Genomic DNA, 57,671 nt, shown 5'->3' with positions numbered 1-57,671 from the left:
GGCGCGCACGCCAAGGATATGCGTCACACGCTTCGCATCCCACCCTTCACTCAGCATTGAAACGGAGACGACACACTTTATCTGCTCACCGAGTTCACCTTTCTTGCCGACAGTGTTCATCACTTCGCGCAATAGATCCCCATCTGTAACTTTCTCTACGTTCATCTTGCGCCTGAATTGTTCAATCTGCGTTCGAGCGGCTCTCTTGAAGGTGTTGCTAAGTGCCTCACCGGACTCCAATTGCTTGCTATCAATCAGAATTGTGTTCAATTGATCGCTCCATACACCGTTGTCCTCGTTATTGAATATCGAAAGATTGCCTTTAACAACTATATTTTCCCCATCGGGAGTCTTTTTCTCCCACCCAGCGATCCAGTCGTAAACGAGTTTGGAAACTTTTGTGTTATTACAAACAACAATCAGGACAGGTGGGGTTAACCCATGCGGGTCTTTTTGCCACAAATCATAAGATTTTTCATAATTGCTATAGAGGCTTTGAAGTGCTGTTTCTAATTCTTGTGGCAGCTGCGGTTCACCCTCAGAAACGATTTTGCTGAGTTTCGGACGGACAGTATCCCAGAGACGGCGATAAATCGGATCCTCTTTCATTGCATCGTCAGCCACCGGCACGCGAGGCACTTTCGCGATACCACATTCGATCGCATCGATTAACGCAAAATCGGAGACCACCCACGGAAACAACACCCCCTCATTGAGTTTCTTTCCAGTTGGTGTCGTTGTGGCATATCCTGACCCTTTTAGGAAGAAAGGCGTAGCCGATAAATCATAGACCTGCTTTACACCGATTTTTGCTTTCACGGCTTCAAGTCCGTTTATCCACAAACGTGCCTCATCTTCCTTTGATTCGGATTTTTGCTCTTTTTTCGGACGGTAGCAATGGTGTGCTTCATCGTTTAGGACAATGATATTCTTTTTCTTACCGAGCCCCCGACAGACCCGTATTACCATCTCTTCCGGCGTTTCTGTGAAGTTTTTAGCACCCTCACCGAGGACCTTTTCGCCTATTCTGCTTAATTCGTCCTTCTTCCGGCGTTGGAAGGCATGATAGTTCGTAACAACGATTTTCGCCTGACAGAGTGCGTCATAGTCCCCACGTGGAACCAAATTCATTTTCTGATAGTCGTTGTCAGATTTTTCTGGATAGAGAACCTGAAGCCGATCTCGAATTGTAACACCGGGAGCAACGATGAGAAACGCGTCAGCGAAAATGGTTCTTTTGGGACTCGCGATTTTGTTCAGTGTATGATACACAATGAGCATCGCCATCACAACTGTTTTACCACTACCTGTCGCCATCTTGAAAGCGATTCGGAAAAGATCGGGGTTTGCCTCCGCATTCGCTCTTACAAGTTGTCCGTGAAGTGAATCATTTCGCTGTTTGTTGTCACATTCATTGAGATAGATAGCAGTCTCCACGGCTTCATGTTGACAGAAAAAGAGGCGAGGTTCATTTTCTGGATTATTCCAATGCTCAAGGAGTCGTCTCGTCGTCGGCGTTACGCCAGGGTAGCCGCTGTTGCGCCACGCCGTTACTTGTGTCCGCACGCTATTGATAAAGGCGTTTGCCTGCCGGAGATCTTGGTCGGGAAGTTCAAATTGCATCTGGTCCTGCCCTGACCGTTTTTTCGGTTTCGGAAAGGGCATGAAGTATTCACTTCTACGTCTGCCATCGGCAATCTCTTCCGTGATACCGCGCGCATTGAATTTGAAATGCCGTTCTGGTTCTTCAAATGGGCTGTTGATAACTGGGTTTTCTATGGTAACTTTTGACATGTAGATACCTTCTATTCGGTTCGTGACTGTCGTCTTTTCTCACGGCGTTCATGCAAATCGCGGATGTTCTCCTCACAGATAAATTCAACTATTAAGCCATTCTCAATGAATAGGTTTCGAGAGCCATACCATTGACTATCTACCGATTGTAGAAGCGTTGCTTGTTGCTGATACACCTGCTCGTACACAACTGCTACAGCAATAAATTTCTTATCGTCCGAGTCAAAGCCCCTGAAAGTACCGGGTAATTCTTCAAAACCAGTTCCATGTTCAAATGGTGTGAGAGACACTTGCACGCATTCCTCTGGATTCTCATAATTGCGGATGAACCATTCCAAAAAGGACCCACCGTTTCGCGGGTCTGTCGTTGAATCGTCGTCTTCAAGATAGTTTATGTACTCACGGAGAATTATCCAATCGTCATCAATAACCACTCTTTCAGGACCTTCAATAATCTCATCTAATCGTTCTTGACATGCAGTTACGCATTCGTTCCATGCCTGTTCAGACATGCCTTTTGCGGTTAAAATAACGTTTGTATCTATGACAACAGCGTTCATTAATCCTCTGCTTTCTTCTGGCGTTTCATCTGTTCTCGTGCCATCTTAACGAGGTCGCCTCGGACATTACCAAAGAAATCTTTCGGCCAATTTCTGATGTTACCGATCTCATCTACCTCTAATGATTTGATGGTAGAAACCCCGTTTTCATTTTCACAAAAATAGAGAGCTGTATCCTTTGCAGCGATCTGCTGTTCCGCGATACGCAGTTGCAGGCGCGTTAGTAGGTGTTCGCTGTGGCTCTCTACCAGAATCTGAAGACTGCGCTCTGTGATAACCTCTATCAGCAGGTCCGCAAGATCAGCTTGTGCTTTGGGATGCAGATGAGTACCAGGTTCTTCCAGAATCAGCGTTGATCCTATTGGAACATAATAACACAAAACGAGAATCGGTAAAAATTGTGCTACTCCATATCCTATGTCTGCCAACGTTACTCTGGCACTATTAAGGCTTTTTTGGATGCGCATCTCATAGCTCCTTTCATTCCGCAAGCCTATTCGCTGAAACCAAAATCCGTATGCTAGTTCCATTTTTTGGAGCCATGCCGAGATTCTCTCCTCAATTGGGACATCTTTCCCTTTATAAGGGGTCATTCGCTGATCTACACGCGCCGAGAGCAGGGCATCAATGGTTTGATTACCCCACTGTCCAGTGTCCTCAGGGTAATTTCCTTCCCAATGATAATGACGTTTAGGATGGGCGCGGGTTGAGACAATATAGTAGATGTGAGAAAACATTTCCTCAAATTTAGAGGAAAGCAAGTTTAAAAAGTCGTTTGACCCCGGAAAATCGTTTGTTGTCTCTTCTATACTATAGCAGTTTTTATAGCTTCCTGTGAATAACCGTTTATCCTGATAGAGAATATCGTTGCCCTCTAATTTTATTTTTTTAATCCTACCACCGATGTCATAACAAATACGATTCACAGTCTGTGAGTTACCATATTTCTGGATAGTAGTCTCAAAATTAAAAGAGTCGAATGTTACTTCATCGGGCTTCAACCCGTATTGAGAAATTCTGATTGTTGTTGATTCCGGGAATTTACATCCAAATGCTAATTCAAGTTGTTTCGCATCTTTATGTCCATGAATCACTTCGCGAAAGTTCCCGAGATTGATGAGCGAATTTTCATCACCGAAGAAGATAACTTCTTTACTCCCAACAGTCTGTTTAAGCAGCAACAGCATCTGCAACAGACTGCTCTTTCCAGAACTATTCGTCCCAAAAAAACCCGTCAACGGTGCAAGTTCTACCTCACCGCTGTCCTTCCATGCTTTGAAGTTCTTTAACCGTATGTGCGTAATCATTTTCCTATTCCTCTTTGGTGTGGATCCTAACTATCCTCTTCACAGATGGAATCAACTCGGACACCATAGGCAGCAAGTGCTTCCCGAAATTCCTCCCAGCCACTGTCCTCCGCTTTTAGAATTGGTGCCTCTTGTCCAGTGTCGGACTGGTATGCAAGCGCAACCGCCACAAATTTCCGGTCCTTTTTATGAAAGCCTTTTAGTGATGCATCATCATTCGGAAATTCTTCAAAATCGGTACCGTTTCCAGCCAAGGGTGTGATTGGCACTCTAATAACTTTCTCTGAATTCCACATCCTTCTTACCAATTCTTGCCAAAACCGATCTCCAAATCCGCGCCCCTTTTTATTCAGGTTTCTTCGGTACTCTTGAATTATTCGTTTTTTATCATCAAGGAGAACTCTTTCAGATTCCCGGAGGATCTCAGCGAGCCGCGCCCGACAACGGATAATGCATTTGCAACGCGCCTGCGGTGCAGCGGCTTTCCCATTTGCAACCACCATCACATTCGTATCAATTATAACAGCGTCCATTAACCCTCCGGATCCTGGTCGTTTAGGTGTTCGGCCTGTTTGTCAGTCATAGCAAACATATCACCCATCACATCGCCAAAGAAGTTGTCGGGCCAGTTTTTGATGTCCCCTGATTCAGTTACTTCCAGCCGCTCTTTGGTTGACTCCCCGTCGATATTCCGGCAGAAATAGAGGGCGACATCGTTCTGATCAATCTCCTTTTCAGCGATTCGGCGTTGGAGACGGGTTAAGAGATGTTCGCTATGGCTCTCTACCAAAATTTGCAAATTGCGCTCCCTGATAACCTCTAAAAATAAATCTGCAAGATCGGCTTGTGCCATCGGGTGAAGATGGATGCCGGGTTGCTCCAAAATTAGCGTTGATCCTTCTGGTACATAACAACAATGCACCAGCAAAGGGAACAAATCACCGACTCCATGCCCCAGGTCGGCTAACGTGACTTCTGCGCTACTCGGGGTTTTTCGGATGCGAATTTCGTAATTGTTATCATCAAGGTCCCCGATCGGAATAAGCCGAAAAGAGTGAGCGAGTTCCATCTTTTGAAGCCATTTAGATATCCGCTCCTCAATTGGGACACTTTTTCCATTGTAGGCGGTTGTTAATTGTTGAACGCGCGCAGAGAGTAGCGCGTCAACCGCTTTATTCCCCCACAGATCTACCTCCTTAGGATGTGTCTTTTCCCAATAATAATAGCGCTGCGGGTGAACGCGAGTTGGTCCAAGATAATAGACACCGGCAAATAGTTCTTCAAACACAGCAGAAAGCGGACCTAAAAATTCATCTGATAGTCCTTCCGATGTCATATAGCAGTTTTTTATTCCTATTGGTGCCTTCTTTATATCTCCATAATAAAGGTGCCATTTTCGGTATGCTATTCTCTGAATCGCCTCAGGTCCAACTGTGTAAGAAAAGTGTTCAAGAGTCCTATCGACCTTACTTCCACTGATAGCAGTGTCGAAAGTGAAACTATCAATATCCAACGGAACCAAGTCATAACTTCCTATGTATCTATCGTGTTCTTGAAGGGTCATTATAGTTAATGGCTCTTGAAGTTTACATCCGAACTCCAACCCAAGCGTTACCTCTGAATTGTGCCTATGAATGACTTCATCGAAACTGCCAAGATTAACAAGAGAGGTTTCGTCACCCAAGAAGAGAATCTGGTCGCTCCCAACAGTCTGTTTAAGCAACAACAGCATCTGCAACAAACTACTTTTCCCAGAACTGTTCGTGCCAAAAAAGCCCGTCAATGGCGCGAGGTCCACCTGCCCGCTATCTTTCCACGATTTGAAGTTCTTTACCCGTATATGCGTAATCATTTTTTGCCTCCATTTATCCCTATTATACGCAGTTTCTCAAGGCAATTCAAGGTAAATCTAAACGGGTGTATAAAGGTTTTGACAAAGCATTGATTTTTTTGTTATGTTGGGTTGGTTTACATAGCACTCCGCTGGAGTGCGGGTACATGACGCACATTTTTCTATAGACATATTGCTCCGCTGGAGCAAAGAGGCCCCTCTTGATAAGTCAGGATCTCTTCACACCAAAGGTGTGATATGTCTATAGAACTCGGAATGCCCAAACCACGGCACTCCAGCGGAGTGCTATGTCTGAGGGACTCGGGGACGCTGCCAAAATATTTATACACCCCTAAACTGTGGAAAGATATGGATTTGCAGAAAACGTCTCTTAAAATCCGTGATAATCCGCATAATCTGTGTAAATCCGCGATTCAGACAATGAACGTCCTCTTAAAATCCGCGTCCTCCGTGTCCTCCGCGATAATCCGCGATTCAGACAAATAGCACACGCCCCTTATACTGATCCCCATAATGCACGCAAACTAAAAGTTTACGCTACAAATGCTAATCCGTGTAAATCCGCGATTCAGACAACCACCCGTCCTACACCTTATACTCCTTCATCACCTCATCCCCGTAGTGATTGATAACCTTCACCGCAATCTTACCCGTCTCAGGCTTCGGAAACGGAAGACTCTCCGTTCGATAGAGTGCTTCCCACGCCTCCGCGTCAATCTCCGAATTCAACGCGCGTTGCAGTTGTTTATAGGGTTCATCTGCCCCAGTGAAATACGCATGTCTTACGAAAAATGCCTCACCCGTATAGGCAGTGTCAATAAACCAACACGCAATATCGTCCGGTGTATTGGAACGAGCTAACCCTTTTTTGGGGTCATATACATCTACACCCAAGAGTTTTACAGAGACGGTGTCATCTTCATGCTCTACAATCTCAATATCTGGCTCTCCGAACACCATGAACAGGTTCCCGTCCCCCGTATTTTTGAGTTCACGCACTAAGAGTTCCGGACTCATCTTGACAGGTAGAATCGTAAGAGGCCCCATGCGCGTGCTTTCATCAGCCGTGTAGCCTTCAAAGGCAAACCCAACAACAATCAGCATGTCAAATTTAGGAATGCGGCGTATTGCTGCTTTAGCAGCTTCTTTTATCCATTGACGACCCACCGTATCATACTCCGGCCCGATACTAATGGCAACACTTTGCGTTTCGCCGTTCTCACCCGTATGCACGCCTTCCGCATGTAACCATTCACCGGGAAGTGATTCCAACCAGTCGAAGGTGATGCGCTGATCCTTGAGACGAGTTTGCACACCGGCTGTTTTAAGATGCTCAAGAATATGTTGATGGTAATCCTGCGAAGTTTTGGAAGAAGTGGTCTTTGGTGCAGTATCTTCAGTATCCGAAGGATCCAAAACGAGGTGTGGCGATAGGCTCTCCATGGTAAAGGGACCTGTAACACGAACCCGTTTTCTATCTTCATAAGGCCAATCGTAGAGGATTTCATTTTTGACACGCCGGGCGGTGGAGGCATCCATTTCCTGTTGCCGCTCACGCTTGAGAGAGAGCCATTGACGATGCAACTTCTGGAACTCCGCATCCGACTTTGGGTTAATTTCGATCGGAACTTCCCATTCCTCCCAGTTCTGCCCGATAAGGTGGTTCATTGCTGCACGCAGCGGATCCAATTTCTTCGCATATTCAGTATGGATGTCGTCAATCTCTGTATTATTTGCTATGTCTGAGAGAGTGACATGCGGTGCGGTTTGATAGGCAAATCCTTGCTTGATGTCGTTTGCATCCTCAAGCTGATAATAGGGATACTGAGCAGCCATAAGACGAGTGCGTGCTAACGCGAGCGCGACGCGGGACGTATCTACTGTTATCCAGCGTCTACCCCACTGTTCAGCGACATATGCGGTCGTGCCACTGCCACAGGTTGGATCCAAGACGAGATCGCCGGGGTCGGTTGTCATCAGCATGCAGCGTTGAAGAACAGTTGCATTTGTTTGAACAATATAACTTTTATCTTGAGCAGAAAGCTGATCAGTCCAAAGATTTCCTAGCTCCATGTAAGGAAAATCGGAAAAGTAAAATTTATAACGGATGGTTGCATCAGTCGAAATTATCCTATCTGATTTTGCCAATCGTGATAATCCGTCAGAGCTGCATCGCCAGCCCCGGCCTGTTGCCGGGTTGTATTCCTGATTGCGAAATATAAAAGGTAAGGTGGCTATTCCACTCCCAGAGGTAGAGGCTAAGCTGCTACTGGAGAAAAAATTAGTGCCTTCAGGAAGATCCACGATTGGATTTCCATTAGAAAAAGCAGGGACTGTTTTGCTATTCGGTAGTTCTGCTGTAGAAAACCTTGAACTGAGCTCCTTTTTCATAAATAAAGGGTAAAATTTTAACTGCTCGCGATCTTTTGCATACCAAAGGATGAAATCATTTAGAATTGACAGATGCTTGCTCGTAGATGTACTACGGGTTTTAAAAACAATCTCTCCTACAAAGTTTTCACTTCCAAATACCTCATCTAATAAGCATCTCACGCGGTGGACGTTCTCATCACTAATCTGAACAAAGATACTGCCACTATTCGCGAGCAGTTCATAAGCAACAGTTAGGCGATCGCGGAGGTAAGTAAGGTAAGAATGAATGCCGAGTTCCCACGTATCACGAAACGCTTTCACTTGTTCTGGCTGCGGTGTAACGTCTTCTACTTTCGTATCACTGACTTCACGCTTTCGGGTGCTAACCTGCCAATTACTACTAAATTTGATACCGTAAGGCGGGTCAAGGTAAATCATCTGCACCTGTCCCTTGAGATGTTCCTTTTCAGCGAGGGAGTTCATCACCGCGAGTGAATCTCCCAGGATAAAGCGGTTGTGCCAATTCTGCTCGTGCTGATAGAACTCAATCTTTTGGGAAAAGTCAAGGTCGTTGAACCCTTCAAACAGCATTTCGGTTTGATCGGATTCCCGCCGTTTTTGTGCCCGCAGATTTTCAATAATCGCTTGCGGTTGGATGTGTTCTTGTGTGTAGATAGGGACAGTTTGAACCTCAAGATCGCTATCGTTCTGTTGGTCCTTGCCTTTCCAGACCAGTTGCGGGTCTAATGCAGTATCACGTGGGTAACGGGTGGGTGCATATTCCTCATCTTCGGCGAAACCACTCAATTCTTGTGTCGGGTTGTTCGGAAGTGTGTCTGGGTGTTCATAATGCTCAATCGGTTTTTTCGGCATTGTGTCTTCTCCTCTCGTGCTACATGATACTACACATATTAACACGAATATGAGATCGTTGCAATAGATACGAAAAATTAGGGAGAGCTCTTTAGTTTTCCATTTTTTCGCCGAATGTTAGGAACCCCGATCCTGCGAAAACAACCTTCACATTCCAAAAAATCTGATAAATTTCTAAGACTGAATCATTCTGTAGAATATCTATTTTTATGTTGACTAAAAATATGTTTTTGGATACAATATTATTACTAAGTTTTACGGCTTGTGCCAATTAACTCATTGTTTTTATTATTTTCACAGATATTGATATTATCCCATAAACATACCGTCCCTACCGGACTAAAAAGAGGTGTTAATGACGCATTTCTATAAACATATTGAAGAAATACCCAAGCAAATAAACCCTACGGGACTAAAATCATATCCATATATGAGAATTGCGGACAAAACGTTATTCTTATGTGAATTAATATTTTACAAATCGTTATTTAGTACCACTCGTGAACTTTGGACAATTGTAGCATAGGAAACCGTTGGTCTCCTGTGCTTGTGCTATATTTGACGCGACAACTCTGTGAGAATCTCACGAGGCAGACGCATCATCTGGTAACCAACGCGTTGAGAGTTAGACGCATACGTTACCTGCTTTTTTACACGCTGAATTGTGATTTCTATAGATCACCGATCCTCCTACAAAAATCGAGGAGACGATATTTTTCGCTGTAATTCGCAGCATTTCGCTAAAGGAGCTAACGATATTTTTCGCTGTAATTCGCAGCATTTCGCTAAAGGAGCTAAAAAATGAGCAAAAAACACCAGAACCAAAACCCACAGTTGCCACGCGCCGTTGAAGAGAAACCAATTGTTTATGACGACATGCAACTTGAAGAGGTCCGAGAAATCGCAGCCTTGCCACCGATCCATCTCTCACCCGATGAGATCGAATTTGCCATCAGTTTGTTTGCCAGAGGTTTCGCACGGGGGGATGTCGTCCTCATACTGATTGAGACGTTCCCCAAGCTGCAAGAGCAGGCCGACGCAGACGATACTTTCAGAAAAAGACTCTCCGATCGACTCCGAACCTGTGACCCCACCAGTGCTGTCTTCGCACATTCCCGGTATAAGACCCTTTACAATCTCCACCAAGAACACGTCCGTCAGACACTCGGACATACGTATGACCGGATAGACAGCAAGTTGAAGGATACACTCCTCACCCGTGTTGAGGCACAGACCAAGCGTCTACAAAAAATTGATACCCGCATCGACCACCTACACGAACAGCATAGCCATTACCAGACGGAATACGCAGAAGCCCTACTGCCAGGGGAACGCGACGACTGTTTCCGAAGGCTCCACGCCACAGATCAGTCGCTTCTCAAGTGGTATAACGTCCGGATGAAGGAAGAACAACAATTGATGAAATTATTTATCTCTCTCAAAACACTGGAGACAAAGCTATCAGGTGTCGCAAGCCTACACGCCACATATACGCCCCAAGAATGGTGATAGCCCCCATATTTTTCCTCCAAATTCATTTCTGATGCCATCGAACCTCTTGAGTTCCGTAGGAACGCTATGTTTATAGAAAAAAGAGACCCCTCTTTTGAGCTCCGTAGGAGCGGCATATAGCAGTTATAGACATGCCCCTTATAGGGAACCTGTGGTTCTAAGGAAAACGCTGCTATAAACATAACGTCCTTACAGGACTAAAGACCCTCAAGACAGAGGCATCGAACCTCTTGAGTTCCGTAGGAACGCTATGTTTATAGAAAAAAGAGACCCACCTCTTTTGAGCTCCGTAGGAGCGGCATAGAGGCGTTATAGACATACCCCAAATCCGCGTAATCTGTATCATCCGCGATCATCCGCAATTCAGATTTTTGTTTGATTGCAAACGTAAAATAAGATAAACTAATTTCTCAATCCTCGTTGCTGACATTTTTCCTATGGCCTTCTGGTGCAGGTTTTCTCCATAGGGACCCCACGGAACAATGTTACGCGGTGGTTTTTGGTTAATTATTACAAAAGGGTTTCAACGAACCTGTCTTGCGTGAATTGCACCAAGAACCTGCGCGTAATGTAATGGAGCGCAGCCCAGAGGACCATAAATTAAAAAAAGGAGCCGGACATTGGAAAAGATTCGGGAACTGATCTCTCTGTTAGAATCCGGGATCGAGGACTACGATGCGCAAATGAAGGTCCTACAGACAGAACGCTTAAAATATATTCGCCTTTCCATTACAGATGGATTTGGCACAGAAGAAGGTGATTCTAAGGAGTCGTGGCTGCTGCACCTCAAGCAGCTGGAAGATTCACTCAGACTCCGACGGAACAGCATACGACAGGCAATCCGAGATGCCGCAGAAGACATTCAGAAAGAATAAAAATGAAAAAATACAAACAAAGATGTAGCCTGAAACGTAATGGAAGGCGGGTCTACGGAGAGGTTATTTATTTTTTCAATCCCCTTGACCGAACCGCAAGGAAAAGTTAAGAAATGATATTTAAGGATACAAACGAAAATGTAGCCTGCAACAACGGCGCAGGCGGATATACGCAAAGGGACGGAAACGTTCTAACGTTCCTGACCGAACCGCAAGGAAAAATTAAGAAATGATATTTAAGGATACAAACGAAAATGTAGCCTGCAACAACGGCGCAGGCGGATATACGCAAAGGGACGGAAACGTTCTAACGTTCCTGACCGAACCGCAAGGAAAAATTAAAATAAGAAAATACACAATGTATATACTGCTCTTGATAGGGTTTTTTGCCGTTTGGACGGTAAATGCCCAAGAGATGAAAAGCACGCAAATCATCGAGGATGCGATCCGACACCAGAATTTAGGGTTGGCGTATCTCGAAGAATCGCAGCCCTCGAAAGCAGTCGAGGCGTTTACGGCACTTATTAAACTGCTTCCCGATGAAGCGATCGGTTACGGCAACCTCGCTGTCGCATACCTACGTCTACAGCAGGCAGATACCGCTGAAGAATGGGTCAAACGTGGAATCGCTGTCGCACCGATGGACAGTCAATTACACTTCATCTTGTCCGAAGTCTATCAACTCCAAGGACAGAGCGAATTAGCCGTGAAGGCGATGAAGGAAGCCGTGCGGTTGGCACCCGATGAGTTGGAGTTTCGCTATAAACTGATCCGCCATTATCTGGCACAACGCAACGATCCGGAAGCGCAGCAGGAAGCAGTTCGACATCTGCAGGAACTCCACGCACGTTCTCCGGTAAATATCGTTGTGCTGTTGAAATTGACACAAGGACTTTTGGCACAGGAGAAACTTGAAGATGCCGAAAATCTTTGTCAAGAGTTGATGCTCCTTTTAGGCGATATTGACCCAGAAAAACTGAAATATCTCACACAAGGGATAACTGCGATACAACAAGGCGACCTGAAAATCGCTACTCGAAACATCCGAATTTTTGAGAATGTGCAACGGGCGAGCCCACGTTATCAACAGGGCATCGGTGAACTGGTTACCGACATCCTCGGACATCCCATAGAAATGTTTCGTCCAGGATTCAAGACTCGGATTACAGCCAAAAAGAGAACCCCGATTACAGTAGATTTTGTGGATGTTACCGAAGAACTTGGACTCGGTAACGTCGAAGGGGTGCCTTTGCGTTTCGTAGATGTTTTGCTGAGCGACTACGATGGCGATGGCGATTTGGATCTCTATACAACACTCACGGGGATGCTCTTTCAAAATACGGGTGAGCAGTTTATCCCTGTCCGAGAGGTTCAAGAGATACTGGAACAGCAGGCTTTACTACCGCACGCCGTCGCGTTGGTAGATCTGGATAAAGATGGGATACAGGAATTTTTACTCCAAACCCGCGAAGGAATAACGTCCCTTCACATGGATGCAGATGGAAATTGGGGGACATCACCCCTCGTTCAACTGCAGAAGTCGGTATACGAAACAGGTCTGCTGCTGCCTGTTGATTTTGACCATGATGGGGATCTCGACCTTTTGTCGGGACGCACCAGTCTCACGATGTATCGGAATCACAATCACAAAGACAATAATGGAAATTTAACGTTTACCGATGTGAGTGAACAGACCTTTATAGCAACTGAGGCGAGCGACGCTTTTGGCGCGCAAGGTGCCCCTATTGAGGCACACGCTGCTGATTTTGATGACGACGGGGATATAGATATTTTTGTGATACATGAAGAAACCGGATGCACACTTTTTGATAACCTGCGCCAAGGAAAACTCCGAGCGATTTCCAGTGAAACAGGAATCCCACAGGATGTGCGTTATACTGCCGCTGCCACTGGCGATTACGACAACGATGGCACCTTTGACCTCTTTTTGGCGACAGCAGAGCGCCTCCATCTCTATCGTAATAGAGGGGATGCGAGTTTTGTCGACGCACCGAATTTAGAGGCGAGTGCCCTTGACTTGCCGGTTGATTTATTGAAAAATTTGGATTACGATAACGATGGGGAAGTTGATATTTGGGTGAGTGGGCAAGACGGAATGTTCCTGTTTCGGAACGATGGCGGTGGTGCGTTTAATGAACCCTATCCATTGATCGGATCGATCACCCCCACCGAAGGAGCACTTCTCCAAGACGCAAGGGCTGGGACTGTGGGTGATTATGACAATGATGGCGATCTCGATCTCTTTTTCATCAATACCGAGGGACAACTGCGCGCATTGCAAAACGACGGTGGCAATCAAAACAACTGGATACAGGTGCAGTTGGAAGGTATTACTGCAGGAAACAACAAAGTGAATAGAGACGGCATCGGCTCGAAACTGGAGGTGAAGGTCGGGGATCTGTATCAACTACAATATGTAACCGGACAGGTATCCCATTTCGGGTTAGGGGCTTATGAGGCTGCAGATGTCGTTCGCGTCGTTTGGACAAACGGTGTTCCACAAAACGTCGTCAAACCACACGTGAGACAGCGAATTTTGGAAAAACAGGTCCTAAAAGGCTCTTGTCCATTCCTATATGTATACGACGGTGAAGCGTATCAATTCATCACAGACTTGCTCTGGCGTGCGCCGTTGGGACTCGTCACATCCATGGGATTCGTCGCCCCGGATGAAACAAAGGATTTCGTGAAAATATCGGGAGCGCAAATGCAACCGAAGTCCGGCAAATATTCGATTCAGATTACGGAGGAGTTGTGGGAAACCGCCTATTTTGATGAAGTCAAACTGATTGCGGTTGATCATCCAAAAGATACTGATATTTTTGTGAATGAACAGTATACGCCGCCCCCGTTTGCAGCGTTCAAAATCTATGGTGTCGCAGAAAAACGGTTCCCGAAATCCGCTGTTGATCATAACGGTAAAGATGTGTCCGATGCTTTAAAAGCGTTTGATTACCGCTATGCCGTTGAACATACACCCGGTCCCTATCAAGGCGTTGTGGAGCCGCACGCCGTTGTTCTCGATCTCGGTGATGTCCCAAACGACGCACCGCTGACGCTCTTCCTCGGTGGATGGATCTTCCCGACGGATACCAGCATCAATGTTGCCCTGTTCCAGAATCCAGCAATCAACCCCAGTTTCCCGTCGGTTGCTGTGAAAGATAAGGCAGGCGAATGGAAAACCATCATCGATATGATTGGACTCCCCGCAGGGAAAAATAAGACAATCACCGTTGACGTGACGGGTAAATTTCTGTCGGAGGATCGACGCGTTCGAGTTGAAACCGATATGCAGATTTACTGGGATACAGCGTTTTTCACTGTCGGCACACAGACGGTCCCGATGGAAGTGACAACCCTGAACCCAGATAGCGCGGATTTACACTACCGAGGCTTTTCTGAGATGTATCGTCCGAATCCACATGCCCCGCACCTGTTTGATTACCAAAAGGTTACAAAGGCTGCACAATGGCGCGACTTGGCAGGTTTTTACACCCGTTATGGCGATGTTAATCCTCTATTACAGGAAGTTGACGACATGTATGTTATCCTCAATGCAGGGGACGAAATCACAGTGGAATTTGAGGCGTCACGCCTACCGACATTGAAAGCAGGATGGGTGCGCGATTTTATCCTCTACAGCGACGGATGGGATAAAGATGGCGACATCAATACGCTCACATCCCAAACGGTTGAACCCCTACCGTTTCATGGGATGTCCAGCTATCCGTATCCCGATACTGAACACTACCCCAACGATGAAGCGCATCGGCGGTATCAGCGTGAATACAACACACGACGCGTCGAACACCGATTGCCGCCGTTGAATGATGTAATAGAATGAGAGAGACAACGCTAATTTGTCGGATGCGTTTCCCTAATGCGTCGTAGAGGGATGTATAAGCAAAACGTTGTAAGAACCAAAATCCCCGCCAGCACTACATACGGGTATGCCTCTTTTGCGTAGAGCCAACCCCCGAGGAGGGGACCCAGAATGCGCCCCAAACTTAAGAAGGCGTCCATGATACCGATAGCCGTGCCTTGACCAATCTGGGTCTGTTTGGAAATCCATGAGGCATTCGTTGGACGGATGAGTTGATTGCCAACGCCAGCAATGGTAAGATACACCGTGAGTGTCACGAAAGAATAAGCGTTGAGCAAAAGTGCCATACCTATCGCGCTGAGGAGTAACCCGATGAGGATGATACGGCGTTCCCCCAGCCTATTGATGAGTCTTCCGAGCAGGCCGCCCTGTAGGGGCACTACGATCGCTCCCATAAACATGAACATCCACCCCATTTCCCTCTCTCCGTAATTCCAACGGTCCTCAATGAACAGTGGAAACGTCATCTCCAATCCTGCGAAGCTGAAGGTTGAGAAAAACGCAACAAGAAAAAGCGGCGTCAGTGGGGATTTCAAGGTGGTCCGACGGAATATCTCGCCTGGAGAGATCCATTCATGCGGGTCTCCGGCTGTTTCATCGGCGATGTCTTTCTGCAAAGATTCTGGCAACAGGATAAGCGCAAAGAGGAAGTTGAGTATAGACAAACCGCCTGCAACAAAGAAGGGTATATCATGGCTACCCATGACACCCCCGATCGCAGGTCCAAGGATGAAACCAAGACCCATCGCCGCCCCCATGAGTCCCATCCCTCTGCCACGTTCTTCTGACGTGGTTATATCTGCCACATAAGCCATTACACTCGGCAGCACCGCCGCTGAAGCGATACCGGCTGCGCCGCGCGCCGTGAGAAGATAGACGTAATCTTTTACCAATCCGAAACCGACTAAAGCGGCGGCATTTCCAAGCAATCCAAGTAAGATCATCGGTTTTCTGCCGTGCTTGTCCGATAGTCTACCCCAGATCGGCGCGAACAGCAGTTGCATCCCAGAATAGATGGACATCAATATGGCGATTTCAGTGGTGGTTGCCCCAGTATCTTTAGCGTAATAAGCGAGATTCGGAATGATGATGCCAAACCCGAGCATCACGAAGAATAGGGTTAAGAACAGAAAGAGAAGTCTTGATTTTTCCATCTAAGATGAACGCGAAAAGCCGCAGCGAAAAATACACACCTTTTCTACTCCATCGGTGCGATCCAGGAGCGAGTTAATAAACATAATAGTATTTATTATAGCAGTAGGGGGCGTGCCTGTCAACTTAAAAGCGAAGGGTTCGATATCGAATTTCACCGGATAGGGTTGGAAAATTTTCTTGCATTTAAAGAAATTTATTGTGGCAATTTTACGCCGTTTTTGGTATTATAAAATTGGTTTCATAGTTCTTAATACACACAAAAATTAAACTTATTAAACACTGGAGAAAACATGGCAACCGAATTTGTTCATTTACATAATCATAGCGAGTATAGCATGTTGGATGGCGCGTGTCGCATTGAGGACATGATCAAGTGGGCGGTTGAAAATGGCGCACCCGCTGTCGCACTTACGGATCATGGCAACATGTTCGGAGCATGGGAATTATACAGTAAAGCGACAAAGGCAGGGGTCAACCCAATCGTCGGTTGTGAGGTGTACGTCGCACCCGGCAGCCGAAGAGAAAAGAAGAAGGGGCAAGGGGGACCTTATCACCTCACACTACTTGCAGAGGACGCAACCGGTTACCAGAATCTCCTAAAATTAGTATCGCTCGGATATACAGAGGGGTTCTACAGTAGACCCCGTGTTGACATGGAAATCTTGCGTGAATACCACGCTGGAATTATCGCGTTGACAGGATGCATCCAAGGACAAGTGCCGCAACTCCTCTGTTCAAATCGGCGAGAAGAAGGTATCCAAAACTTCAAAACACTGATGGAGATAATGGGGAAAGATAACCTCTACGTTGAGGTGCAGAATCACTATATAGACAAGGAACTTGAAGCATATCCAGTGATGGCTCAGTTGGCGAAAGAGTTCAATCTCCCCCTCGTTGCCACAAATGATTGCCACTATCTCCACAAATCCGACCACGAAATGCACGATGTGCTCCTTTGTATACAGACGAGAAGGACTGTCAAAGAGCAAAATCGGCTGCGGTTCGATAACCATTTCTATTTTAAAAGTGTTGATGAAATGCGGGAGGCACTCAAGGACTACCCACCTGAAGCCATCAGCAACACACTTGAAATCGCGAACCGGTGTAACCTTAAACTCGATTATGGTGAGAGTGTAATGCCGAGGTATGAAGTACCCGAGGGGCATACAAATGACAGTTACCTCAAAGAATTGTGCTACCAAGGCTTGAAAGAAAAATATGGCGGGCAGCTCTCCGAACCTATTCGGCAGAGACTCGATTACGAACTGGATACTATTAGCAAAACTGACTACTCCGGGTATTTTCTCATCGTGTGGGATTACGTTAAATACGCCCACAAACAGGGCTATCCACTTTCCGCCCGCGGCTCTGCTGCGAGTAGCCTCGTGCTTTACGCCCTTGACGTGATTACCTTCAATCCGATGGATTACGACTGTCTCTTTGAGCGGTTTCTAAACCTTGAACGTATCAGCCCCCCAGATATTGATATTGACTTCGCTGACCGTGCGCGTGAGCATGTTATTAATTATCTCAGAGAAAAATACGGTGAAGATTCTGTGGGTAAAGTCGCCACCTTTGCAACATTGGGTGCCAAAGCCGCGATTAAAGATGTCGGTCGGGCCCTTGAAGTCCCTCTCGAAGATGTCGCAAAGTTGACGGAACTGATCCCAACTATCCCTGGGATAACACTTGATGAAGCCTTGGAAAAGGTGCCGGAATTTCAGGCACTCGCGGAACGTCCTGAAAATAAAGAGTTGATGGATCTCAGCAGATCCGTCGAAGGTATGAAACGGCACGTCTCTTGTCACGCCTCCGCAATCGTTGTCTCAAACGGTCCGTTAACGAACTTCGCCCCGCTCTTCAAGGATAAACATGATCAAGTTGCGACACAGTTTGAAGGGAAAACGGTTGAAGATGTCGGTATCGTTAAATTCGATTCACTCGGCCTACGGAGCCTTACCGAGATATACGACTGCCTTCAGATGGTTAAGGCGAACCACGGCAAGGATATCAAGTTAGAGGATATTCCCTTTGATGATAAAAAAACCTATTCACTTATTAGTAGAGGCTTAATTGCTGGCTTGTTTCAACTTGAAACCTCCTCTGGCATGTATCGGGTTGTTACACAGATGAAGCCAGATAACTTTGAGCAGTTCACTACGATTCCGGCACTTTACCGACCGGGTCCCCTTGAAAGCGGGACGATGCAGGATTTCATCGATCGAAAAAATCGGTTGAAGCCGGTGCAATATATCCATCCATCCCTTGAAAGCGCGCTCCAAAACACTTACGGGGTTTGCGTCTATCAGGAACAGGTCATGCAAATCGCACGGGACATGGCGGGCTTTACGCTTGGCGAAGCAGATATACTCCGCTCCGCTATGGGAAAGAAGGACGCCGCACTGCTCCAAGCGCAACGTGATAAATTTATTGAAGGGGCAGTCGAAAACGGTATCACGCAGCAGGAGGCAGAGAACGTATTTACACAGTTGGAGCCTTTTGCTGGCTATGCCTTCAACAAGTCGCACACCGTTGCGTATTCGATGTTAGCATATCGCATGGCATATCTGAAAGCGCACTATCCACACGAATTTATGGCGGCAATGATGACGGGAGAGGCAGCCGATTCATTGAAGATTACCCGATACCGCGCTGAATGTAAGAAACTCGCTGAATTTCTGGAGGTAGACATCAATCTGATTCCACCGGATGTCAACAGTAGCAGCAGAGCGTTCACGGTAGATGGCAACGATATTTGTTTCGGACTTGTTGCCGTCAAAGGGGTCGGGGATGGTGCCATAGATGCAATCGTAGACGCACGAGGACAAGGCGGTTCCTTCAAATCGTTACAGGATTTCTGTGAACGCGTAGATACAAAGCAAGTGAATAAACGCGCTGTGGAAAGCCTAATTCTCAGCGGGGCATTTGATTCACTTGAAGGACACCGTGCGCAGCATATTGACAACTTGGATAATATCATGAGAGTGGCACAAAACGCACAAGCAGAACGGGATCGTGGACAGATGAGCCTCTTTGGCAATGGAGAGGAAGCACCAACAGCAACGGTAACGCTTACCGATGCCCCGGAATATGATCCATTGGAACGCCTGATGCGTGAAAAGGAACAACTTGGGTTCTATGTTTCTGGACACCCACTTGAAGAATATAGCGACATCATTGAGAGTTACACGAGCGCAAGCACCCAAACGCTCATTGGACATCGTATTGATTCCGAAGTCGATGTGGTGGGCATGATAACGGAAGTTAAAAATATCACCACCAGAAAAGGGGATCCGATGGCGGTGATCGGATTAGAGGATTTAGAGGGTGCCATAGAGGTCGTCATTTTCCCAGACGCGTATAAAACAGCGGGGGACCTCGGTGAAGGTAGGGTCGTTTGGATTCGTGGGAAGGTCAATGTCAACCAGAATAGCAGGAATCGGCGGGCTGAAAATGGCGATGCCGAGAGGGAAGAACGCCAAATACAGGCAGATCGGGTCATAGATATTGAATCTGTGAGTGAGCAACAGACCTCTGCGCTTGAGGTGACGATTCCAGAATCCGACGTTGAGAATGTTGAGAAACTGGAAAGGCTGAAAGAAATTGTCCGTGCTAACAAAGGGGATTTGGATCTGATTCTGCGTCTCATCAGTCCTCACTACGGTGAAGTGATCGCACGGTGCGCTCAAAAGTATAGTGTGGCATACACACCACAGGTTATTGAGCAGGTTGAAGGGTTATTTGGCGAAAATAGCGTCAAGCCGAGCAACCTTACGATACGTGGAAACAAAAGCCAGACCTCACATATGGATTTTGTGTAATTCCCGTCAAAGACGCAAATTCACGTTGTTTTCCGGCAAGGAAACTTAAGCGTAGAACCAAAACCGTAGCCTGCAACAATACGCAGAAACACCCCGGGGAATGCCACACGGCATTCATACCGTTGATTCGCAAAAACACGCAGGCGAATATGAGGAAAGCGCGTCAAAGACGCAAATTCACGTTGTTTTCCCGCAAGGAAAAATTAAAAAATGCAGTACCGCACACTTGGTAAAACAGGACTCAGCGTATCAGAAATTGGGTATGGCGGTGGTAGGGTCCGCCCAGAGCACAATGAAACAGGACTCGTCAACATGCTCCATTACGCCATGGATGCTGGGCTTAACTATCTTGATACTGCTCCCGACTATGGGGGTGGCTACAGCGAAACGATTATCGGTAAAGCGATCGCCGGACGGCGGGAGTCATGTATTATCGCAACGAAGACGGAAGCCTATGATCCAGATGGCATCGCTAAAGATGTCGAAGGAAGCCTGCAACGCCTTGGTACTGATTATATTGATGTCCTGCAATTCCACGGTGGATGGTTCTATGCGGACGATATAGAAATAATTCTGAACCGTGGTGGGTTGGCAGCGTATCTCAAGCTGAAGGCGGAAGGGAAGGTCCGATTTATCGGATTTTCGGCAGACGGTCCTTCCGGTGGCACAGAGCAATTGATTGCCACTGGCGAGTTCGACATGATGCAAATCCATTACAATCTAATGTATCAAAGCACCTGCGACGCATTTGGCAGACGCGGGGTCATTCCTGACGCTGTTGCACAAGAGATGGGGATTGTGCTGATGCGCTCTACCACCAGTAATGCGTTCCAAAATCTCATGAAACACTGCTTTCCGAATGAGATGGCGAATGTTGATGTAGATAGTTTCCTGCTCAACTATTCTCTCTCAAACCCGATGGTAAATGTCGCACTCATGAGCCTGCAAAGCGTTGACGATGTAGATTGGACAAACGCCGTCTCCGATAATGTCGATGGACGCTTAGATCTACGAGCGGTTCACGGGCGATAGTCAAATTCTTTCCACTGGTAGGTGCGGTTTCTAACCGCACCCCATACGCTAAATCAACCCTCCCTATAGGAGCAAGCTGTGCTTCAACTCGGGATCCGCGGCGGTTCTTCATCTACCGATGCCTCTTCTTTGCTCAACACCTCTATGAGTCGATACTCATACTTTCCTACATCTTGGATGTCTCCGCTGTACTCGTGAAGACTGACTTTCAGTATAGCAATCTGATCCAGAAAAACTTGGACACTCTGTTCTATAGGGTCCTATAATGAGAATTTCAGTATTACCACCGCACCGTGAAATCCAATATCCGTGACACGGGTTCTTGCATTCCGAGTCGCTTCCACATCCAATAGTGATGGAGAAGGAAATTAACAGAATTGAGAGTATCCGTTTTATTAAAAATTGCCCTTTTTTCATTCTATTCTGCTGGGTTTTAATCACAACAGCCCGAGGAACATTCACTTTTCTCTAAGACACTACTTTTTGCTAAGAAAGGATATCAATTGAAGGGACAGAACGATAGATTGCCTGTCCCTCGTGTTAATTAGCAGAATGTATGAAAATACGAGGCGATCGTATAAGAATCATAAAAGATTCTATGTAGACAGTGCCCTGAGAAGCAGTTAGACACGAAACCTCATAGGCACTGCTACAACATCACATTAGATGTGTTAACAAAAACAACTCAAACAAACTTTGTTTATTTACCTTTTCCCTTACGCTTAATAGTCTCAACCACTGCCGTACTTTTACGCCGTTTGGCATCTTTGACAGGTATAAATCGACCTGTTTTTGCGTCACGACCAATTTGGGTAGTCACAGCTCTTTTACGGGCCATTTGGGTTCACCCCCTTTTTTCTAAGGAAGTCTCGTTCTATTGCCATGAGTGGGTTATCGTTTAAATTGTAGAAAACTAAGTCCGCGTGTCAATAAACGATAACATATTCTATGTACAGATTTCAACTATATTTTATATATCGAACGTCCGTATTTTAGATGAAAAAAGAGACAACTATTTCTCACGTTCTTCGATAATTGCACGACTAAACTCGTTATCCTCGGCGCGAATGCGACTTGCCATACTTTTACGGAGTTCTGCAACAGGAATTGGTTCCACATCTACAATTCCCATTTTTTCAAGGAGTTCATTCATAATTCTCGCGCCTTCTTTCTTATCTTCCGTTGTAGTAGACGTAGGTATTGGCGCCTCGCTCTTGCAATGCTCTGGCGCGTTCGGCACCAATGCATCAACAAGATAAGAGAGTTGCAGGGTTACCTTTTCTAACGCTTTTTCCAATCGATCTAACCGTTCGGCTAAGGTTTCAATTGTTTCTGTCATTTTCAAAATTCTCCGTTTATTATTAGGCTTTAATAAGGTGCGGTTGGGAATGCAGGGCGCATTTGGGCGAGTACGCCGTAAAACCGCACCTACCATAGTTGGGAAAATCAATTAGGCAGACAGGAAATTCCGAATGACGTAATCCAGAATCCCACCGTGTTTGTAATATTCCACTTCTACAGGTGAATCAATTCTAATCAACAACTCCGTCGTCTGCGTTTCGCCGTTTGCTCGGACGATTTTCAGCGTTGCCATCTGTCCCGGCTGGAGATCCTCGGCAAAGCCTGTGATGCTGATAATCTCGCTGCCGTCAAGGTTGAGCGTCTGGACATTCTCATCCGATTTGAACTGCAACGGTAAAACCCCCATGCCGATAAGATTACTGCGGTGAATCCGCTCAAAACTCTCTACAACGACAGCCTTGACCCCCAAAAGTTTAGGTCCCTTCGCTGCCCAGTCGCGCGAACTTCCCATCCCGTAATCCTGTCCGGCGAAAATAACGGTGGAAACTCCGTTTTCGCTGTAGTCGAGGGCTGCTTCGTAGATAGTCGTTTGTGTGCCTTCAGGATACTGAAGTGTATAACCACCCTCTACATCCGGGGTCATCAAGTTTCGGACACGTCGATTGGCGAACGTGCCACGGCTCATCACACGGTCGTTCCCGCGTCTGGAACCGTAGGTGTTGAAATCTCGCGTCTCTACACCGTGTTCTTGGAGATATTCCCCTGCTGGACTTGCGGCTGCAATCGCACCTGCTGGGGAGATATGGTCGGTGGTGACGGAATCCCCAAAGATGCCGAGGATACGGGCATCCACAATGTCTGCAATGGGGACAGGTTCGCGGGCAAACCCTTCAAAGAACGGAGGATGCTGGACGTAAGTGCTTCTCGCGTTCCACGGATAGAGTACCCCCGTTGCACCTGCGAGTTCTTCCCATTCCGGTGCTTGATTACCGATGGATTTATACATCTCTCGGAACGTCCGTCGATCAACTGCGGCAGCGGTCATCTCCGCGATCTCTTGTCGGGTGGGCCAGATGTCCTTCAGGTAAACAGCCTCTCCTGCCTCGTTATGTCCAAGCGGTTCAGTAGCGAAATCTATATCAATCCGTCCTGCGACACCATAAGCGACGACAAGTGGTGGAGACATGAGGAAATTGGCTTTTATCTCTGGATGCACGCGCGCCTCGAAATTCCTGTTACCACTCAGGACGCTTGCGGTAACGAGGTTTCCTGTGTCAAGTGCCGCTTGAACCACGTCATTGAGCGGTCCACTGTTGCCGATACAGGTCGTGCAGCCATAACCTACCACGTTGTAGCCGAGTTCTTCCAGATACGGCAGTAAGCCGGTATTCTGTAGATACTCAGTGACCACGCGCGAGCCGGGGGCTAAACTGGTCTTAACATAGTCGGGAACACGCAACCCTTTTTCCACAGCCTTTTTCGCGAGCAACCCTGCCCCGATCATCACGGAAGGATTACTCGTGTTCGTGCAGCTGGTAATTGCCGAGATGGCCACCGATCCATGGGTTATCCCGTCGCTATCGTTTACGTCCGCTGTTACACCGAATCCATCTTCCGCGACGGGACGTGTAAGGAGTTCAGTAAAGGTATTTTTGACATCCGACAAGGCGATCCGATCTTGGGGGCGTTTCGGACCCGCGATACTCGGTTCAATATCCGCGAGATCAATTTCAATGACATCGGAGTATGTAACATCTCCGAGGCGTGGGATACCGAAGATGCCTTGCGCTTTCAGATAAGCCTCTACCATGTCAACGTGCGTTTCGTCGCGCCCGGTGAGACGAAGGTATCGCATCGTCTCCGCATCGGGTGGGAAGAATCCGATAGTCGCACCGTATTCTGGACACATATTAGAGAGCGTCGCCCGATCCGGTAGAGAGAGGGCTTCTACGCCTGCCCCAAAGAATTCCACGAACTTGTCAACGACTGCAGCGGCTCTGAGGCGTTGCGTCACAGTCAGCACCAAATCTGTTGCGGTTACACCCTCACGAAGTTTGCCTTTCAAATGAACCCCGAGGACTTCGGGGGTCAAAATATAAACGGGTTGCCCTAACATCGCGGCTTCCGCTTCTATGCCGCCTACACCCCATCCGACGATACCTAAGCCGTTAATCATTGTGGTATGCGAGTCGGTCCCGACAACAGTATCTGGATAGGCAAGCGAATCTTCTGTCATAACCACTTTGGCGAGATATTCCAGATTCACTTGATGGACAATGCCGATAGAGGGCGGGATGATATTGAATTTTTCAAACGCCTGCTGTCCCCACTTAAGGAACTCATAACGCTCCTTGTTGCGTTCAAATTCCCGTTCGGTATTAAATTGAAATGCGTTCTCTGAACCGTAAGCATCGACTTGGATGGAGTGATCGATGACTAAATCAACAGGGACGAGAGGTTCTATCATACCAGCATCACCGCCAAGCGCTGCCACAGCGGAACGCATCGCAGCAATATCGACAACGAGCGGAACGCCTGTGAAATCTTGTGCTACCACGCGTGCCGGTTTGAAAGGAATCTCCAAGGCTTTTGGGGAGTGCGCGTCCCAATTTGCCAAATTTACAATATCCTCTTCGGTAATTTGGTGTCCATCGTAATTTCGCAGCAATGATTCGAGTAAAATACGGAGACTGATGGGCAAGGTGGTTGTTGAACCGATACCGGCTGCTTCTAAGGCAGGCAGCGAATAGTAGGTGCACGCGAACCCTTCGCCTTCAAGGGGTCGGTGTGTATTAAATAAATTGTGAGCAGGTTGGGGCATCTGCTAACTCCTTTACGTTGTTCATTGTTTCTTGTTATTATTCTACCACAAGTCGATGCTATATTTCAATGGTTCTCTGTTGGCGAGTGGGTTGCCTCTCCGTAAGAGTTTACCAGAACTTCTTTACTGATGGTTCATCAGTTTCATAATTTCATCGAGTTGCTGACGAGCATGGACGACGATAACGCTTTCAGGATAATCTGTAATGAGTGTGGTGTAAGTCGCAGCGGCGTTGGCGAAGTCGGCTTTTTGTCGGTAAATCTCGGCGATATTTACGAGTGCCTTCGGGACACTCAGGCTTGCCCGCGCAACGACTTGTTCGTATGCGTTGATTGCTTCGGTATCTTTGGCGTTTTCGCGGTAAATATCACCAATGAGAAGCCACACCGCATCAACGATAGTTGCTTGCGGATAGGTTTCAAGACTTCGTTCACACTGTTGTAGTGCCTCCGTAGTCTGTCCATTGAGATAGAGTCGCACAGCAGTGGCATAATCCGTGAGCGGAATTTTGAGGTAATCGGAATGATTCTGGATGAGGACAATCCGTTCAAGGGCATCGTTTGTGAGTTGATCGGATTTTGAGATTCGGATAACCTCCTTGTATTCTTTCGTGGCTTGCTCGAAATTGGCAGAAAAGAAATAGGAATCGCCAACCAGTTTTCGGGCAACGGCACGGAAGATGTGTGGACGGTTGGCAATAGGTTCAAGGACTTCTCTCGCAAGTGTATAGCGTTTCAATAGGATGTGACATTCTGCCAGACCCAGTTGTGCTTCTACCAATTGGGTAGTAAGCAAGCGTTGGGTGAGCAGCGCTTGGAAAGTTTTCTGAGCGATTCTCGGTGCGTTTATACCGTGCAGTTGCATCTGTCCAAGTAACAATCTATCTTTAACAGAAGCCTCACCGTTAGAAACTAACGCTTCTAAAAGCATGATGGCATCGTTCCACTGCTCCATTTTTTCGTAGAGTGCTGCAAGTTTAGAACGGGCGTTTCTTATGCGTATGCCGTCTACTGATGCTGCTATCAAGGTCTTGTAGAAATCTATGGCGTGTGGGTTTTCGGTGCGTTCCAACATTCGAGTGTATGTCTCTAATGCCATGTCAATGTGAGTCGGATAGTTTCGATGGAGTTGTGTGAACGTTTCGAGGGCTTGGGGCACTTTTCCAGCATGGAAATAGAGTTCTCCCAAAGTCATAACGGTGTTAGCGTTTTGTGGATTTTGTGCGCGTCGTTTCTCAAGTTGCGCAACGAGTTTATCACGGATAGGTTTATGGAGATCGTCTTCATAAATTTCAAGCATCGCATTCCAAATTGCTTCGCGTTGGTTCCTTGTAAGCCCGATCCGTTGTAAAGCGTCAATATAAACCTCAGCGGCTTGTTCAATCTGTCCTTGTATTTTATATGCCGCTGCCAATTGCGTGTAGAGATAACTATTTTTCGGGCTTAAGCGTATCGCCTGCTGATATGCTGCGATTGCCTCTGGATACATCTTATGGGACAGATAGATCGCGCCGAGTTGCTTCTGTTGATCGACTTGGTTGACCTCCTCCTCGACCATCTTTTTCCATTCGGTCACGGCTTGTGTGGTTTTACCGATTTCAGCATAGAGCGCGCCCAATTTCCTGCGGAGTGTTGTGTTGTTGGGGTCCCGTTCAATCGCCTTACGATAGAGTTCAAGTGCTTTCGAATGGGCGTTTTGTTGTTGATAAAGTTCTGCTAATTGTTCTAAGAGCGTAGTATCGTCAGGATAGTCTTGCATCCGTTCTTGAATCAGTTTTTCAGCCGCTGCGTAGCGTTGGTTCGTCATATAAAGTTGGATAAGGCTATTGATGGCACTGACGCGATACGGTGAACTCGGAAAATTGTCAAGAAAATACTTGTAGCTATCTATTGCTTCCTCGGATGTCCCCTCCATTTGCTGATATTTTCCAAGGAGATAAGCAGCCGTGGCGGCAGAAGTTGTGTTCGGGTGTTGTTGGAGAATCTGCTTGCACTGCCTAATTGCTGCTTTGAACTGATAGCGCTGCCAATAGAGGTTTCCCAACCGATGAACAGCCTGGGTCGCATAAGAACCGCTCGGATTTTCGTCAATAATTTCTTTGAAGACTCGCTGTGCTGCCGGATCCTCGCTGACCTTGGCGTAACTTTGCCCTAACATCAATCGGATCGAGTCCCTTTGACTTTGCCGAAGCGGGGTATAAGTGCCATCAGGCCGAGGAATGCCGTTTTCAATCAACGCTTCATATGCTTTAATCGCTTCCGCATACCGTTTTTCGTGGTAATGGTCATGCGCGGATTCTACTGGATCTAACATAGGCGTAACGCTTGGAGGGGTCCCAGGCACTTGGATTTGGGCGGAAGTATATAAACTATTCCCAAGTGTCATAAGAAACAATAAAAATAAAATAGAAAGAAAGATGATTCGTTGTTGCATTGTAGCGTCCATTTTTATTGGGTGTTATGTCTTAATCTGTAAGAACTGTGCTTGCGTAGTCTTATCCGGATAGACACGTGTTAACTATCTCCTCAAGCGTTCGCGTTTCCATCTCTAATGGCGGCACTTGCCGTAGGAAAAGCAAAGAAAAGAGCATCGCCTTCATTTCCCATCTCTGTGCCACCCCACGCCGAATTTTCAGTCCGCAAAATCGTGTTATGTGTATTGATGACCTCCGTCATAACCTCATTGCCGTGCGCCTCCCAAAGTAGTGTTGAACCTTCGATGTCAGTAAACATCAAGGTGCGGGTGCCGACTAACGAATGTGGCTGTGCATTGTGTGTTGACACAGAATTATCCTTCTTCATATCCATCGTTCCAGATTTTCCAAAGACTCGGCCATTAGAGCAAAGCAAGATTTGTGAGCAATGCCATACCGTAAATCATACTATTTTCGTCAATGTCGAACTGGGGGTGGTGGCACATGTTCACAATACCTTTTTCTTCGTTGCCCGCACCTACCATCACGAAACACGCTGGAATCTCCTGTGAGTAGTATCCGAAATCCTCGCCGCCAAGTATCGGCGACATTGGAAATATGAGATTGTCCTCACCAACCAACTCTCTTGCTGTGGAGATAACTGTGTTGACACAGGGTTCGTGGTTGTAGGTTACCGGGTACCCTTCTTGATAATCGAATGTATAAATTGCGTCGTGTGCATCTGCTAATCCCGCAAGAAGGCTCTCTAATTGTTCTCGGACGCGTGTCTGTACCGCTTTTTGGAGTGTGCGGACTGTTCCACCGATCAGGACTTTAGGAGGAATAACGTTAAGGGCAGCACCCGTGAGCCCGTTTTGCAAGTTTGCATCCCCTCCATGGAATTGTGTGACGCTGATTACTGCTGAGTCCAGTGGATTCACGTTTCTCGAAATGATAGACTGGAGTGCCGTCACAAACTGTGCGCTTATCACAATCGGATCGACAGTGAGGTGTGGAAACGCAGCGTGTCCGCCTCTGCCTGTGAGTGTGATCTGAAACGTATCAGACTGTGCAAGCATTGGACCCGGGCACGTCGCGTATTCTCCAACAGCAAAAAGTGGAAAGACGTGTATCCCGTAGATTTCATCTACGTCTTCCAAAGCCCCATCTGCGATCATCGCAGGTGCGCCGCCAGGTAATGCCTCCTCGCTCGGTTGAAAGATAAATCTAACGTGCGTTTTGAGACTACTTCGAAACGCTGAAAGGATTCGGGCTGTGCCGATGAGCATCGCCGTGTGTGCATCGTGCCCACAGAGGTGTGCTTTCCCATCAATCTTAGATTTAAAGGGAACATCGGTGAGTTCTTGGATCGGGAGTGCGTCCATATCTGCGCGTAAGGCTATCCGTTTGGTTGCTCCCGGCACTTCCAAATCCCCGACAACGCCTGTCCTACCGATTCCTGTTTTAACGGGGATTTCGAGTGCTCGCAGGGCATCAGCGGCGATACCCGCTGTCCGGTGGACATCAAACCCCAATTCAGGATATTGATGGATGTCGCGTCGGATGGCGACGATGTCATTGAAATGACGGCGGCACTGTTCAAAAATTTGGTCTTTCATATTTTTAATTTACCTTCGGGAGAACAACATGGTTTTAGACTTTGACGCGTGTTTCTTAAGAGTCGCTTTCCACTTCGTTCCAAGCTGAGTTTTGAAAAGTGTAGATTAAAATGTCAATGTCCGGCGCAGGATACTTTGGTGTCCTTGTTCATTTTCAAGTCGATAGATGATTGTATAAATCCCCGGTATCGTCTGAAAGACCTCGCTATTCAGTTCAGGTCTCAATTCTACCTGTGTTGAACCATCATCTGGGATCATTTTTCTCTCAGTGAATGGACCGTAACATCTTTCTCCGAGCGGGTTAAGCACTTTCCATGTCAATGTGAGTTGTTTAGGACGCGGCGGATTATTGATATAGACAGTGATTTTATCGTCCATCTGTCCGTTTTCGAGGTTAAGTGTGCCCAATTTTGAGAACAACTTCACTGTCAAGGTGAGTGGTGGCACGTATTCCAGATAGCCTCTACCGGGAATCGCTCGCCATGTGCCACCTGTTGCGAGTGCGATCTGTCGAATCGGTAAATAATCGATTCCGATGACATCGACACGAACGTGTGCGTTTTGTAAGGTTTCAATAACCTGATCCAAACTGTAAGCAGACTTACCATCGTAGTCAGCATCGTGAAAAGCACCATCACTCGCCAGCACAATGAACCGCTGCGCGTCTTTTCGGAATTGGGTCTCTGTTACCGCAGTCATGAGTCCGTCTAAACCGGCTTCTGCGATGTCTCCACCCCCGTCAACACCTATTTTAAAAAGCCAGTTTTTGAAGGTGCCGAGATCGTCAGTGCGTCCGTATGTTCGTGTTTCATCCCTGAAGGTTACCAATCCAAAAGTGGCATCACGTCCTTCTCGGTCGAACGCTTCAAATAAAAAATCGACGTAAGCACGAATACCGCGGATGTTATCTGTCATACTTGCCGTTTCATCAAGCACAAAAACAACATCTACTTTTTGCGTCATGCTGGCTTCTGCAAGCGTCCGAGCGATGTCTTTCATCATATAGACGAAAACGCCACCTACATTGCCGCCACCAGAGCCACCCCCGCCTCCCCAAGAGTTACCCATGCCGGTAGCCCGAAGTGCATCCCCGCGTTCGCTGCCGTAGTGAATCTTCGGCGCGTCAACAGTGGGTGAGGAGCCAGCTAATAAGGTATCATCAGTATTTAGAGAAACTGGTCTGGTTTCTCCTTGTGGTGCCACGTAGTCTGTTTCTGGTCTGGAGGGTAAGGTAACCGTTGGTTGATCGAGAGATTTCACTGCCAATCGGTTTTCGGGGGCATAGTTAGTTGGCTTCCCTACGATAGGATTCAATTGTGATAATCCATCTCCGATCTCTCGCGCTCGATTTACGTTTTCTTGCCTGCGTGTATCGGGTTTTGAAACTTCTGATACGTCTTTGGGTTCCAACTGCCATGTTGTGCTCAAACCTGCTTTCGGTTTCGGGGGTGGTTCGGGTTTCTCTTTTTCGGCTACAAGAGGTGTAGCAGGTTCAACAATGGGTAATTGTTTAATCGGTAGTGGCGGTCGTTCAACGTGGCTTATCGCAACCTCTATCTCATCATGGAACGGTAGCACAGGAACTTGCTGGGGAGCTACCCACCACATTATGAGTAGCAGCGTGCCGTGGATGATGAGTGAGTATATTAGATATAAAGGTGTTCTTCTATTTCTCATTGCATCAACCTATGGCTTGTCTTCTTCTCTATAACTACAAATGAAATTCAACTACATCTCCATCGTAAATGACATCATTGCGACTGACAGATTGTCCATCGTGCCAGTGGGGACCCCATATCCGCGCGAACCTGAATTCGGCAAAATCTTTGTGTAACTCCATCGCCGCGTCAAGCACGGTTGAACCTATAGGGAGAACAATGGGATCATCGCGTTCTATCGCTTTACCGGGTGCTTTGGGATAGACGCGCAAAATATCCAATTCTGTATAGATCGCTTGCGATAAAGTCTCTTTGCCTACATCAGTTTCGGCAGAAATCGGATGAATCTGAAACGTCCCATCGTAGAATTCTTTGAGAATTTCCAGTCGCTCTTCTGCCCCCGCCGCATCGAGTTGATTGGCGACAATGAGATGTCCATTTTCTGGGGTGTTGCAGTTTGCTTCTTTCAGGAACGCCTCCACCATATCGAGGTCATCCAATAGGTTATCGCTCGCGAGGCTTACAATCAGCAGGACCAGGTCAGCATTGCGAGCGAGCGTCAGGAGTGTTGATGGGATGAAGTCCAACATAAGGGAGGGTGTATCAATGAGTTGAAATTGGATGTTTTCATAGCGTAGCATTCCGATGGTTGGCAAGGTCGTTGTATAGGGTGTTGGTGAGACCTCTATTTTGGCGTTCGTAAAGTTTAATAGGATTTGTGATTTACCCCCGTTCGGGGGTCCTATGAGGACGATCTGCCCGGCGCCCTGCTTAGGAATGTGTTCGCTATGACTTCTTTTACTGGATCCCTTGCCTCCTTTTTCTGAAGCCCCTCTTTTGTAACTGGCAATACGGCGACGGAGATCAGATACCACCTTCTCTGAACCTTTATGTTTCGGAATGATGCGCAACATCTCCTCTAACAGGCTCAATCGCTCTTCATCTGTTTTGGCGGCTTCGTGCTGGTGCTTGAGTTTATAGTAGGTCGGGGGTAGATTTGCTGGCATTTTGACCACTTCCATCGTCATGTGCACAGGTTCAGTAAGCGTCGGTTCTGGACGAATAAACGCGCTATTTACAATCTCAAAAGAATCTGTTATAATGTGGTGCAATTCTTAAATAGGATACCCAATTTTCGTGCTTATGTCAAGGCAATTAAAACAGAGCTTACACGCGACGCTGAAAAGCCTCCTAATTCTCCTCCTTATTGTATCTATTCCCTTTCCTGTGATGGCGGAAGTGTTGACTCGTGGTGATGAACTGCTCACGTTGGTGCAATCCGATGCGCTGGAAGCACAGGTCATGGCGTTGCAGGAGAACTGGGCATCCGGACGTAACTTGCGACCCCATCGCACGCGTAACGCACACCACCGCGAGGCAACGGATGACATTGTGCATTACATTATGCGTCAGTTTCGCCGATCTCCACGTTTGAAAGTCAGTGAGCAGGTATTTGGGGGCATTAGAAACGTAACGGCTGTCTTGCCAGCGATGCCGACTTCATCCAGTAAACGCATCTTCATTGTATGTGCACATTATGACACGCAAGCCGTACGTGAACCGAATTGGAATCCATTAACCTCCACTGCCCCGGGAGCGAATGATAATGGGACAGGGGTCGCTGCGATGCTGGAAATCGCTTATCTTTTGAGTCGTTATGAATATGAACACGAAATACGATTTATCGCGTTCGGGGGTGAGGAACTCGGTTTTCTTGGGAGCCGGCACTACGTTCGGGAGGCTTTCACAACAAGCGGGAATGATGAGACTGACGCTATTCGCGAGAAGATCATTGGTGTTTTTAATCTGGACATGTTGGGCTTCAATTGGAAAACCGACCTTGTTGAAATTATTACCAACAACGATTCAGCATGGATAGGCCGTGCCCTCATAATTGCGAACACATGGTATAATGTTGGCTTGAAGATTCGTCGCACCCAAGATGAATTCGTTGATGTCTCCTCTCACAAATCGTTCTGGGATGGGGATTACAATGCAGTCACTTTAACGGAAAGCTCCACGCCGTGGCGAGATTCTCAAAACTACGGTGCCAATCCTTTTTATCACACATCTCACGATACTGCGGATAAGGTTAATTTCGGTTTGGTGAGAAAGGTAACGCAACTTGTGCTTGTTACGGTGGACGGGCTGCTCACATCTATGTTCCATCCGACGCGACAGATTCCACAGGTAACATTAGAGGTTCCATTGACCACCAAAGAAAATCAATTGGAAATTAAGGGGACGTTTCGTTCAGGTTTTCCAATTGATATTATCGTCTATCCGAGCCAGACACTGGCGGTTTTGGATCGAGAGACGCAAACTTATACTGCGACAGTGCCGTTAAGCCCTGGAGAGAACGCGCTTCGCGCGACAGTGCGATATCCACTGGGGGCGGTCTCAGTCGACAGGTCCGTTATTTTGACGCAGCCGTTTGCTTGGGAAGATGTAATTGTGTTTCCGAACCCGACGCGTTCAGACGGTTTGACTGAATTTCGAGTTGCCGCAAGTGTAGATATAACAGACCTACGGATTCTTATCTATGATTCGGGGGGTAATTTGATAAAGCGGATTGAAGGGGTCGCTGACAGACTGGATCAACGTATCTGGCGGACGTGGTGGAATCAGCAAACCTCCTACGGGTTGGCAGTATCTCCTGGTGTTTATATCTGCCATATTTCGGTTGTTTCAAAGGGAGAGACGTATACGTATCTGGAGAAGTTGGCGATTTTTCGGTAGTGAAGAACACTTTGACAATTACTAAGAAACTATGCTAAAATAGACTATACAGAAATGGAGATAAAGGAAGATCGAACCCTGATTGAACAGACAAGGCATAAACTGGACACCTGTCCCAACGGAACAGACTTAATTGCGTGTAAGGAGACGATGCGATGAGGAAAAGTATAGATCTCTGTATTCTTTTGGTATCTACTGTGGTCTTAGTCTCTTCTTGTGCCCAACCGATTAACCAACAGCGCGACCTGGATCTGTTGACCTCTTTTGAAAACGCGTTTGTGAATGTTGTGGCTCGAAGCAAGCCGGCGATTGTTCGTGTTGAGGTTTTGTCAATGGAAGGGTCTCAATCTCAAGATCGCGTGGGGTCAGGCTTTATTTTTCGCAAAGAGGGTTACATTCTTACCAACCATCATGTTGTTCACGATGCGAGAGATATAAGGGTAATGTTGTTAGATGGTGGTCGATTTGAGGCAGAGCTCGTTGGAACGGATCATAACACTGATGTCGCAGTTCTAAAGATTGAACGAGACGAAGCGTTTCCTGTCATTCCTTTGGCTGATTCCTCAAGAGTTCGGGTGGGGCAATTTGCTATTGCTATCGGCAATCCGTTTAGACTCGATTACACTGTGACAACAGGCGTTGTGAGTGGTAAGAGTCGTTCGATTCTCCGAGGTTTCAGTTTTGTTCGATACCAAGACTTTATCCAAACAGACGCTTGGATTAATACGGGGAGTAGTGGAGGTCCGTTACTGAACATCCGAGGTGAGGTTATTGGGATGAACGCACTCATTCGGCGTATTGGTAACAATGAAAATACACCCGCTCCGGCGATGGCAGGCGCAGGGTTCGCTATTCCAATGAACCTTGTTAAGAGCATTGGCGATCAACTCATTGCAAATGGGCGGGTCATCCGGGGGTACCTCGGTATAGAGATGCGACCAGCGAGAGGGGGCATTCGCGTTAGACGTATCATTAGGGATGCCCCGGCATACCTTGGCGGTTTGCGACGCAACGATATTATTTTTGAATACAACGGCAATGCGGTGAAAAAAGTTGTTGAACTCCAAATGCTCGTCGCAGAATCACAAGTCGGTGAGAGGTCTGTCATCAAAGTTTTAAGGCAAGGGCATGAAAGAATACTCAATGTGACGATTGGAGAAATGCCGCCTGAATTGGCGGGACAGACTGTTGAAATTAAGTCTGTGGCTTGGGAAATACTCGGTTTATCCGTGCGGAAATTACAAGCCGGAGATTTTGAGAGGTATACGTACCTGACTGATGAAGATCAGGGTGTTATTGTTGAAATGGTTAAGGTAGATGCCCCCGGATACAAGGCGAGGATACCCAATGGCGCGCTTATCGTCGCCATCAATGACCAGAAAGTCACAAATGTGCAGGCTTTCGAGGCATTTCTTCAGGCGAAGCAGGGCGCTGAGGAATTAATCCTTGACATTAAAAGCAGTCATGGTGAAGAGCGGCTAACTGTTAAACTCGGAAATTAACGGAAACTTGGAAATTTTTAATTTATCAAAATGGCAGAAACATCACAAAACATCACTCTCAGAGACATCTTTAGTCCCGGCGGTCTTATTGCACAACAACTTGACGCATACGAATTTCGCCACGAACAATTACAGATGGCACACGAGGTAGCTCGTGCCTTTACCGCGTCCGAGCATCTGATTGTTGAGGCTGGAACAGGTGTTGGTAAAAGTTTTGCTTATCTGATTCCCGCAATTTCCCTCGCACTGAAGTCGGAACAGAAAGTTGTCATTTCGACAAATACCATCAGTCTACAGGAGCAACTCGTAACGAAAGATATTCCGTTCCTTCAGCGTGTGCTCCCTCGCGATTTCAGTGTAGTTCTGGCGAAGGGACGACGTAATTATCTCTCACGAAGAAGACTCAAAAATTTGATGAGTTATGAACGCGGACTGTTTGATACGCGTGAAGAAGTAGAAGAAATCGCAGAGATTAAGGCATGGGTGGATCGAACAGTAGATGGCAGCAGGGCTGATCTGCCTTGGCAACCGCAACCACAGGTGTGGGATAAGGTTGTCTCCGATAGAGATAATTGCCTTGGACGTAATTGCGAAACTTACGATATTTGTTTCTATTTCAAAGCCCGAAGAGAAATGTACAACGCCGACTTGCTTATTGTGAATCATCATTTACTCTTTAGCGATCTCGCTATCCGTAAGGAGAGTGAGGCGACGATGGGGGTGCTACCGGATTACGATTATCTCATCATTGATGAAGCACACCACCTGGAAGCGACAGCCACAAACCACGCCAGCATCGACTTCAGCAATACTCGCGTCAAATGGCTTCTTGATTCTCTGTATAATGAACGAAGTAAAGAGGGGTTAGCGAAACAGTTCGATTCACCACGACTTGAGGCGCAAGTCGAAACGGCGCGCCAGCAGGCAAATACTCTCTTCAGAACGATTATTGAGACTGTGCAAGAAGAAATCGACAGTGAGGAGAATGGGAACGTGCTGACACCGCGCATCCATAAAAGCAATTTTGTCAGTAACGTCCTGGATACCCCTCTTGCCGATATTGAAAAAACTTTGAAACGCCTCCGCGACGATGCTATGACGGACGATGATGAGCAGGAAATTACAGCGCATCAACATTATTGTCAACGCCTTCGTGATGAATTGGATATGATCATTCGGCAGACTGATCCGAATTACGTCTATTGGGCTGAGATATCGACCCGCGGACGAACCCCTCGTATCCTCCTCAACGCCACACCCGCCAATGTGAATCAGATGTTGCAAGATCATCTGTTCACGGTAAAAAATAGCGTTGTGATGACGAGTGCTACGCTTTCTACAAATCGCAATTTCGCTTACTTTAAAAAACGGGTCGGGATAAGCGGATGTCGTGAACTTCTTGTCCATTCGCCATTTGATTTTAAACGGCAAGTTCAGATCCATATTCCCCGTAATATGCCGCATCCGAACAGTCATCGCTTTGTGCCAGCGGCGATTGAACAGATTAAACACTACCTCAAACTGACGCATGGCAAAGCGTTTGTGCTTTTCACAAGCTACAGAATGATGGACGAAGTTTACGATGCTGTCGCTCCTGGTTTGGAGGAAATAGGGATTGAGACTTTCAAACAAGGGGGTGAGCTTTCGCGAACAGCGATGCTTCAGGCGTTTCGTGAGAATACAGACTCAGTCCTATTTGGGACGTCCAGTTTCTGGGAGGGTGTTGACGTTCGCGGCGCATCGCTCAGTAATGTTATCATTACAAGGCTCCCCTTTGAAGTTCCAACGCATCCCGTGATGGAGGCGCGCGTGAAACAGATTAAGGAAGAGGGCGGAAACGAGTTCTTTGAATTCAGTTTACCAGAGGCGATATTACGCTTAAAGCAGGGATTTGGACGGCTCATCCGAACACAGACTGACGAGGGAATCGTCGTGATTCTCGACCCACGGATAAAAACCACGAATTACGGAAAACAATTTTTAGAATCACTCCCGGACTGCGAAATTGTGGAGGGATAAAAAAAATGCCCGTGGTATGTATGTCCACGGGCATCTTAATGCTTGCGAAGTGTCCGAAATGCTATTTTCTGTGTGTGAACGTTCCTGTCATTAATAGCGTCTCGGAGATGGCTGCGCGACGCGAATCCCTCGATCATGCGTGAAAGGGAATTCAAATTCTATCGTTTGATAGCGTTGTGCTGCACCTGGCGGAGGAGCTTTCTCAATCGGGAGTATAACCTTCAGTTCGAGGGCATTCAACTTGGTTTGTGTGAATGGAAGGAAACCCTCGGAACTTTTACCGGGAGGTATTCCTGTTCGACGTGTCCCCACCTGTTTTTCAACGATAGGCATCCGTTTCTCTATGAGAATCCGCCGGGCAGTTTCGAGTCCGTTTGTAACATAAAGCCCTGTTGCGCGCGCCATATATGTAAAGCGCTCCTTTAAATCATTAAAATTCATACCGCCATAGACGTTCTCACCTTGATCGACGATTGTGCATTTTTTGACATCAAAGATGATGTTTTCGCTCCGATTGTTAGTAATCTTCACATAAAACACATCTGTTTTATCGCCTTGATGGAGTGCTTCAGTCTCATAAAAAGGTGAAAAAGCGTTGCCGCGATTGTACTTTCGGTCGAGGTCTGGCCGCCGCCAATACGCGATAGAGACGGTAATTCCATCCTTAGTCTTCGTTAGGATTGGCTGTCTTGATTGAACCTCAAACAGTCGCGGGTGGTCAGATAGCATGAGGACGTCAACAACCTTCCTATCTTCACCGCTGCCCCTTTCAATCTCAGTTTGGGTATCCGTCCAATCGTTGAGGAATTCACTCCACTGATCCTCGGCATGGGCATATTCGTTGAATGCGAAGATGTAGGTTACGGCTTCCATGTTGGCATCACGTGCTTTTCCAACTCGGAATCCGACAGTGTTTATACCGTGCTTGTCGAGCACTGGTTTCGCGAGTGCCTCAGAAGGGACAGCGGGTACAACTACCTCTTCAGTCGGATTCTTACTCTGTAACTCCACTGCTGCCGCTATGTTATGCACGGGTTGAATGGGTGATAAGTTACTGAGTGACGTACCACAACCCGCAACGCTAAAGACGAGCGCAAATAGCAGCCCAAGATTGAGTGCTGTGAATTTATTCAACCATTTCATTTATAATGTTGCCTCCTTGGTTACCATTCTCCGAATGGCAAAACTGTTGACTATTGAGAGTCACTCTTACAAATCCAAAATGCCATAGATTTATTCACGAAAGCGAATCTGTATCCACCTATCGAAATTGGCGGCTTTAGACTCGGGAAATTCGATAAAAATGGTGCATCAAAATTGATGCTGTGATTTTAGAATAGCATAACTGCAATTTTTAGTCAAGAAATAAGTAAGAAGAATTTATTGCAATCACTTTACAATGCTCAACTTCCCAATTTCTTGAACAAGCGCATCTGCCTGCCTTGCGGAAATACGATAGATATAAATTCCCGGTGCAAGCGGGATGCCGTTCCCAGTTACAGCCTGCCATTCAAATTTACCTTGCGTCCCTACAGTTTCTCGCGTTTCGCTATAGACAAGATCCCCCGCCGGTATGAAAATCTCAAGACGAATGTTATCGGCGATCTGTGAAGCAGACAACCGATAGGCAAATGTCACTGCTGTATCCCCGGTAAGGAAAGGGTTTGGATATACTTTTATCTCATCAAGTGCGAAATCTCCTGCTTGAAGTTGATCTACATGCAAGCGGTAAGAATCAATCCGACTGAAGCCACCATCTGATTCTACGATGATGTAGAATATATCTGTCGTATCGGGTTGATAAATGAGTTTCAATCCGCCGATGTCGGTGGCATTTTCTCCAGTAGCGATCATCTCACCCGTTGCTGCATGCAGGGACAAACGGTAGTTTTTGCCTGGCGGAATGTCAGCCAACGTCACCAAAATCGTGATGTCACGAGTCGCTTCTACTTTGTAAACATCACGTGTATCGCCTAAATCGAAAAGAAAAGATTCATACGTCTGTCCGTATGTAATAGGGAACGCAGTCGCAAGTGTATCGTTTGGTTCGTAAGTATCGCCGAACGACACAAGAAGAGGAATCGTCCGACCTTCCGGTCCGATATTCGTGATAGAAATGCCGGTTACAGTGCCGTCGTTGGCGTTACTATTTGGCACAGTCCCGGGTGTAAAGGCAGTCTGTTCATCATCCGCAGAGTAAGCCGCCCCATCGGTGATCGTTTGCACATCTATAAATTCAACATCATTCTGTTGATAGGTGCCGCGGTGTTCGGGATCTGCTGGGTCTTCAAGCCAAATCTGTTGAGAGGCATCAAACGTCCCAAGCGGATAAGGATTCGTCTCGTCGATATGCCAAATCAGGATGCCCGATTCAGGGAGGTGGGTATCAAAAGTCGCCCCTGACGTTTTGTTTCGATTTTCTATGAGGAAGAACTCTGGTGCTTCTCCGCGAACGGGTGTTGCTGACGAATGGATATCAATCTTGAAAAGTATATTATCTGTGGGTCCGAGTTCAAAGCTCGGGACATCAATCTGTTGGTTTTGTGTTATCTGAACGGGTTGAATCCAGCCAAGGCGACCGTTTTCAGGGCGCGCGTCGAAGTCCCATTTGAGGTATCCCATAATATGGCTCGGTTGTAACCCGTTCCCGATCCCTAATTCAGTCGGACCTTGGTAGGGACCGAATTGGCTCATCAAGCCCCATTTGTGATCACGGGCATCTGTGAAGTCGAATCCGTAAACATCAGGGGCACCGAAGTCGTGAAAGAACTCGTGGAAATAGATGCCTAAGTGTGGATGTTCAAAATCGGGTTCCTCGGCAACAACGGCGGCGGTATTGACCCGGACACCATCATGAACAGCATTAACGGCGGGTATTAGCAGGGATGCAATATCCTCTATGATGCCACTTGAAGCCTGATCGTTTCCTGAATGAATTAGGAAAACATGGTCAACGACACCGTCGTCGTCCCTGTCATATTGTGAAAAGTCAACGATTGCGTCCGCAGCGTCGCACGCTTCGCGAACCAACTCCCGATAGCGTTCAAGAATTCTCACGCCTTCGCCGTAATAGGTCATCGGTTTTCTGGCACGAATCCATGTGTTACCTCTTGGGAAAACGCCACCGATTGGACCCGGCTGAACATCCATCTGTCCATAAGAATTTTCACGATAATACGTTTTGAGGGAGATGCCTTCTGTTGCAAAAAGGTATTGATCGAAAGCGGCACCTGCTCTCTGGCCGGGCATATCAGCAAAATCTATTTTCAAAGCGAGAACATACTCTATGCCATCTGACTGCAGGACGCCTTGCTCTCTGACGAAGCAGCATCCTTCAAGCGCCTCAAGAAAATCCACCCTGCTTTCAGGTGTTTTAGGCACGAATCCACCGCTCTCTGAATCTTGGTTAAAATAGAGATACGGATTTGGCGGCGCAGCGATACTGAGCGAAGGAAAGTGAACAAGGGTAAGGACACCAATCGTTAAACTCAGCAAGATTATTCGTATGGACGAAGACGGATGATAATGTAGAACTAAAACAGGCTTAATCAAACTCTCCTCCACACTTCCTGCACAAAATATAGAACTGGATGTCATCGGATTGGGCGTGTTGTGTCATGAGATCGACTGCCTGTTGCGGCAGATCTGCTGCACATTTGGGGCATTTATAGAGGGAGCCTTCTGTTGCTGGGAATTCGGTGAGGTCTCCCCAGATATCCTGAAGCCAGTATTTAAATTCCCAAGGGAGTTCGGTGTTGACAGCAGTTGCGATCTGGACAGCGTGGTGAATGAGTTTTTGACATTCGCCGATGGAAGCAGGCTCATAAGGGTGCAGTGCATGTTTAACGGGAAGTGAGTTCCCTTCTGTTTCGGTTTGCGTGTTGAAATCGCGCGTACGGGTAAGCAAAATCTGGTCTAAGCGTGAACCGCCTTCCCTGCCTTTAGACCAGAGACGGTAGTAGCCTGCCCGTTTAATCTGGAAAAAGGCTGGGTTGATGCCTTGTTTGGTATTTACGACACTGTCGGGTCCGGTGTTCCATAACCAGCGGTGCCATTTAGAAGTATCATCCGGATCGGGACAAATGCGAATTGCCCCTGGACCTCCATCCCGATCCCAGGGGTTTGCAAGTGCATCATCCATACCTATCCAATAGGAATCTTTACTCCATTCAAAGAAGACGCGCGCCCAAAGGTACCACTTCCCTGTCTTAGGGATATAAATTTCGTGTATTGCCCGCGCCCCTTTCAAACTGTCAATCGCTCTTCCACCAGAGGCTTCTGCGTTCTCAACCGGTCTCACCCCTTTATCGAGATGGATTGCGGCATCTGCTTCAATAACGAGTGTATCCTTCGGTAGGCGAATGAGTTCTTTAGGTTCATCGTTATCCGGTTCTGTAGGTTCCATGAGATTATAATTCTTCGCAATCCGTTGTGAGACCTTCTCAAACTGTTTCTCAGAAAGTTTGGCATCGAAAAAGCAATCTCGAATGCCTTTCTTCCAGAGATCCAGGAGGAGGAACATCGCTTTTAGGTTACCATCTGGACGCTTTCGGGTCCCAACTACGATTAACATACCGGTATCCTTAGAACGACTGATTAAACAGCGATGCAACGGGAAATCAGGTGATTTATGCGTTCTACTGGAGACAATAAGGGGCGCGTAATATCGGCAGTTTTCATCACAACCGGGGATCTTGGCACGCTTAGCTCTACAACATTCCGGGCAAATTAACATACCGTTAAGTGCCGGACAGATCCGTTTGCCACTATCTGAGCGACACGTTCGACATCGTTGGCGTTTAGGCTTTCTGTTTGAAGTTTGATAGCGTTGATGTCGCATGTTTCTTCCAAAAAGAGGAGCAATGAAGAGGATTAACTCGGACGATTGACGAGATCAGATAGATATTCAGCAATTTTGTCTGTAATCTGTTGGGCGTCTACATCCGCGAAGTTAAACAGTTCCTTAAGCATAGGGGAAATAGCACCCGTATCAAGCAACGCATTTGCGAGCCGCCCCATATTGCTGCGGTTGAGCCCCCCTTGTCCATCGTTGTTACCCATATCCAGGATCTTGATACTGTCGATTTTCTCGACAGGTTTCATGAGTTCCTCAAGAATATCAGGGGCTTCATCAATGAGTTCTAAGATTGCTTCTTGGACGAGGACGCGTTGTTCAGCGACATTTCGAGCTTCGTATTCTGCCATCTCGCCTTGTGCTTTCGCTCGCGCCTCGGCAAGCACAGCATCGGCAAGACGTTCGATCGGCTGTGCTTGGGCTTCGGCACCAATGATTGCCACCTCACGCTGCCATTCAGCTTCTTTCACCTGTTCTGTTGCCGTCACACCCACTTCTGCGCCCATACGTTCAGCTTCCGCTACTAACTGCTCTTTCTCTGCAAGTGCCGTTACCTGCTGCTTATTCGCAACCTCAATTTTCCGGTCTTCGTCGGTTAAGGCAACCTGTAATTCCTGATTGATACGGGTCTGTTCTACTGTCAAGATTTTGGCAATTTCTGCGAGGGAGACCTGTCGAACCTGATCGATCTGTGCGGTTTCGACGACGAGGTTTTTCTCGATTTCACGCTGTTGGACCTGTTGTTCTTGACTGAAACGTGTGGTTTGGACTGCCAAATCGCGCGCAATATCCCGTAGCATAACCCCTTCTTCTTGTGCGATGCGTGCTTTGTCTACGATGAGTTCCTTCTCAATGTCACGGGTTTCAACCTGTTGCGCTTGTGCGATGCGTGCTATCTCTACTGCCAAAATTTTGGCAACTTCTGCGAGTTCGACTTGGCGCACCTGATCGATTTGTGCGGTTTCGACGACGAGGTTTTTCTCGATTTCACGCTGTTGGACCTGTTGTTCTTGACTGAAACGTGTGGTTTGGACTGCCAAATCGCGCGCAATATCCCGTAGCATAACCCCTTCTTCTTGTGCAATACGGGCTTTCTCTACTGTCAATACTTTCTCTATGTCGCGAACCGCAATCGCTTGTTCCTGTGCGATTCTCTGCATTTGAACGATGAGATGTTGCTCAATTTCGGCGAGTTGGACAACTTTGGATTGCTCAATCTGTTGTGTTTCAACGATGAGGTTCTTTTCAATTTCACGTTCGGCGACAATCTGTTCCTGTTGGACGCGAGCGACTTCGATGTCACGGTTCATCTCGATTTCGCGTTCTTGGATAACCTGTTCCTGTCTAATACGTGCGCGCTCGACCTCCTGCTTCATCTCGTATTCACGTTCTTGCACGCCCTGTTCCATCTCAAATTGGAATTTAAGGGTCTCGGCTTGCCGTTCCGCGGCATAGATAGCAATATTTTTTTGCTGATCGGATTCTGCCCATGCTTGCTGCTGTTCGGCTTCGAGTTTCTGTATCCGAGCGTCGACCTCAATCTGAACGATGGCGACCTCTTTTTCTTTGACAATCCGTTCTTTTTCTCGGTCCTGCTCGGCTGTGATTTCGGTGATTTCTCGAATACCAACTGCATCGAATCGGTTTTCGGCATCAAGCGTTTCAACGGGGGTCTGATCTACCCGAATAATAGATACGGTTTCAAGGGTTAAACCGTTCTGGATTTCCAGATCCTCACCGCACGCTCCTTGGACCTTGTCGGCAAACTCTTGGCGTTTCTGGAGGAGATCTTGAATATCACTTTCGGCTGCGACACTTCGCAACGCACCCTCGAGTTTCGGTTCAATTAATTCGCGCACGGTCTCAGGGGTCATAGATTTATCGCCAAGGGCTTGTGCAGCGCGTAGGATGTCGGTTTCTTCGGGTTCAACTTTAAGGTAGAAAACAACTTCGACATCACCGCGGTTAAAGTCGTAGGTAATCAAAGCCTCTGGACCCTCTCGTATGACCTCAATGCGCATGGTATTCAGAGAGATTTCTTTGATTTCATGGATAATCGTGTTAACCCAGAGACCCCCCGTGATACGAATTTTCTCTCTTGCACCCCCTGTTCGGACGAGTGCGACATCGGCTTTCGGTATACGATAGCGGATCACTGTAGCAGCGAAAGTTGCTAAACTCGCGAATAATACAAAGAGAATTGCTGTCAACCACCGTATGACTTCGTTCTGTCCAAAGCGGTCGAGATTTTGATATGCAAACCAACCAACAGCGACTGCAACAGCTATTAAGAAAACGATAACAGCAATGAAACGCATTCAGTTCTCCTTTTTCGTTGTCAGTTATCAGGTGTCAGGCACTCGTTTGTGACGGACACGGTGTTTGCCCGCACACTTTTAACCGAAAACTGAAAACCTAAGACTGATAACTATTCCCTACCGGAAAATGGTCTCGCTGCTGAGATGTGTCCGGTATCGCCCTTTGAGCGGTTGACGGGGGGACGTCTGCCACGCGAGATTTGCTAAGTAACAGAGCGCATTCTCAATGAGAGGTTTCGCTATAGTCGTCCGATAGGCATCACGGGTATCAACTGCAAAAGCGACATAATACCCATCTCCCCATTGTAACTGCACACTGATCGGATCTCCGTTATCCTCTCTAACAGCCAATCTTCGGTAACTCCTGTCGTCTGTCACCCAATGATCGTCGGTTACGAGCGTGTCGACATTTACCTTATGAGGCCAGGTAAACATACCCGTTTTTTGTCCGTCGTCGGTGATCTTGACGTTTCCATCTTTGGAATTAACCACGCGAATCGGGTGCTGATTCACTGGCAACCAATCGCCACGCCAGGCAGGCTCGGTCGTATGGACACCATCCGGGGGTGTGATATTGTTATCCATTGCGGAAGCCCAAACAATTCCGCCCTTACGAACGAACTCTCGAATTGCTTGATCGGCATCTTCAACGAAATATTCACCATTATGTCCCGTTGCGTTCCAAGTAAACCAGATGATGTCGTACTCTGAAAGCGTGATGCTTGAGAGTTTGATCGCATTGTTGGGATCCCCACGATTGTCAGGATTGTCATTAATGTGGACAGTCGTAAACTGAAATTCTAATCCTTCAACAGAGGTGAGGGACTCCAATATTGCTGGCTCGCCTGTTGCGCTATCGCCTACAACAATCAGCACACGAAATACACCTAACGGCACAATTTTTATAGAAGAGATAATATCTGAAAATGATTGCGAATGTGGATGTGCTCTAAGGTTCCGAAGTGCCAATTGAAATTCTTGTGAACTGAGGCTTAGGTTCAATCGCCGACCTTCAAAGTTAGCGTGCTCGTAGAAAATAATATGACATCCGCTGAACGGAAAACTCGGACCCCGCTGGATTCGGATTGACGAAACCGTATCGTTCATCCCGATATCAAACATTGAACTGACATCCCGCATGATAACACTCCGTTGACCGGTATAGTCTACGTCCCGGAACACCTCAATGATGACCGGGACTGCTCCATATTCCGGCGGTGTTGGATGCGCTGATGGACTGAAACTGATAGATGTAATCGCGTCCCCGAAGTTGTAAGGGATGTCATGAATGTTTGGATAGAACCCTGGAGCAAGCACCAGCCGGCGGCCTGCGTAGTCCTCATGCTCATGAAAGATGGCTTTGTAGTTGGGCGACGCGTTGAACCCGGGTCCCTTGTAGATTTTAATGGAAGAAATGATATCTTGGGCACCAATCTCTGCAGTGTTCGGGATCGATTCAACAAGCGTAACCTTGCGTCCATGAAAGTTCACATGTTCAAAGACTTCAACGACAAGCCTTGGCATGTTGGTCATAACTCGCTCCTTGTTTTCAGGCATAACTTCCAAACGAGATTGCAGGTTTAATTAAAATATCATTAGCAGAAGCGGTTTGTCAAGCGAAACTTTCAATTTTCTTGAATATCTGGAAAGAATATGATAAAGTATAGAGTAAGAGTTTGGGAAAGAACGCTTTAGCAGTGTAAGATGGAGGCGCTGTGATGTCTTACAAAAGAGTAGTTCTTATTTTTGCGATCACAATTATCAGCATCGTATTGGTATATTTTTTGGTCCGGATGGAGCAATCGGTGAAAAAAGAAACGGGAGCATCACGTCCCGTCACGCTACCGTATAATTGGATCGGGAGTATAACGCAATCACAAATAGCGGAACCCTCTGGTATCACCTACCATCCGACTCGACGGAGTCTATTCTTGGCTGACGATTCAGGGAGTGTCCATGAAGTAAGCTTGGAGGGTAGGCTCATTCAGTCGGGAGGATTAAACGAACGGGATATTGAAGGAATTACCGTGAATCCGGATACGGGTTTACTTTACGCGGCTGTTGAAGACGACGAGGCGATCCTTGAGCTTGACCCAAAAGATCTCGCCATTCAAAGGGAATTTAGAATCGGTAGGAATTATAAAGGCGAACAACTCTTGAGAAAAGGAGGCATGGGCATTGAAGCGATCGCTTTCGTGCCAGATGCCTCACACCCAGAAGGGGGCACGTTTTGGGTCGGTAATCAATCCTTTAGTCTCAAAGCGAAAGATGAGCCCTCGGTCGTGTGCGAAGTCGTAGTGCCCCTGCGTTCCTCAACAGCGAAACAGTCAGACGGCACGATTATCCGCGCCTACAAAATGGACTTCATTGACATTTCAGGATTGGCTTACGATACGCAAGGCGATTTTCTGGTATTAATCAGCGATACAACAAACCTCTTCGTGGAACTTAAACGGGAAGGCACTATTCTCAGACAATATCTCTTACCCGGTGACGAACAGGAAGGGATTGTGTTAGACGGACTCGGTTATATGTATCTCGCACAGGAGAACGGGAAAATTATCAAATTGGCGGATCGGCGGCTCCGGTGAATGAAGATACTTCAGTTTCTTGATACTTCTAATTCACTGTTCTCTTCTCTGTCGTTTTCTGCTGCAGTGCCTTCAAGGCGCAACACAGTAACCCCCGGTACTAAATCTAATACCAGGTTGATGGATGCGTACTGTTCTGCGGTATGACCACAATCGTCGCGCCACAGAATCTGGACGTTTCCTTCATCATAGAGAATCCCATCGGCGAGTCTCTTACCATCGGCATTTTCTAATTGGAAATATCTGCGGCGTTTTGCATCCATGATGTTTGTGGGTATACCAAAGGGGTGAGGTATAGAACCTCACCTTGAGAGAAATAAATCGAAGAGGCTATTCAAGCGAGACAAAATCAGCCTCTACACCGTGCGGAATAATCCCAGCAATGGTGCCACGGTGAAGCAATTCCCGCACGCCTGCTCTACCCTTTTCTCCGTAATCAAGCGTGTAGTCATTGACGTACATCCCTACAAATTTATCGGCGAGCGCGGTTTCCATATCGCGTGCGTAAGTCATTGCGTATGCTAACCCGCGTTCTCGGTGTTCCAATGAGTACTGGATGCTCTGCTTGAGTAATGCTGTTATCTCACGAATTTTTGGGGTGCCGAGGTTACGACGAATTACATTCGCACCGAGAGGCAACGGGAGTCCTGTTTCCTCATACCACCACTCGCCCAAGTCGATGACTTTGTGAAGTCCTTCGCGTGCGTAGGTTAATTGTCCTTCATGAATAATGAGCCCGGCATCGACTTCATCCTGTTGGACGGCGTCTAATATTTTATCAAAGGGACGGGTCTCTGCCTCAAAATTTGGTTGGAAGAGGCTAAGTGTAAGATAGGCGGTCGTCATTTTGCCGGGAATAGCGATCCGTTTACCCGCAAGTGTGTCTATGGGTGTCTTGGAAACAACGAGGGGTCCGTATTGATCGCCGATACTCGCCCCACAAGGCATGAACACATAATCCTTCGCGACGTAAGCGTAGGCGTGAACAGAGATTGCCGTAACCTCAAGTTCAGCGGCAAGTGCGCGTTGATTCAGGGTTTCAATGTCTTCAATGACATGAACAATCTCATACGGATCCGTCGGGATTAACCCTTTGGCGAGCGCGTAGAACATGAAAGCATCATCGGAATCTGGGCTGTGCCCAATCCGAATTTTTTCTCTCTGTGACATAGTCTTCCTTTTTAATATCGGAGTGTCGTTTTTCTTCGGATAGTAATATAATCAAAATGCCTAAATATCTTTATCTCACAGCCACCCCAGATGGACTCACAGAATTAGTGCGTGCGGAATGCGTTGCACTGACAGGATCTGCGCCAAATACAGATGGCATCGCGATTTCAGACAGGTGTGTTGATGTCCGTCGAGGCGCGTATCTCAAGAGTTGCAGCGAAATCCTTTTTGAAACGAGCAGTCTCACTGAACTCTGCGCGAAGATCACTGCGAGGGGTTTACATGCGGACGAGTTTCGGGTTTCTGTCGTAAAAAAGCCGCGCAACCTAAAAGTAAACTCTATGACCCTCGCGCGGGACATCGGCACTGCTATCGGTGGTAGTGCGAATTTATGCCAGCCGCAGACGACTTTCCTAACGGTTGTGACGGCTGATAAAATGTGGTTCGGGCAACTCCTTTCTGAGTCTGACGGTGTCTGGCTTGCCCATAATCAACGCCCTTACGTGACCTCAAGTTCGCTACCCGCTCGGCTTGCGTGTGTGCTCGTCAATTTAGTAGCACACCCGGGGGAGCATCTACTTGACCCGTGCTGTGGAACTGGCACTATTGTGATGGCTGCCGCACATAGCGGTATCTACGCAACGGGTTACGATGTCAACCGTCGCATGATAGGCGCGACCACGAAAAATCTGCAGCATTTCGAACTATCAGCAGACGTAACACTCGGTGATGCGAGACACATCGATGAACAGTATGACGCCATTGCAACAGACCTGCCCTACGGCATTAATCTCGTCAGAGATAGCACGCAAGAGATAGAAATTTTGTCAAATTTACGAACATGTGCGCCGAAAGCCGCATTCATCGACCTTCGGGATATCAGTAAAACACTGACCGACCTTGGCTACCAGATTGAGACTGTTCTACCAGTTCCAAAGTTGAGCATTGTCCGGCGTATTTTCATCACATCTGTCGTTGCATAAAGGACTGTCTATAGTATCCGAACTTCGGGCAACTGGAACGAACTTGGATTCAATAGTCCTCAATGTTATCGTAAAAATTCGTTTCTGGCAAGTACTCATCTTCGTTGAGTTCTTCCTCTTCATGTACCTCGTATTCTCTCCGACTCAGAAGTGTGTCTATTTCATTTGGGTTCTCAAGCCGGAATTTACAAATCCATCCATCTCCCTCTGGAAAGCGATTCAGAAGCTCAATGTCATCGTCGAGAGCCGCGTTGATTTCGTAAATTTCACCTGTCACAGGCGCATAAATATAGAAGTTTCTCCCCTCTGATGTTTCAACGCGTCCGATAATTTCGCCCTGTTCGTATTCGCCGAGAACTGGTAACTCTATGAAAATAACACTGCTGTAGATCTCTTGAATCCGCTCTGTGATTCCAACATTACACACCCTTGAATTGAGAAATTCAATCCATTCGTGAGTCGTTGTGTATTTTATTTCAATGTTTTCCATCGTCAACCTCCTCACATCAGATATGATAGGTGCTATCACTTAACGATTCCAATACCTTCGGGTTTCGCTTGGAAGGGTTCGACTGCGTTTTGCCGATTGCTAAAAGGCTTGTCCGATTGAAAAAGCATACACGGCTTTGCCTTGCACAATGTGAATGCGTTCTTCATCTACCACGACAGGTGTAAATTGCGGTGTATATGCTGCGTTGAGAATGATGTTTCCGAGTCTGAAACCGATCCCGAAGCAGAGCCCTTCTGCTTTCCAGAGCCGTTCTTCCGTTTCAAATAAAGCGTCTTGCAAAAGGAGCACCGATGTGTAACGCTTTTGTGTGTCTCTCAGGTACCCAATTCTAATTCCGAGTCGGTAACGATACCACGCTTCAGCCCCTATATTTATTCGAATCCCATCGCGGAAAGGGGGATGTGCGTCTAAACCAACTCTCAAAGCCACGTCCGATATTTCGCGCTGGTATGCGATACCTGTTACAATCGTGCGCTCCATTGTATCTGGAATAGACGGGTCAGAGAAGGAGAGTCCGTTGCTCAAATTTTGAATGACAGCACCTATCTGAATGGTCTCTCCAACCTGCTGGATAATACCGACATTATAGGCGTATCCGTGCCCGAAGTCCTCCTTGCCATTCATGTCAATTGCCTTAGAGCGCAACCATTTCGTATCAACACCCACAATTGTCCCACCGAACAAATTTACGCCGTAACTGAGTCCGATCGCGAGGTTATTTTCAGGAAAACTGTTAAGAGCCTTTCCAAGGTAGTCTACTCGACGGAACGCACCGGCTTGTTCAAAAGCAAGTGCCAATCCAAGCGCACCGAATTTTCCCATTGGAAACGCCCAATTTAAAGTTTCAACACCCGACGAGTATTGCTCGTACCGACTATAATCCTCATAATTGGCATTGAGGTTCGGTTTGGAAAGCAGGGCGATCGTGCGTGGGAAACGGGTCGCGTGAATAACGAAACGGTTCCCCGTTGGTTCACTGACACCCGCGGGGTTACTCCCTAAGGCGTGTGCTCCGCGGGTTGCGCCGACGAAACTACCTCCCATCCCATAATGTTCCGCGCCAAGCAACTGTTTGAGGAACCCATCTGCGGATGCTCTGGTGTTTGACATGGAGGCGGTACTACTGAAAACAAAAAAGAGGCTTACTGTGCAGGATAGGACAGTCGCTATACAATTTTGGACGTATTTCACTTCTTACCTCATGGAACAGAGTGTAACTTGTGCTACAGCGTAGTCATTTGTATGTGACATAGAGACGAACGCTGCGCTAATATTGCATTTCTGTGCGTAGCGTTGCACTTCGCCGTGTAGAATGAGTTCCGGTTTTCCGATTGTATTCGCCCGAATTTCTACGTCTTGCCATCGCATTCCTGTGGTCAAGCCTGTGCCGAGTGCCTTGAGTGTTGCCTCTTTCGCAGCAAAACGAGCGGCAAGCCGCCAGTACCGAGACGGGGCATCTCCGCAATAAGCGAGTTCCTGCTGCGTATACACCCGTTGTTCAAAACGGGGTCCCCACCGGCGAGACGCATCTCGGATCCGTTCAACTTCAACAATATCAATGCCGATTCCCTGAATTTTTTGCTGGTGCATCAGATTATCTATAGAGGGCATCCGTTATTTGCGCAGCACGAACGTTTGCTTTGACATCGTGGACACGCACAATGTCCGCGCCGTGTGCGATTGCCCAACACACTGTCGCGGTTGTTCCTTCAACGCGCTCGGTTACAGGGAGGTTTAAAATGTTACCGATAAATGATTTCCGTGAAGTCCCAATGAGCAGAGGTTTGTGTAACCTTCGGAATGCCGAAAGACGTTTTAGGATTTCAAGGTTGTGTTTTGTCGTTTTGCCAAATCCGATGCCTGGGTCGATAATGATGCGATCCGGCGTAATCCCTTCGGATTCAGCTGTCTCGATACTTTTCTGAAGTGAATCACAAATTTCACTAACGATGTCGTTATACTCAGGTGCGTGTTGCATCGTGCGGGGTGTGCCTTTCATGTGCATCAGAATGAGTCCCGCTTCCATTTCTGATACAACCGCTGCCATTGTAGGGTCCCCGCGTAACGCCGTGATGTCATTGATGAGATGGGCACCGGCTTCAAGCGCGCGCCGCGCCACTTCAGCTTTATATGTATCGACGGAAAGAAGAACATCAACGGTGTCAGCAATAACGCGAATGACGGGTAGGATTCGCGTCAATTCTTCATTGGTAGACACCGGGGATGCCCCAGGGCGGGATGATTCTCCTCCAATATCAATAAGGGTCGCACCTTCCGCCACCATCAGTTCGGCATGTGTGACCGCCTGTTCGACATCAAGATAGCACCCACCGTCCGAAAAAGAGTCGGGTGTGACGTTCAAGATGCCCATTACATGTGTATGTAAGCCTAAAGTGAGCGATTTACCGCGACAGTTCATACGATCGGTTTCGCGGGGAGTTGTGGCCGGGGTCCGAGAATCTCGTCAATCTCTTCAGTGACAAGCGTTTCCCGTTCTAAAAGGGCGTCTGCGAGTAACTTTAAACCTTCAAGGTTGGTTTCCAAGATTTCCCGTGCTTTATTATAGCACTCTGTTACAATGTCATGGACCGCCTTGTCGATTTCAATGGCAGTTTTTTCACTATAATCCTGATGGACACTTAATTCTTTACCGAGAAAGACCTGTTCGTCGCGTTTACCATAGGTAAGAGGTCCCATATGGCTCATACCCCATTGTGTAACCATTCGGCGTGCGAGACTCGTGGCTTGCTCAAAATCGTTTTGGGCACCGGTGGTTTGCTCACCAAATATAATTTCCTCAGCCACTCTACCGCCGAGGGCAAAAATGATATGCGCCAAGAGACGTTTTTTGCTCATATTATGCCGTTCTTCGAGAGGGAGTTTCGCTGTTACACCGAGGGCTCTACCGCGTGGAACGATCGTGCACTTGTAGTTTGGGTCACTTTCTGGGACAAAGTGTAGCATAAGGGCGTGTCCTGCTTCGTGATAAGCCGTAACCCGTCTCTCTTCGTCGCTAATGACGAGGCTACGCCGTTCGGGACCCATAAGCACGCGATCTTTAGCTTCGTCAAAGCACATCATGTCAATTTCTTCTTTGTCACACCTTGCGGCAAGGAGTGCGGCTTCATTTGCCATATTCTCAAGGTCTGCGCCGGAGAAGCCCGGAGTTGCCTTCGCTAAGATTTCCAAATTGACGTTTTCAGCGAGTTTATAAGGGGTTTTCGTATGGACCTTGAGGATTGCTTCCCTACCCCGAACGTCCGGCAAGTCAACAACAATCTGTCGGTCAAATCGCCCTGGACGCAGGAGCGCTGGATCTAAAACGTCGGGTCGGTTTGTTGCCGCAATGAGGATGACACCTTCAGAGGCTTCAAACCCCTGCATCTCAACGAGTAATTGATTTAAGGTTTGTTCACGCTCATCGTGTCCGCCACCGATACCCGCGCCACGGTGTCTACCCACAGCATCTAATTCATCAATAAAAATAATACAGGGTGCGTTCTTCTTTCCAGTTTCAAACAGGTCTCTCACCCGGGATGCCCCTACCCCCACGAACATTTCGACGAAATCGGAACCACTAATGCTATAGAACGGCACGTCTGCTTCACCTGCGACGGCTTGTGCAAGCATGGTCTTTCCAGTGCCGGGCGGTCCCATGAGGAGCACCCCTTTCGGAATTTTACCCCCGAGTCGCTCAAATTTTTTGGGGGCTTTCAGAAATTCGATGACCTCCTCAAGGGCTTCTTTCGCTTCATCGACACCCGCAACATCCTCGAATGTCACTTTGGTTTGGTTTTCGGAGTGGAGTCTGGCACGGCTTTTACCAAAGGACAGGGCCCGATTCCCGCTGCCTTGCATCTGACGCGACAGGAAGATCATCAATCCTAAAAAAATGAGGAGCGGGACAACGGTCGTCCCGAAAATCAGCAAACCTTGCGGAAATTTAGAAGGGGGCTTGACATTATAATTAATCTCAAACTCGTCAAGTTTTGCTTGGATGTCATAATCATCGATCGCATCGCGGCTGGCTCTAAATTCGCCCTGCCATTTTGGGGGGAGGTGTGTTTCTTGCTCTTCAGGATTCACGCTCTGCAGAATTTCTTCGCGGATTTGGGGAAGTCTGTTTTTATTGAACTGTCCTTCAACCCATTCTTCATCTAAAACCAGATACCCTTCAAACAGGGATGAACCGCGTGTTATGTATTGATGAAAATCAGAGGTCGCAAGTTGATAAACTGGATCTCTGCGGTTGAATAGCTGATAAATGCCGAGGACAACGAGTCCGGCAACAACTACCCACCAAATCACCATGCTTCTTGTATTTTTATTCACAACCGATTGCCTCTCTGTTAAATTCTGAGCACTGACAAAAAATTAATTTCAAAACGTATTAGTTTATCAAAAGCTGTTTAGTTTAAAAGTATAACAGATTTTTTTTCAAATTTCAACTGAATTTAAAAAAATCGTCTATTTCTGAATCACAAATAGGTGATATAGCAATTTTAAGTAGATAAATAATTGCAATTTAAGATATACTATAATTATGAAGAAATAGCAAATAGGTGCAACAAAATATTTAGAACGGCGTTCGGATGTTTACGAGATGATCCGGCGCGATCGTAATAAAATAGATTAAAAGCTCCCATATAAAGCGTAAGATAGCGTGCCTTGAAAATCAACCGGACATAAAATCCAACCCTACAGGCTATCCTGGAAAGGAGGAATTTATGAATTTTAACAGACAAATACTTGCGACAATTATCCTTCTGCTGGCTCTGGTGCCTCATGCATTAGGGCATGTTACAGGGAGAAACCTTCAAAATTTTCAATATAACGCCGACCTCGCATCGGTCGCGCCTATCGTGGATGGATACCTTGACGATCCGGCGTGGGCAAAAGTGATTCCCGGTAAATTGGAGCAAGACTTAATTAGCGGGGAACGCAGGGGCGAATCTCCTGATTTTACGGGAACCTTCGCAGCGGTGTGGCGAAACGGTTTCCTGTATGTCGCTATTAAAATAATAGACGATCAACTCGAAAACCGACAAGCAAAACTGCTGCGTGAGGATCATCTTATCCTTTACGTAGATCCACATCATTCGGGTCGCGCAGACGATCTCTACCGTTTTGAGATCCCAATTGAAAAAGACATGGGCACGTTAAAATCGCCCCTGACGCGAGTCGCGTGGGGAAACGATGGGCAGACATGTGAGTTGAGCTTCCGGATTGATAACTTGGCGAGGAAGGGCAATAGTATAGGGTTCCTCATTGCCTACAACGATGTCGATAGCGGGAACCTTCGGCAGGAAATTGCTTGGGCTCCAGAAGGATACACTATGGAAGAGAATGCTTACCTTCCCGATCTCGTTTTCACTGCGAGCATTGAACCGACTCGACAACAAAAATTAATCCAGTGGGGACATATCAAACGTCTCTATTAGTTTGCTGCCGTAGGGGGAGGCGTGAAAATCTCGCCCTACGGTTCAATAAAACACCACCACATAGCGCTGGAGAATTCGTGTATTATATCGGTAAAACTTTGGAACTGATGGGCATCGCCTGTTTAGGTGCCGGACTCTATTTAGGGTGTTTCAATCCGTATGGCTACAGTGAATCCAAAGCGATGGGCGTTGAGATGGGTTTCCTAACACTCGGGGTTTTGGTTTTTTTTGTCGGAAGACTCATTGAGAAACGTCAGTAAGGATTAACAACAGGACTTACGCAAATTGGGCAAAAAACAGTGTATTTCCGTGATTTAACCCCCTAAAGAATCAGAATCAACGGTATGAAGTCCGTATGGACTTCCCCGGGTATGAGGTCTCCCGTGTGGGCTTCCCCGCCCCTTATCAGGGGGACTTTAAGAGAAAATGCGTAAGTCCTAACCCAGGAAGGATTCTTAACAGAACAGTGAAGGAAGCTTTTCTTCAAATTCTCCATGATATTGAGGAAAACCAAGCTGATCCGGAAAAATATCTGCAAGCGATGTTCTCTTCCTTGATTAACCTGATGGCAAAATCGCAGGTTGATCTTAATTTATTTCAAGAAATTGGCGAAGCCTCTACCCAAATCTCTCAAACAGATGCAGTAACGATTGACAATATAGTAAACCTCCTGGAATATCATTTATGGTATTGGAATGAATTATTGGAATCTCTGTTGTAAAAAATTGATTTTGAACAAGGGCATTAATCGGCAAGTTGTATAATCGCAAGACCCTGTTCGCCTGCGACCGAATAGAGCAACCACGTTTTTCCATCCTCACAATAGATTGCTGGATCGCGAAGTTCATGTACGCGTTCGCGATCCAACCCACCTGTCGAGGGGCTAATCGGTAAATCCACACCCTCAAAATCATATTTTGGCGCGATGACCTCTATTGGCGCAGATGGATCCCAATCGTTCCAGTCGTCTGTCAACTGGACGGTGCTTTTACGGATCCGTTCTGGACTATCGCCGTAAAGTGAATAATAGACTGTCAGAGTATCGCCTTCAAGGTGGTTTGCTGTATGTCGCGGGAAACCCGTGTTGTCCTCAGCCGATTTACGTGGAAAGAGGGGGGTATCCCGCTGAATGAAGCCTGCTGTCCATTCCGGTGTTTCCGCGCGGCTTATCCAGCCATGATACGTCGCGTAGGGGTGTCCCTTCCACCAAAAGACGCGAAAATAGGCACTGTTTCGCCTGTCCATTGTATCCGCGGCTGTGTAATTCACACCGTCGGTAGCGGTCGCCCAACTACTTACTTGTCCACCCCGGGGATTGCCGTGGAAGTACATGAAAAAGCGCTGATTCTCTGCGTCTATGTGTACATCTGGCGAAGCGATGTGGTCACACCCCCGAAAAACAGTGGCATCACGATGCAATGCACCGGGGTGATAGATGGTGTAGGGTCCTTCGATAGCATCGGCATACGCCAGTCGGATATAAGCCCCGCGATGGTGTGCGAAGTAGAGATAGTATTTTCCCAGCGGATTTTTTACCCATTCTGGCACGCGAACGAGTGAGGGACCATTGATATTCGAGAAACCGTGTTCCCTATCAATCTCAGGCATATCGGGATGGATGAGCAGTGTTCGTTCCATAGTTCTCCTATTTAATCGTGGGTCTGAAACCGGTATACCTCTTGTGCGTCTTCAGACATGTCGTTCCATATCTCTTTTGGAATCCGTGCACCGAAGATTCCCGGGGCGTTGGGGGAATGATGAAACCGTCGAAAATAGACGAGTGCAAGCATGTGCCGGACAGTATCCTTTGTCCGATTCGGCATTGCCCGATGCCAGCATCGCATATCCCGCACAACGACTGAACCGGCAGGCATCTCTAACTGAAATGATGGGTAATTTGCCGCCCGCTCTTCCTCACACACATTGTAAGGTGTATTGCGTACCGCCTCATCATCAACAATAAGATGTGAACCCGGCCACACCTCTGTTGCGCCGTTCTCTACTGTGAAATCAACAAGCGGAATGTTAACGACAATCGTTGAAACGGGTAGAGCAAACGGCAGTTCAGGGAAGAGTTGTCCCGAATCCCGATGAATCCATTGGATTTCGTTACCTGGACAGGTTGAGTTGCAACCGTAAGGCAGATAGGCGAACACTTGTTCGCCCATTGCCGCTTTCAGAATCGGCATTGCGAACGGATTATCAATGATACGGGCATCCATGAACGGCATTTTCAGCATTGGGTTTTCGCCGTTCTGTCCCTCTTCTTCGTTCTGGAGGACGTTTTCCATAGCAACATTGAGATCCGCTATCCAATCGCGTGGAAGCACGCTTTCAATGACGACCAATCCTGCCTCGCGCAACAGACGCTCACCTGCCTCGACGCTTTCCGGTGTGAGTTTGTTTTCAGCACGTTCTTGATCGGAGATTTCCAGTTTCGGAATATTGATTGTTCGTCCTGTGGTTTCCATGTGCTACACCTGCCCTTCTATTTGGTTTTGAGGAAGTAGAAATCATCTGCCCTGCCTCCTATTTTCTCAAAGTATAGCATAAAATGTGAAGTCAGTCAAGATTCACCCTACAACGAAAGGGAAACCGATCTGAAGAAGAAAAAATCGCTCATGTCAAGAGTAAGTGCTTTTTACGAGTTTTGCTATAAAATCAACAGAGA

General features: G+C 47.2%; 41 protein-coding genes (1 of these 41 running past the window's edge). 13 read left to right on the top strand and 28 right to left on the bottom strand.

The window, feature by feature from the left end:
• From F4X88_00590 to F4X88_00565, 6 genes are all read right to left on the bottom strand, one after another.
• A protein-coding gene (locus F4X88_00590) for a restriction endonuclease subunit R (protein ID MYA54766.1) crosses the window boundary here: on the bottom strand, positions 1–1,794 show its 5' portion. It extends 1,203 nt beyond the left edge of the window; only the first 1,794 of its 2,997 coding nucleotides appear in the window; it begins with the start codon at positions 1,792–1,794; the stop codon falls past the left edge of the window.
• An 11-nt stretch (positions 1,795–1,805) separates the two neighbouring features.
• The gene (locus tag F4X88_00585) at positions 1,806–2,354 is read right to left on the bottom strand and encodes a hypothetical protein (protein MYA54765.1); all 549 of its coding nucleotides are present in this window, start codon (positions 2,352–2,354) and stop codon (positions 1,806–1,808) included.
• Positions 2,354–3,661 carry a DUF3696 domain-containing protein gene (locus F4X88_00580; GenBank protein MYA54764.1) on the bottom strand — a complete coding sequence of 436 codons (1,308 nt, stop codon included), beginning with the start codon at positions 3,659–3,661 and terminating at the stop codon, positions 2,354–2,356. The genes F4X88_00585 and F4X88_00580 overlap by 1 nt, the downstream gene beginning before the upstream one ends.
• Before the next feature lie 26 nt (positions 3,662–3,687).
• A complete protein-coding gene (locus F4X88_00575; protein ID MYA54763.1) occupies positions 3,688–4,194 on the bottom strand; it encodes a hypothetical protein in 507 nt (168 codons plus the stop codon).
• Positions 4,194–5,513 (bottom strand): DUF3696 domain-containing protein, encoded by a 1,320-nt coding sequence (locus tag F4X88_00570; protein MYA54762.1) that lies wholly within the window; start codon positions 5,511–5,513, stop codon positions 4,194–4,196. The genes F4X88_00575 and F4X88_00570 overlap by 1 nt, the downstream gene beginning before the upstream one ends.
• 585 nt (positions 5,514–6,098) lie before the next feature.
• Positions 6,099–8,759, bottom strand: coding sequence for a site-specific DNA-methyltransferase (locus F4X88_00565; GenBank protein MYA54761.1), 2,661 nt, complete (start codon positions 8,757–8,759; stop codon positions 6,099–6,101).
• Between the two features lie 801 nt (positions 8,760–9,560).
• On the opposite strand from F4X88_00565, the gene F4X88_00560 reads away from it, so the two are divergent.
• The 3 genes from F4X88_00560 (at position 9,561) to F4X88_00550 (ending at position 15,011) form a co-directional block, all read left to right on the top strand.
• A complete protein-coding gene (locus F4X88_00560; protein MYA54760.1) occupies positions 9,561–10,268 on the top strand; it encodes a hypothetical protein in 708 nt (235 codons plus the stop codon).
• A 623-nt stretch (positions 10,269–10,891) separates the two neighbouring features.
• Positions 10,892–11,146 (top strand): hypothetical protein, encoded by a 255-nt coding sequence (locus tag F4X88_00555; protein ID MYA54759.1) that lies wholly within the window; start codon positions 10,892–10,894, stop codon positions 11,144–11,146.
• A gap of 229 nt (positions 11,147–11,375) precedes the next feature.
• Positions 11,376–15,011 (top strand): tetratricopeptide repeat protein, encoded by a 3,636-nt coding sequence (locus tag F4X88_00550; GenBank protein MYA54758.1) that lies wholly within the window; start codon positions 11,376–11,378, stop codon positions 15,009–15,011.
• A gap of 11 nt (positions 15,012–15,022) precedes the next feature.
• Here F4X88_00550 and F4X88_00545 read toward each other — a convergent pair whose 3' ends face one another.
• A complete protein-coding gene (locus F4X88_00545) occupies positions 15,023–16,204 on the bottom strand; it encodes an MFS transporter (GenBank protein MYA54757.1) in 1,182 nt (393 codons plus the stop codon).
• Between the two features lie 291 nt (positions 16,205–16,495).
• On the opposite strand from F4X88_00545, the gene dnaE reads away from it, so the two are divergent.
• Positions 16,496–20,026 (top strand): DNA polymerase III subunit alpha, encoded by a 3,531-nt coding sequence (dnaE, locus tag F4X88_00540; protein MYA54756.1) that lies wholly within the window; start codon positions 16,496–16,498, stop codon positions 20,024–20,026.
• 210 nt (positions 20,027–20,236) lie between these two features.
• A complete protein-coding gene (locus tag F4X88_00535; GenBank protein ID MYA54755.1) occupies positions 20,237–21,058 on the top strand; it encodes an aldo/keto reductase in 822 nt (273 codons plus the stop codon).
• Positions 21,059–22,070: 1,012 nt separating this feature from the next.
• Here the strand turns inward: F4X88_00535 and F4X88_00530 are convergent.
• The 7 genes from F4X88_00530 to F4X88_00500 all read right to left on the bottom strand — a co-directional run bounded on the left by F4X88_00530 (position 22,071) and on the right by F4X88_00500 (position 31,983).
• The gene (locus F4X88_00530; protein MYA54754.1) at positions 22,071–22,397 is read right to left on the bottom strand and encodes a hypothetical protein; all 327 of its coding nucleotides are present in this window, start codon (positions 22,395–22,397) and stop codon (positions 22,071–22,073) included.
• Positions 22,398–22,508: 111 nt separating this feature from the next.
• Positions 22,509–25,181 carry an aconitate hydratase AcnA gene (acnA, locus tag F4X88_00525; protein MYA54753.1) on the bottom strand — a complete coding sequence of 891 codons (2,673 nt, stop codon included), beginning with the start codon at positions 25,179–25,181 and terminating at the stop codon, positions 22,509–22,511.
• A gap of 123 nt (positions 25,182–25,304) precedes the next feature.
• Positions 25,305–27,626 carry a tetratricopeptide repeat protein gene (locus F4X88_00520; protein ID MYA54752.1) on the bottom strand — a complete coding sequence of 774 codons (2,322 nt, stop codon included), beginning with the start codon at positions 27,624–27,626 and terminating at the stop codon, positions 25,305–25,307.
• Between the two features lie 80 nt (positions 27,627–27,706).
• Positions 27,707–27,988: an adenylate/guanylate cyclase domain-containing protein gene (locus F4X88_00515; protein MYA54751.1), complete on the bottom strand. Its 282-nt coding sequence runs from the start codon at positions 27,986–27,988 to the stop codon at positions 27,707–27,709.
• 28 nt (positions 27,989–28,016) lie between these two features.
• Positions 28,017–29,213, bottom strand: a complete 1,197-nt coding sequence (locus F4X88_00510) for an amidohydrolase (GenBank protein MYA54750.1) — start codon at positions 29,211–29,213, stop codon at positions 28,017–28,019.
• A gap of 105 nt (positions 29,214–29,318) precedes the next feature.
• Positions 29,319–30,890, bottom strand: a complete 1,572-nt coding sequence (locus tag F4X88_00505; GenBank protein ID MYA54749.1) for a VWA domain-containing protein — start codon at positions 30,888–30,890, stop codon at positions 29,319–29,321.
• Between the two features lie 34 nt (positions 30,891–30,924).
• On the bottom strand, positions 30,925–31,983 hold the full coding sequence (locus tag F4X88_00500) for a TGS domain-containing protein (GenBank protein MYA54748.1): 1,059 nt from the start codon (positions 31,981–31,983) through the stop codon (positions 30,925–30,927).
• Positions 31,984–32,008: 25 nt separating this feature from the next.
• On the opposite strand from F4X88_00500, the gene F4X88_00495 reads away from it, so the two are divergent.
• The 3 genes from F4X88_00495 to F4X88_00485 all read left to right on the top strand — a co-directional run bounded on the left by F4X88_00495 (position 32,009) and on the right by F4X88_00485 (position 37,131).
• Complete coding sequence (locus F4X88_00495) at positions 32,009–33,610, top strand: Zn-dependent exopeptidase M28 (protein ID MYA54747.1); 1,602 nt, start codon at positions 32,009–32,011, stop codon at positions 33,608–33,610.
• A 155-nt stretch (positions 33,611–33,765) separates the two neighbouring features.
• Positions 33,766–35,112 carry a PDZ domain-containing protein gene (locus tag F4X88_00490; GenBank protein MYA54746.1) on the top strand — a complete coding sequence of 449 codons (1,347 nt, stop codon included), beginning with the start codon at positions 33,766–33,768 and terminating at the stop codon, positions 35,110–35,112.
• A 30-nt stretch (positions 35,113–35,142) separates the two neighbouring features.
• Positions 35,143–37,131 carry a DEAD/DEAH box helicase gene (locus F4X88_00485; GenBank protein MYA54745.1) on the top strand — a complete coding sequence of 663 codons (1,989 nt, stop codon included), beginning with the start codon at positions 35,143–35,145 and terminating at the stop codon, positions 37,129–37,131.
• Positions 37,132–37,221: 90 nt separating this feature from the next.
• Here F4X88_00485 and F4X88_00480 read toward each other — a convergent pair whose 3' ends face one another.
• From F4X88_00480 to F4X88_00460, 5 genes are all read right to left on the bottom strand, one after another.
• Positions 37,222–38,274, bottom strand: coding sequence for a hypothetical protein (locus F4X88_00480; GenBank protein MYA54744.1), 1,053 nt, complete (start codon positions 38,272–38,274; stop codon positions 37,222–37,224).
• A gap of 246 nt (positions 38,275–38,520) precedes the next feature.
• Positions 38,521–40,728, bottom strand: coding sequence for a M6 family metalloprotease domain-containing protein (locus tag F4X88_00475; protein ID MYA54743.1), 2,208 nt, complete (start codon positions 40,726–40,728; stop codon positions 38,521–38,523).
• Complete coding sequence (locus F4X88_00470; GenBank protein MYA54742.1) at positions 40,676–41,704, bottom strand: hypothetical protein; 1,029 nt, start codon at positions 41,702–41,704, stop codon at positions 40,676–40,678. The genes F4X88_00475 and F4X88_00470 overlap by 53 nt, the downstream gene beginning before the upstream one ends.
• A gap of 299 nt (positions 41,705–42,003) precedes the next feature.
• Positions 42,004–44,304 carry a hypothetical protein gene (locus F4X88_00465; protein MYA54741.1) on the bottom strand — a complete coding sequence of 767 codons (2,301 nt, stop codon included), beginning with the start codon at positions 44,302–44,304 and terminating at the stop codon, positions 42,004–42,006.
• A gap of 117 nt (positions 44,305–44,421) precedes the next feature.
• Positions 44,422–45,861: a hypothetical protein gene (locus tag F4X88_00460; protein ID MYA54740.1), complete on the bottom strand. Its 1,440-nt coding sequence runs from the start codon at positions 45,859–45,861 to the stop codon at positions 44,422–44,424.
• Positions 45,862–46,022: 161 nt separating this feature from the next.
• Here F4X88_00460 and F4X88_00455 point away from each other — a divergent pair, with 161 nt between their 5' ends.
• Positions 46,023–46,895, top strand: coding sequence for a hypothetical protein (locus F4X88_00455; GenBank protein ID MYA54739.1), 873 nt, complete (start codon positions 46,023–46,025; stop codon positions 46,893–46,895).
• Between the two features lie 11 nt (positions 46,896–46,906).
• Here F4X88_00455 and F4X88_00450 read toward each other — a convergent pair whose 3' ends face one another.
• Together F4X88_00450 and F4X88_00445 are read right to left on the bottom strand one after the other, a co-directional pair.
• A complete protein-coding gene (locus F4X88_00450) occupies positions 46,907–47,158 on the bottom strand; it encodes a hypothetical protein (GenBank protein MYA54738.1) in 252 nt (83 codons plus the stop codon).
• Positions 47,159–47,225: 67 nt separating this feature from the next.
• Positions 47,226–48,065, bottom strand: coding sequence for an ABC transporter substrate-binding protein (locus F4X88_00445; GenBank protein MYA54737.1), 840 nt, complete (start codon positions 48,063–48,065; stop codon positions 47,226–47,228).
• Positions 48,066–48,121: 56 nt separating this feature from the next.
• Here F4X88_00445 and F4X88_00440 point away from each other — a divergent pair, with 56 nt between their 5' ends.
• Positions 48,122–49,048, top strand: coding sequence for a hypothetical protein (locus F4X88_00440; protein MYA54736.1), 927 nt, complete (start codon positions 48,122–48,124; stop codon positions 49,046–49,048).
• A 49-nt stretch (positions 49,049–49,097) separates the two neighbouring features.
• Here F4X88_00440 and F4X88_00435 read toward each other — a convergent pair whose 3' ends face one another.
• The 5 genes from F4X88_00435 to F4X88_00415 all read right to left on the bottom strand — a co-directional run bounded on the left by F4X88_00435 (position 49,098) and on the right by F4X88_00415 (position 53,870).
• On the bottom strand, positions 49,098–49,538 hold the full coding sequence (locus tag F4X88_00435) for a glycine cleavage system protein H (GenBank protein ID MYA54735.1): 441 nt from the start codon (positions 49,536–49,538) through the stop codon (positions 49,098–49,100).
• A gap of 99 nt (positions 49,539–49,637) precedes the next feature.
• A complete protein-coding gene (locus tag F4X88_00430) occupies positions 49,638–50,669 on the bottom strand; it encodes a hypothetical protein (GenBank protein ID MYA54734.1) in 1,032 nt (343 codons plus the stop codon).
• Positions 50,670–50,753: 84 nt separating this feature from the next.
• Positions 50,754–51,149 (bottom strand): holo-[acyl-carrier-protein] synthase, encoded by a 396-nt coding sequence (gene acpS, locus F4X88_00425; protein MYA54733.1) that lies wholly within the window; start codon positions 51,147–51,149, stop codon positions 50,754–50,756.
• Between the two features lie 4 nt (positions 51,150–51,153).
• On the bottom strand, positions 51,154–51,978 hold the full coding sequence (gene folP, locus F4X88_00420) for a dihydropteroate synthase (protein MYA54732.1): 825 nt from the start codon (positions 51,976–51,978) through the stop codon (positions 51,154–51,156).
• Complete coding sequence (locus tag F4X88_00415; GenBank protein MYA54731.1) at positions 51,975–53,870, bottom strand: ATP-dependent zinc metalloprotease FtsH; 1,896 nt, start codon at positions 53,868–53,870, stop codon at positions 51,975–51,977. The genes folP and F4X88_00415 overlap by 4 nt, the downstream gene beginning before the upstream one ends.
• Positions 53,871–54,286: 416 nt before the next feature.
• Here F4X88_00415 and F4X88_00410 point away from each other — a divergent pair, with 416 nt between their 5' ends.
• The 3 genes from F4X88_00410 (at position 54,287) to F4X88_00400 (ending at position 55,721) form a co-directional block, all read left to right on the top strand.
• On the top strand, positions 54,287–55,000 hold the full coding sequence (locus F4X88_00410; GenBank protein ID MYA54730.1) for a hypothetical protein: 714 nt from the start codon (positions 54,287–54,289) through the stop codon (positions 54,998–55,000).
• Between the two features lie 77 nt (positions 55,001–55,077).
• On the top strand, positions 55,078–55,260 hold the full coding sequence (locus F4X88_00405; protein MYA54729.1) for a hypothetical protein: 183 nt from the start codon (positions 55,078–55,080) through the stop codon (positions 55,258–55,260).
• A 95-nt stretch (positions 55,261–55,355) separates the two neighbouring features.
• Positions 55,356–55,721 (top strand): hypothetical protein, encoded by a 366-nt coding sequence (locus tag F4X88_00400; GenBank protein MYA54728.1) that lies wholly within the window; start codon positions 55,356–55,358, stop codon positions 55,719–55,721.
• A 23-nt stretch (positions 55,722–55,744) separates the two neighbouring features.
• On the opposite strand, the gene F4X88_00395 is transcribed toward F4X88_00400, so the two are convergent.
• Both F4X88_00395 and F4X88_00390 read right to left on the bottom strand, forming a co-directional pair.
• Positions 55,745–56,608, bottom strand: coding sequence for an arabinan endo-1,5-alpha-L-arabinosidase (locus tag F4X88_00395; protein MYA54727.1), 864 nt, complete (start codon positions 56,606–56,608; stop codon positions 55,745–55,747).
• A gap of 41 nt (positions 56,609–56,649) precedes the next feature.
• The gene (locus F4X88_00390; protein ID MYA54726.1) at positions 56,650–57,471 is read right to left on the bottom strand and encodes a phytanoyl-CoA dioxygenase family protein; all 822 of its coding nucleotides are present in this window, start codon (positions 57,469–57,471) and stop codon (positions 56,650–56,652) included.
• Positions 57,472–57,671 lie beyond the last annotated feature (200 nt).

The organism is Candidatus Poribacteria bacterium (assembly GCA_009839745.1).
GTDB lineage: Bacteria > Poribacteria > WGA-4E > WGA-4E > WGA-3G > WGA-3G.
Note: the sequence above shows the minus strand (reverse complement) of the source record. Positions and strands in the feature narration are given on the sequence as shown.

Bases quoted from the DNA above. Each gene is read 5' to 3' on its own strand.
- acpS (MYA54733.1), bottom strand. From the start codon at position 51,149: ATGCACCAGCAAAAAATTCAGGGAATCGGCATTGATATTGTTGAAGTT.
- F4X88_00435 (MYA54735.1), bottom strand. From the start codon at position 49,538: ATGGAAAACATTGAAATAAAATACACAACGACTCACGAATGGATTGAA.
- F4X88_00585 (MYA54765.1), bottom strand. From the start codon at position 2,354: ATGAACGCTGTTGTCATAGATACAAACGTTATTTTAACCGCAAAAGGC.
- F4X88_00460 (MYA54740.1), bottom strand. From the start codon at position 45,861: ATGCCTGAAAACAAGGAGCGAGTTATGACCAACATGCCAAGGCTTGTC.
- F4X88_00515 (MYA54751.1), bottom strand. From the start codon at position 27,988: ATGGATATGAAGAAGGATAATTCTGTGTCAACACACAATGCACAGCCA.
- F4X88_00430 (MYA54734.1), bottom strand. From the start codon at position 50,669: ATGTCAAACACCAGAGCATCCGCAGATGGGTTCCTCAAACAGTTGCTT.
- F4X88_00490 (MYA54746.1), top strand. From the start codon at position 33,766: ATGAGGAAAAGTATAGATCTCTGTATTCTTTTGGTATCTACTGTGGTC.
- F4X88_00545 (MYA54757.1), bottom strand. From the start codon at position 16,204: ATGGAAAAATCAAGACTTCTCTTTCTGTTCTTAACCCTATTCTTCGTG.
- F4X88_00465 (MYA54741.1), bottom strand. From the start codon at position 44,304: ATGCGTTTCATTGCTGTTATCGTTTTCTTAATAGCTGTTGCAGTCGCT.
- F4X88_00580 (MYA54764.1), bottom strand. From the start codon at position 3,661: ATGATTACGCACATACGGTTAAAGAACTTCAAAGCATGGAAGGACAGC.
- F4X88_00505 (MYA54749.1), bottom strand. From the start codon at position 30,890: ATGAGAAATAGAAGAACACCTTTATATCTAATATACTCACTCATCATC.
- F4X88_00510 (MYA54750.1), bottom strand. From the start codon at position 29,213: ATGAAAGACCAAATTTTTGAACAGTGCCGCCGTCATTTCAATGACATC.
- F4X88_00400 (MYA54728.1), top strand. From the start codon at position 55,356: ATGGACTTCCCCGGGTATGAGGTCTCCCGTGTGGGCTTCCCCGCCCCT.
- F4X88_00550 (MYA54758.1), top strand. From the start codon at position 11,376: ATGATATTTAAGGATACAAACGAAAATGTAGCCTGCAACAACGGCGCA.
- F4X88_00520 (MYA54752.1), bottom strand. From the start codon at position 27,626: ATGGACGCTACAATGCAACAACGAATCATCTTTCTTTCTATTTTATTT.
- F4X88_00485 (MYA54745.1), top strand. From the start codon at position 35,143: ATGGCAGAAACATCACAAAACATCACTCTCAGAGACATCTTTAGTCCC.
- F4X88_00455 (MYA54739.1), top strand. From the start codon at position 46,023: ATGTCTTACAAAAGAGTAGTTCTTATTTTTGCGATCACAATTATCAGC.
- F4X88_00450 (MYA54738.1), bottom strand. From the start codon at position 47,158: ATGGATGCAAAACGCCGCAGATATTTCCAATTAGAAAATGCCGATGGT.
- F4X88_00560 (MYA54760.1), top strand. From the start codon at position 9,561: ATGAGCAAAAAACACCAGAACCAAAACCCACAGTTGCCACGCGCCGTT.
- F4X88_00530 (MYA54754.1), bottom strand. From the start codon at position 22,397: ATGACAGAAACAATTGAAACCTTAGCCGAACGGTTAGATCGATTGGAA.
- F4X88_00570 (MYA54762.1), bottom strand. From the start codon at position 5,513: ATGATTACGCATATACGGGTAAAGAACTTCAAATCGTGGAAAGATAGC.
- folP (MYA54732.1), bottom strand. From the start codon at position 51,978: ATGAACTGTCGCGGTAAATCGCTCACTTTAGGCTTACATACACATGTA.
- F4X88_00535 (MYA54755.1), top strand. From the start codon at position 20,237: ATGCAGTACCGCACACTTGGTAAAACAGGACTCAGCGTATCAGAAATT.
- dnaE (MYA54756.1), top strand. From the start codon at position 16,496: ATGGCAACCGAATTTGTTCATTTACATAATCATAGCGAGTATAGCATG.
- F4X88_00410 (MYA54730.1), top strand. From the start codon at position 54,287: ATGAATTTTAACAGACAAATACTTGCGACAATTATCCTTCTGCTGGCT.
- F4X88_00475 (MYA54743.1), bottom strand. From the start codon at position 40,728: ATGACATCCAGTTCTATATTTTGTGCAGGAAGTGTGGAGGAGAGTTTG.
- F4X88_00415 (MYA54731.1), bottom strand. From the start codon at position 53,870: ATGGTGATTTGGTGGGTAGTTGTTGCCGGACTCGTTGTCCTCGGCATT.
- F4X88_00445 (MYA54737.1), bottom strand. From the start codon at position 48,065: ATGTCACAGAGAGAAAAAATTCGGATTGGGCACAGCCCAGATTCCGAT.
- acnA (MYA54753.1), bottom strand. From the start codon at position 25,181: ATGCCCCAACCTGCTCACAATTTATTTAATACACACCGACCCCTTGAA.
- F4X88_00440 (MYA54736.1), top strand. From the start codon at position 48,122: ATGCCTAAATATCTTTATCTCACAGCCACCCCAGATGGACTCACAGAA.
- F4X88_00565 (MYA54761.1), bottom strand. From the start codon at position 8,759: ATGCCGAAAAAACCGATTGAGCATTATGAACACCCAGACACACTTCCG.
- F4X88_00470 (MYA54742.1), bottom strand. From the start codon at position 41,704: ATGTTAATCGTAGTTGGGACCCGAAAGCGTCCAGATGGTAACCTAAAA.
- F4X88_00395 (MYA54727.1), bottom strand. From the start codon at position 56,608: ATGCCTGAGATTGATAGGGAACACGGTTTCTCGAATATCAATGGTCCC.
- F4X88_00575 (MYA54763.1), bottom strand. From the start codon at position 4,194: ATGGACGCTGTTATAATTGATACGAATGTGATGGTGGTTGCAAATGGG.
- F4X88_00480 (MYA54744.1), bottom strand. From the start codon at position 38,274: ATGAAATGGTTGAATAAATTCACAGCACTCAATCTTGGGCTGCTATTT.
- F4X88_00390 (MYA54726.1), bottom strand. From the start codon at position 57,471: ATGGAAACCACAGGACGAACAATCAATATTCCGAAACTGGAAATCTCC.